54 protein-coding genes, 1 tRNA gene, 1 other RNA gene and 1 pseudogene (3 of these 57 cut by a window edge) are annotated in these 57,671 nt (G+C 47.7%); 15 read left to right on the top strand and 42 right to left on the bottom strand.

Features of this window, described 5'->3' with window-relative positions; genetic code table 11:
- From ACW9JV_RS09125 to ACW9JV_RS09100, 6 genes are all read left to right on the top strand, one after another.
- On the top strand, positions 1-1,303 hold the 3' portion of the coding sequence (locus tag ACW9JV_RS09125; RefSeq protein WP_457333487.1) for an assimilatory sulfite reductase (NADPH) flavoprotein subunit. 572 nt of this gene lie to the left of the window's left edge; 1,303 of the gene's 1,875 nt are visible here — the last part of the coding sequence; its start codon lies beyond the left edge, outside the window; it ends in the stop codon at positions 1,301-1,303.
- A 28-nt stretch (positions 1,304-1,331) separates the two neighbouring features.
- The gene (gene cysI, locus ACW9JV_RS09120; RefSeq protein WP_457333485.1) at positions 1,332-3,050 is read left to right on the top strand and encodes an assimilatory sulfite reductase (NADPH) hemoprotein subunit; all 1,719 of its coding nucleotides are present in this window, start codon (positions 1,332-1,334) and stop codon (positions 3,048-3,050) included.
- Between the two features lie 93 nt (positions 3,051-3,143).
- Positions 3,144-3,335: a YfhD family protein gene (locus tag ACW9JV_RS09115; RefSeq protein ID WP_457333483.1), complete on the top strand. Its 192-nt coding sequence runs from the start codon at positions 3,144-3,146 to the stop codon at positions 3,333-3,335.
- 133 nt (positions 3,336-3,468) lie between these two features.
- A complete protein-coding gene (locus tag ACW9JV_RS09110) occupies positions 3,469-3,735 on the top strand; it encodes a hypothetical protein (RefSeq protein ID WP_457333481.1) in 267 nt (88 codons plus the stop codon).
- A 152-nt stretch (positions 3,736-3,887) separates the two neighbouring features.
- Positions 3,888-5,420 carry a BCCT family transporter gene (locus ACW9JV_RS09105; RefSeq protein ID WP_457333479.1) on the top strand — a complete coding sequence of 511 codons (1,533 nt, stop codon included), beginning with the start codon at positions 3,888-3,890 and terminating at the stop codon, positions 5,418-5,420.
- A gap of 258 nt (positions 5,421-5,678) precedes the next feature.
- Positions 5,679-6,293 (top strand): cell wall hydrolase, encoded by a 615-nt coding sequence (locus ACW9JV_RS09100; RefSeq protein ID WP_457333477.1) that lies wholly within the window; start codon positions 5,679-5,681, stop codon positions 6,291-6,293.
- 88 nt (positions 6,294-6,381) lie between these two features.
- On the opposite strand, the gene ACW9JV_RS09095 is transcribed toward ACW9JV_RS09100, so the two are convergent.
- Entirely contained in the window at positions 6,382-6,591 is a 210-nt protein-coding gene (locus ACW9JV_RS09095; RefSeq protein WP_457333475.1) for a hypothetical protein, read from the bottom strand.
- 144 nt (positions 6,592-6,735) lie between these two features.
- On the opposite strand from ACW9JV_RS09095, the gene ACW9JV_RS09090 reads away from it, so the two are divergent.
- On the top strand, positions 6,736-7,377 hold the full coding sequence (locus tag ACW9JV_RS09090) for a LysE family transporter (RefSeq protein ID WP_457333473.1): 642 nt from the start codon (positions 6,736-6,738) through the stop codon (positions 7,375-7,377).
- On the opposite strand, the gene ACW9JV_RS09085 is transcribed toward ACW9JV_RS09090, so the two are convergent.
- Complete coding sequence (locus ACW9JV_RS09085; protein ID WP_457333471.1) at positions 7,374-8,705, bottom strand: amino acid permease; 1,332 nt, start codon at positions 8,703-8,705, stop codon at positions 7,374-7,376. The genes ACW9JV_RS09090 and ACW9JV_RS09085 overlap by 4 nt on opposite strands.
- Before the next feature lie 188 nt (positions 8,706-8,893).
- Here ACW9JV_RS09085 and ACW9JV_RS09080 point away from each other — a divergent pair, with 188 nt between their 5' ends.
- Both ACW9JV_RS09080 and ACW9JV_RS09075 read left to right on the top strand, forming a co-directional pair.
- Positions 8,894-9,577, top strand: coding sequence for a DUF421 domain-containing protein (locus ACW9JV_RS09080; RefSeq protein WP_457333469.1), 684 nt, complete (start codon positions 8,894-8,896; stop codon positions 9,575-9,577).
- A gap of 82 nt (positions 9,578-9,659) precedes the next feature.
- Positions 9,660-10,193: a cupin domain-containing protein gene (locus ACW9JV_RS09075; protein ID WP_457333467.1), complete on the top strand. Its 534-nt coding sequence runs from the start codon at positions 9,660-9,662 to the stop codon at positions 10,191-10,193.
- A 181-nt stretch (positions 10,194-10,374) separates the two neighbouring features.
- On the opposite strand, the gene ACW9JV_RS09070 is transcribed toward ACW9JV_RS09075, so the two are convergent.
- The 8 genes from ACW9JV_RS09070 to ACW9JV_RS09035 form a co-directional block, all read right to left on the bottom strand.
- Positions 10,375-11,022, bottom strand: a complete 648-nt coding sequence (locus tag ACW9JV_RS09070; protein WP_457333465.1) for a hypothetical protein — start codon at positions 11,020-11,022, stop codon at positions 10,375-10,377.
- Between the two features lie 502 nt (positions 11,023-11,524).
- Entirely contained in the window at positions 11,525-12,022 is a 498-nt protein-coding gene (locus ACW9JV_RS09065) for a metal-dependent hydrolase (protein ID WP_457333463.1), read from the bottom strand.
- 44 nt (positions 12,023-12,066) lie between these two features.
- Positions 12,067-14,538, bottom strand: a complete 2,472-nt coding sequence (parC, locus tag ACW9JV_RS09060) for a DNA topoisomerase IV subunit A (RefSeq protein ID WP_457333461.1) — start codon at positions 14,536-14,538, stop codon at positions 12,067-12,069.
- 3 nt (positions 14,539-14,541) lie between these two features.
- Positions 14,542-16,509 carry a DNA topoisomerase IV subunit B gene (parE, locus tag ACW9JV_RS09055; protein ID WP_457333459.1) on the bottom strand — a complete coding sequence of 656 codons (1,968 nt, stop codon included), beginning with the start codon at positions 16,507-16,509 and terminating at the stop codon, positions 14,542-14,544.
- Between the two features lie 183 nt (positions 16,510-16,692).
- Positions 16,693-17,115, bottom strand: coding sequence for a CoA-binding protein (locus ACW9JV_RS09050; RefSeq protein WP_457333457.1), 423 nt, complete (start codon positions 17,113-17,115; stop codon positions 16,693-16,695).
- A gap of 24 nt (positions 17,116-17,139) precedes the next feature.
- A complete protein-coding gene (locus ACW9JV_RS09045; protein ID WP_457333455.1) occupies positions 17,140-18,672 on the bottom strand; it encodes an ABC transporter permease/substrate-binding protein in 1,533 nt (510 codons plus the stop codon).
- Positions 18,673-19,737: an ABC transporter ATP-binding protein gene (locus tag ACW9JV_RS09040; protein ID WP_457333453.1), complete on the bottom strand. Its 1,065-nt coding sequence runs from the start codon at positions 19,735-19,737 to the stop codon at positions 18,673-18,675.
- Positions 19,738-20,056: 319 nt separating this feature from the next.
- Entirely contained in the window at positions 20,057-21,571 is a 1,515-nt protein-coding gene (locus ACW9JV_RS09035) for a carboxypeptidase M32 (RefSeq protein ID WP_457333451.1), read from the bottom strand.
- Positions 21,572-21,692: 121 nt separating this feature from the next.
- Here ACW9JV_RS09035 and ACW9JV_RS09030 point away from each other — a divergent pair, with 121 nt between their 5' ends.
- Positions 21,693-21,998, top strand: a complete 306-nt coding sequence (locus tag ACW9JV_RS09030) for an iron-sulfur cluster biosynthesis family protein (protein WP_457333449.1) — start codon at positions 21,693-21,695, stop codon at positions 21,996-21,998.
- 5 nt (positions 21,999-22,003) lie between these two features.
- Here ACW9JV_RS09030 and ACW9JV_RS09025 read toward each other — a convergent pair whose 3' ends face one another.
- The 11 genes from ACW9JV_RS09025 to ACW9JV_RS08975 form a co-directional block, all read right to left on the bottom strand.
- Positions 22,004-22,192, bottom strand: a complete 189-nt coding sequence (locus ACW9JV_RS09025) for a hypothetical protein (protein ID WP_457333447.1) — start codon at positions 22,190-22,192, stop codon at positions 22,004-22,006.
- A gap of 61 nt (positions 22,193-22,253) precedes the next feature.
- On the bottom strand, positions 22,254-23,393 hold the full coding sequence (locus ACW9JV_RS09020) for a THUMP domain-containing class I SAM-dependent RNA methyltransferase (protein WP_457333445.1): 1,140 nt from the start codon (positions 23,391-23,393) through the stop codon (positions 22,254-22,256).
- Positions 23,394-23,485: 92 nt separating this feature from the next.
- An RNA gene (gene rnpB, locus ACW9JV_RS09015) (RNase P RNA component class B) lies at positions 23,486-23,876 on the bottom strand.
- A gap of 70 nt (positions 23,877-23,946) precedes the next feature.
- Positions 23,947-24,348, bottom strand: coding sequence for a ribonuclease HI family protein (locus tag ACW9JV_RS09010; RefSeq protein WP_457333443.1), 402 nt, complete (start codon positions 24,346-24,348; stop codon positions 23,947-23,949).
- Positions 24,349-24,366: 18 nt separating this feature from the next.
- On the bottom strand, positions 24,367-24,693 hold the full coding sequence (gpsB, locus tag ACW9JV_RS09005) for a cell division regulator GpsB (RefSeq protein WP_457333441.1): 327 nt from the start codon (positions 24,691-24,693) through the stop codon (positions 24,367-24,369).
- Positions 24,694-24,786: 93 nt separating this feature from the next.
- Entirely contained in the window at positions 24,787-25,353 is a 567-nt protein-coding gene (locus tag ACW9JV_RS09000) for a DUF1273 domain-containing protein (protein WP_457333439.1), read from the bottom strand.
- 142 nt (positions 25,354-25,495) lie between these two features.
- Complete coding sequence (locus ACW9JV_RS08995) at positions 25,496-26,737, bottom strand: ribonuclease H-like domain-containing protein (RefSeq protein WP_457333437.1); 1,242 nt, start codon at positions 26,735-26,737, stop codon at positions 25,496-25,498.
- A complete protein-coding gene (locus tag ACW9JV_RS08990; RefSeq protein ID WP_457333436.1) occupies positions 26,721-29,018 on the bottom strand; it encodes a DEAD/DEAH box helicase in 2,298 nt (765 codons plus the stop codon). Before ACW9JV_RS08990 ends, ACW9JV_RS08995 begins: the two co-directional genes overlap by 17 nt.
- Before the next feature lie 508 nt (positions 29,019-29,526).
- Positions 29,527-30,435 (bottom strand): chemotaxis protein, encoded by a 909-nt coding sequence (locus ACW9JV_RS08985; RefSeq protein WP_457333434.1) that lies wholly within the window; start codon positions 30,433-30,435, stop codon positions 29,527-29,529.
- Between the two features lie 176 nt (positions 30,436-30,611).
- A complete protein-coding gene (locus tag ACW9JV_RS08980; RefSeq protein WP_457333432.1) occupies positions 30,612-31,475 on the bottom strand; it encodes a SurA N-terminal domain-containing protein in 864 nt (287 codons plus the stop codon).
- A 102-nt stretch (positions 31,476-31,577) separates the two neighbouring features.
- Positions 31,578-32,375: an ABC transporter ATP-binding protein gene (locus ACW9JV_RS08975; RefSeq protein ID WP_457333430.1), complete on the bottom strand. Its 798-nt coding sequence runs from the start codon at positions 32,373-32,375 to the stop codon at positions 31,578-31,580.
- A 344-nt stretch (positions 32,376-32,719) separates the two neighbouring features.
- Between ACW9JV_RS08975 and ACW9JV_RS08970 the strand changes: the two genes are divergently transcribed.
- The gene (locus ACW9JV_RS08970) at positions 32,720-33,685 is read left to right on the top strand and encodes a glycine betaine ABC transporter substrate-binding protein (RefSeq protein WP_457333428.1); all 966 of its coding nucleotides are present in this window, start codon (positions 32,720-32,722) and stop codon (positions 33,683-33,685) included.
- Positions 33,686-34,394: 709 nt separating this feature from the next.
- Here ACW9JV_RS08970 and ACW9JV_RS08965 read toward each other — a convergent pair.
- From ACW9JV_RS08965 to ACW9JV_RS08900, 14 genes and pseudogenes are all read right to left on the bottom strand, one after another.
- Positions 34,395-35,243: a dipeptidase gene (locus ACW9JV_RS08965; protein WP_457333426.1), complete on the bottom strand. Its 849-nt coding sequence runs from the start codon at positions 35,241-35,243 to the stop codon at positions 34,395-34,397.
- 29 nt (positions 35,244-35,272) lie between these two features.
- On the bottom strand, positions 35,273-35,479 hold the full coding sequence (locus ACW9JV_RS08960; protein ID WP_457333424.1) for a hypothetical protein: 207 nt from the start codon (positions 35,477-35,479) through the stop codon (positions 35,273-35,275).
- A gap of 171 nt (positions 35,480-35,650) precedes the next feature.
- On the bottom strand, positions 35,651-35,989 hold the full coding sequence (locus ACW9JV_RS08955; RefSeq protein WP_457333422.1) for a cyclic-phosphate processing receiver domain-containing protein: 339 nt from the start codon (positions 35,987-35,989) through the stop codon (positions 35,651-35,653).
- A gap of 420 nt (positions 35,990-36,409) precedes the next feature.
- Positions 36,410-37,627 carry an EAL-associated domain-containing protein gene (locus ACW9JV_RS08950; RefSeq protein ID WP_457333420.1) on the bottom strand — a complete coding sequence of 406 codons (1,218 nt, stop codon included), beginning with the start codon at positions 37,625-37,627 and terminating at the stop codon, positions 36,410-36,412.
- Positions 37,628-37,715: 88 nt separating this feature from the next.
- Positions 37,716-38,624: a homoserine O-acetyltransferase MetA gene (gene metA, locus ACW9JV_RS08945; protein WP_457333418.1), complete on the bottom strand. Its 909-nt coding sequence runs from the start codon at positions 38,622-38,624 to the stop codon at positions 37,716-37,718.
- A 120-nt stretch (positions 38,625-38,744) separates the two neighbouring features.
- Entirely contained in the window at positions 38,745-39,254 is a 510-nt protein-coding gene (locus ACW9JV_RS08940) for a DUF4352 domain-containing protein (protein WP_457333416.1), read from the bottom strand.
- Positions 39,255-39,321: 67 nt separating this feature from the next.
- Complete coding sequence (gene nadE, locus ACW9JV_RS08935) at positions 39,322-40,146, bottom strand: ammonia-dependent NAD(+) synthetase (RefSeq protein WP_457333414.1); 825 nt, start codon at positions 40,144-40,146, stop codon at positions 39,322-39,324.
- A gap of 51 nt (positions 40,147-40,197) precedes the next feature.
- Positions 40,198-40,515: a hypothetical protein gene (locus tag ACW9JV_RS08930; RefSeq protein WP_457333413.1), complete on the bottom strand. Its 318-nt coding sequence runs from the start codon at positions 40,513-40,515 to the stop codon at positions 40,198-40,200.
- A gap of 80 nt (positions 40,516-40,595) precedes the next feature.
- Entirely contained in the window at positions 40,596-41,012 is a 417-nt protein-coding gene (locus ACW9JV_RS08925) for an acyl-CoA thioesterase (protein ID WP_457333411.1), read from the bottom strand.
- Positions 40,987-43,362 (bottom strand): AAA family ATPase, encoded by a 2,376-nt coding sequence (locus tag ACW9JV_RS08920; protein ID WP_457333409.1) that lies wholly within the window; start codon positions 43,360-43,362, stop codon positions 40,987-40,989. The genes ACW9JV_RS08925 and ACW9JV_RS08920 overlap by 26 nt, the downstream gene beginning before the upstream one ends.
- 68 nt (positions 43,363-43,430) lie before the next feature.
- Positions 43,431-43,952 carry a VanZ family protein gene (locus ACW9JV_RS08915; protein ID WP_457333407.1) on the bottom strand — a complete coding sequence of 174 codons (522 nt, stop codon included), beginning with the start codon at positions 43,950-43,952 and terminating at the stop codon, positions 43,431-43,433.
- Between the two features lie 177 nt (positions 43,953-44,129).
- On the bottom strand, positions 44,130-46,871 hold the full coding sequence (gene acnA / locus ACW9JV_RS08910; protein ID WP_457333405.1) for an aconitate hydratase AcnA: 2,742 nt from the start codon (positions 46,869-46,871) through the stop codon (positions 44,130-44,132).
- Between the two features lie 170 nt (positions 46,872-47,041).
- A complete protein-coding gene (gene selA / locus ACW9JV_RS08905; protein ID WP_457333403.1) occupies positions 47,042-48,454 on the bottom strand; it encodes an L-seryl-tRNA(Sec) selenium transferase in 1,413 nt (470 codons plus the stop codon).
- A gap of 85 nt (positions 48,455-48,539) precedes the next feature.
- Positions 48,540-48,722 (bottom strand): annotated as a pseudogene (locus tag ACW9JV_RS08900) (Rdx family protein); the annotation flags it as partial.
- Between the two features lie 157 nt (positions 48,723-48,879).
- On the opposite strand from ACW9JV_RS08900, the gene selD reads away from it, so the two are divergent.
- Positions 48,880-49,932 (top strand): selenide, water dikinase SelD, encoded by a 1,053-nt coding sequence (gene selD, locus ACW9JV_RS08895; RefSeq protein WP_457333401.1) that lies wholly within the window; start codon positions 48,880-48,882, stop codon positions 49,930-49,932.
- Positions 49,933-49,977: 45 nt separating this feature from the next.
- Here selD and phnC read toward each other — a convergent pair whose 3' ends face one another.
- Genes phnC through phnD form a run of 3 tightly spaced genes read right to left on the bottom strand, consistent with a single transcriptional unit; the run spans position 49,978 to position 52,483 of the window.
- Positions 49,978-50,727, bottom strand: a complete 750-nt coding sequence (gene phnC / locus ACW9JV_RS08890) for a phosphonate ABC transporter ATP-binding protein (protein ID WP_457333399.1) — start codon at positions 50,725-50,727, stop codon at positions 49,978-49,980.
- Between the two features lie 23 nt (positions 50,728-50,750).
- On the bottom strand, positions 50,751-51,512 hold the full coding sequence (gene phnE, locus ACW9JV_RS08885; RefSeq protein ID WP_457333397.1) for a phosphonate ABC transporter, permease protein PhnE: 762 nt from the start codon (positions 51,510-51,512) through the stop codon (positions 50,751-50,753).
- Positions 51,513-51,544: 32 nt separating this feature from the next.
- A complete protein-coding gene (phnD, locus tag ACW9JV_RS08880; protein WP_457333395.1) occupies positions 51,545-52,483 on the bottom strand; it encodes a phosphate/phosphite/phosphonate ABC transporter substrate-binding protein in 939 nt (312 codons plus the stop codon).
- 149 nt (positions 52,484-52,632) lie between these two features.
- On the opposite strand from phnD, the gene ACW9JV_RS08875 reads away from it, so the two are divergent.
- Entirely contained in the window at positions 52,633-53,505 is an 873-nt protein-coding gene (locus tag ACW9JV_RS08875; protein ID WP_457333393.1) for a selenium metabolism-associated LysR family transcriptional regulator, read from the top strand.
- A gap of 4 nt (positions 53,506-53,509) precedes the next feature.
- On the opposite strand, the gene ACW9JV_RS08870 is transcribed toward ACW9JV_RS08875, so the two are convergent.
- Positions 53,510-54,538 (bottom strand): glycosyltransferase, encoded by a 1,029-nt coding sequence (locus ACW9JV_RS08870; protein ID WP_457333391.1) that lies wholly within the window; start codon positions 54,536-54,538, stop codon positions 53,510-53,512.
- Entirely contained in the window at positions 54,522-56,438 is a 1,917-nt protein-coding gene (gene selB / locus ACW9JV_RS08865; protein ID WP_457333389.1) for a selenocysteine-specific translation elongation factor, read from the bottom strand. The genes ACW9JV_RS08870 and selB overlap by 17 nt, the downstream gene beginning before the upstream one ends.
- 133 nt (positions 56,439-56,571) lie before the next feature.
- Between selB and ACW9JV_RS08860 the strand changes: the two genes are divergently transcribed.
- Positions 56,572-56,668: transfer RNA gene (locus tag ACW9JV_RS08860), tRNA-Sec, on the top strand.
- 11 nt (positions 56,669-56,679) lie between these two features.
- Here the strand turns inward: ACW9JV_RS08860 and ACW9JV_RS08855 are convergent.
- Entirely contained in the window at positions 56,680-57,117 is a 438-nt protein-coding gene (locus ACW9JV_RS08855) for a YueI family protein (RefSeq protein ID WP_457333387.1), read from the bottom strand.
- A 136-nt stretch (positions 57,118-57,253) separates the two neighbouring features.
- Here ACW9JV_RS08855 and ACW9JV_RS08850 point away from each other — a divergent pair, with 136 nt between their 5' ends.
- Positions 57,254-57,671: the 5' portion of a DUF2621 domain-containing protein gene (locus tag ACW9JV_RS08850; RefSeq protein ID WP_457333385.1), read on the top strand. The gene runs 11 nt beyond the window's last position; 418 of the gene's 429 nt are visible here — the first part of the coding sequence; it begins with the start codon at positions 57,254-57,256; its stop codon lies beyond the right edge, outside the window.
- Positions 57,610-57,671, bottom strand: partial view of a group II intron maturase-specific domain-containing protein gene (locus ACW9JV_RS08845; RefSeq protein WP_457334682.1) — the end only. Its footprint extends 232 nt past the window's final position; the window shows 62 of its 294 coding nt (coding positions 233-294); its start codon lies beyond the right edge, outside the window — the gene reads right to left on this strand; it ends in the stop codon at positions 57,610-57,612. The genes ACW9JV_RS08850 and ACW9JV_RS08845 overlap by 73 nt on opposite strands.

Raw genomic sequence — 57,671 nt, 5'->3', positions numbered from 1 at the left:
TTTGTATGACCGGGTCGACTGCGATGTCGATTTTGATGAAGACGCTGAGGAATGGATGGAAGGCGTCGTCGGGGCGTTAACGAAAGAAGTGGAACAAGCAGGAGCTGCATCTTCCCAGCCGGTGCCTGAGTTGGCCGGTGTCGGAGGTCCGGCAGCGCCGGCTGCACCAAAACCATCCTACTCGAGAACCAATCCTTTTCCGGCCGAACTGCTTGAAAACATCAACCTGAGCGGCAGAGGGTCCAATAAGGAAACAAGACATCTGGAACTGTCTCTGGAAGAGTCCGGCCTTGAATTTGAACCGGGGGACAGTGTCGGTATTTATCCGGAAAACGAGCCGGAACTGGTGGATAAACTAGTAGACGAAATGAGCTGGGATCCGGATGAACTCGTTGTTGTCAATAAAAAAGGGGATACGAAAACCGTCCGGGAGGCACTCCTTAACACCTATGAGATTACCGTTCTGACAAAACCGCTGCTTGAAAAAGCGGCTCCGCTTTCCGACAACGAAGATCTGCACGAACTGGTGAAAGAAGGCAATGAAGATGCACTGCGTGAATATATTACCGGCCGGGATCTTATAGATCTGGGACGGGATTTCGCGCCGTGGAATGTACCGGTCAGTGATTTCCTGCCGATTCTCCGGAAAATACCGCCCCGGCTCTATTCGATTGCAAGTAGTCCGGAGGCCAACCCGGAAGAAGTGCATCTGACGATCGGAACCGTCCGGTATGATGCCCACGGCCGCCAGCGTACGGGAGTATGCTCCGGGCAGTGTGCTGAACGGGCGGAGATAGGCGAAAAACTTCCCGTTTTCATCCAGAAAAATCCAAACTTTAAGCTTCCGGAAGATCCGGATACACCGGTCATTATGATCGGACCGGGAACCGGCGCTGCGCCATTCCGTTCTTTCCTTGAAGAAAGGGAGGAAATCGAAGCGGAAGGGAAGACGTGGTTCTTTTTCGGGGAACAGCACTTTTCCACGGACTTTCTTTATCAGGTCGAATGGCAGCGCTGGCTGAAAGAAGGCATATTATCAAGGATGGATGTTGCATTCTCGCGTGACGGCGACGAAAAAGTATATGTCCAGCACCGTATGCTGGAAAAAAGCCGTGATTTTTATGATTGGCTGATGGAAGGTGCCGTCGTTTATGTATGCGGAGATGAAGAATACATGGCCAGTGACGTTCATCAGGCCATCAAAACCATTCTACAGCAGGAAGGCGGCATGAGTGAACAGGATGCCGATGCGTACCTGGAAGATATGCAGCAGCAGAAACGATACCAGCGGGATGTTTATTAATCGAGAGGGGAAAGGAGCATAACCCATCATGGAAAAGAAACCGACGGCACCAGTCCAGGAAGGACCGCCGAGTGACAACGAACGAATAAAACGGGAAAGTAACTACCTCCGCGGTACCATTGAGGAGTCCCTGGCTGATCCTCTCACCGCTAATGTGACAGCAGATGATGCTCAGTTAACGAAATTCCACGGCAGCTACATGCAGGATGACCGGGATCTTCGTAATGAACGGCGGAAACAAAAGCTCGAACCGGCCTATTCCTTTATGGTACGTGTCCGTCTTCCCGGAGGTACTGCAACACCGCAGCAGTGGCTGCAGATGGACCGTATCGCCCACGAATACGGAAACGGAACCCTCCGTTTAACAACGCGCCAGACCTTTCAGATGCACGGCATTCTGAAATGGAACATGAAAAAGAATATGCAGGCCATGAATGAAGTGATGCTGGATACAATCGCCGCCTGCGGCGACGTGAACCGGAATGTCATGGCTGCGACAAACCCATACGACGCATCGATTCATGAAGAGATGCAGGAATTTGCCAAGAACATCAGTGAACATCTGCTGCCGCGGACGAAAGCTTATCATGAAATCTGGCTCGATGAAGAAAAAGTGGTCGACAGTTCAGAAGAAGTGGAGCCGATTTACAAAGATGTGTATCTGCCGCGTAAATTCAAGATTGGCATTGCAGTGCCGCCTTCTAATGACATTGATGTCTTTTCTCAGGATATCGGCTTAATTGCCATTGTTGAAAACGGCAGTCTTCAGGGCTTTAATATCGCCGTAGGCGGAGGTCTTGGAATGACCCATGGAGAAACGGAGACGTATCCGCAGCTTGGACGGGTGATCGGATTCTGCCGGCCGGATGATTGTGTGAACGTGGTGGAAAAACTGTTGACGATTCAACGTGATTACGGCAATCGTTCCAACCGTAAAAATGCGCGTTTTAAATACACCATCGACGCCCGCGGGCTTGACTGGCTGAAAAATGAGTTAGCGGAACGGCTCGGGTGGAGCCTGGAAGAGGAACGCTCCTATCATTTTGAACACAACGGAGACCGGTACGGATGGATGAAAGGGAGCAACAACCGCTGGCATCTAACTCTTTTCATTGAGAACGGCCGTATCAAAGACAGTGAAGATTATCAGCTCATGACAGCGTTGCGGGAAATTGCCAAAGTTCATACCGGCGAGTTCCGTCTCAGCCCGAATCAAAACCTGATTATCGGTAATGTCACAAGCCAGAAAAAGAAAAAGATCAACGAGCTCGTAGAAGAATACGGACTCTCCGACGGCAGACGGGACTCCGCTCTGCGGAGAAACGCCATGGCCTGTGTTGCTTTTCCAACATGTGGTCTTGCGATGGCCGAATCAGAGCGTTATCTACCGTCATTGATTGACAAACTGGAAGGCATTGTTGAGGAAGCAGGGCTTCAGGATAATGACATTACGATCCGCATGACCGGCTGTCCGAACGGCTGTGCCAGATCCACTCTGGGAGAGATCGGTTTTATCGGCAAAGCGCCCGGCAAGTACAACATGTACCTTGGCGGCGGGTATGCCGGCGAACGTCTAAACAAATTGTACCAGGAGAACATCGGCGAAGAAGACATTTTGAATACGCTGCGTCCGATGCTGTTTGAATATGCGAAAGAACGGAATGAAGGTGAACCGTTCGGCGATTACGTCATCCGCGCCGGTTATATCGATGCCGTGAACGACGGTCTGCAGTTCCATGAATCATAACGAAACACCGTACAGGGTTCCTGACAGGAGCCCTGTTTTTTGTATATCATGCAAACAATCAGGGGATCCTGAAAAGGAAAGGGGGAGATACAGATGACCAGAGGACAGACAAGAAACAATCAGCATAAACCGAAGAAAAAATTGTCCCAGACTCCTCAAAAAGATATCGTGCAGGACGGTATCGATGTTGAATTCTCGGAGGAAACGGCAGACACTGACGACAAAGAAGCCCAAATGAGATCCCGGGCGGCAGATCAGCGCGCGCATCAAAAAATGGACCATTAATTAATATTTCCAGCTGCACAGCTTCTTATGCATGGAAATATGTTGCATGATAATATCCCTTTCTATGGTTCAAACTACAGATGTGGGGGTCGTTTCTCCATACTTCACTTCGAAGAAAAAGGAGAATGAAGGAATGAATAACTTTCGCTGGAATGTGCCATTCCTGCAGATGGGCCGCCGAAGAGGATTTATGGGGCGGACCAACCGAAGAAACCGAAACTGGGGAATATGGAGCATGGTCATGACATTGGTCGGAGCTGGTGCGGGGGCAGCCTGGTTCGGTCTGAGCCGGCAGGAACAGACAAATGGAGAAAATCCGGTGCAGGAACGATTCTCAGACATCCCCGACCGGACAGAAACAGCTTTTGCACGTGAATTCCTGACAGATGAATCGGAGTAATATGAATTGCAAAAACAGAGATCAGGAACGATTTCCTGATCTCTGTTTATTTACAATCATTTTATTATGTTAACTTAAAATGTGATACGTGATCAAGGTATAAAAATGGAAATAGAAAAGATAATAACGAAAACAGGAAGGAGGAGAAAGAAATGAAACATAGTGCAGTCGGATCAGTTTTTTATATAACCATCGGAATTTTGATCCTGGCGGTGATTCTAGGGGCATCCGCACCTCATGTACTTGAAGGTGTCACAGCAGCGTCCAAAGCTTTTATAGCAGAACGCTTCGGCTGGTATTATTTGATTGTTGTTTCTATTTTTGTCCTCGTATGTCTATTTATTATTGTAAGTCCTTACGGACGGATAAAACTTGGAAAACCGGACGATAAACCGGATTATAATATGGCCACATGGTTTGCAATGTTATTCAGTGCAGGTATGGGCATCGGACTTGTGTTCTGGGGAGCGGCGGAACCTATACATCACTATGCGGTGAATTCTCCCACGACCGACGTAAAAACACCCAAAGCCATTAAAGATGCGATGCGGTTCACCTTTTTTCACTGGGGGGTTCATGCCTGGGCCATTTATGCAATTATCGCATTATGTCTTGCTTATTTTAAATTCAGACGAGACGCGAGCGGAACCGTAAGCTCATCATTAAACGTTCTGATGAATACGGACGGAGCACTTGGTAAAACCATTGATATAATCGCTGTTACGGCAACTGTAACAGGTGTAGCCACGACACTCGGGTTCGGGGCAGTGCAGATCAATGGCGGATTGTCGTTTATCACCAATCTTGGAATCGGGTTCTGGATTCAGTTTGCCATTATTGCCGTTGTCACTGTTTTGTTTCTGATCTCGGCCTCGACCGGCCTGAACAAAGGAATCCGGATATTAAGCAACACCAATATGGTCCTTGCCCTGTTATTATTTACCTTTATTCTTATCGTCGGGCCGACATTGTATATGCTGAACTTATTCACCAATACGCTTGGAAAATACATTCAAACCCTGCCTGCTATGAGTTTCCGAATTGCCCCGCTTACAGAAAACGCAAGGGAATGGATAAACGACTGGACGATTTTTTACTGGGCGTGGTGGATTGCCTGGTCCCCCTTTGTAGGTACGTTTATTGCACGGGTTTCAAAAGGCAGGACCCTGCGGCAGTTTACCGCCGGGGTGTTGGTCGTACCTCCCCTTGTCAGCTTTTTATGGTTTTCGGTATTTGGAGGTGCTTCGATCTTACTGGAAGCAGAAGGCACAGCGGCCATTTCCAAGCTGTCTACAGAAGAAGCATTATTCGGTGTCTTCGAGCATTATCCTTACGGCCTGGCGATGTCCATACTGGCGATGGGTTTGATCAGCGTCTTTTTTATCACGTCTGCTGATTCTGCTACATTTGTACTCGGGATGCAGACCTCGAATGGAACAATGAATCCTGCTGTGAAAGTGAAATTCACCTGGGGAATTATGCTTTCCGCCACAGCTGTTATCCTGCTCTATTCCGGCGGACTGCAGGCACTTGAGAATACAATGATTGTCGCTGCCTTCCCTTTTTCCATCATTATGCTCATGATGGTGTTAGCGCTACTTAAAGCATTAAAAGAAGAAAAACCCGCACTGCAGGCCGAAAAAGAGACAAGAAAAAGCAAAAGAAATAAGGAGAACAGCGAATGAAAGAGGGGGGTCTCTTATGGTCAGGATCATACGTTATTCCCGCGTTTTCGGTGAAAAGCGGGAATACGGTTTCCTTGTTCAAGGACCCCTTATCCCAGGAAAGCAAAAAATCAGAAAAGAAGAGGCGCCTCCTGATTTCGTGTCAGCAGAGCGCATGAAAGAAAAATGAGACTCACTTCTTATTTCTGCTTCTGCAGCCAAATTCACGTTTATGAACAAAGTGAAAAGGGGGATGGGATAGCGAAGGAGGTTGATAATATGAAAAAAGCCATTTCCACAGGTTGGACTGTTTTATTTTTAATCTTTTTTGTTTCGCAGGTGGAAGCACATAAAGATTTACTGCAACAAGAGGAGGAAGGTCCTGAAGTAACGGAGCTGCAGCAGTCATTAATTCATATGGGATATTTACATACCAATCCTACCGGCTATTACGGGCCCTTAACAAACAACGCGGTACAGGAGTTTCAAGGCGACTTTGGTCTGGCTGTCGATGGGAAAGCCGGGGAGAATACCCTGCAAAAATTAAATGAAGTAAATAAATTGGCCCGGGTCGTCCACGGGGAGGCCAGAGGAGAAACGTTTGAAGGACAAGTGGCTGTGGCTGCTGTGATTCATAACCGGATTCAATCCTCTGAATTTCCAGAAACGATAGAAAAAGTGATAAAAGAAAAGAATGCGTTCACGGCTGTACAGGATGGCCAGTATAATTTAACACCCGACCGAACCGCCTATCGTGCCGTGAAGGAAGCTTGGAACGGCTATGATCCATCCAAAGGTTCGCATTACTATTACAACCCCGTTCTGGCCACGTCTGATTGGATTTGGACGCGGTCCGAAAACCTGCAGATTGGAAAACATGTATTTGCTGATTAACACTGGGACAGAGGAAAGAAATATTACATTTCCTCTGTCCCTTTCTTTCCCGCATTTTACCAGGTTTGAGTAAGTACTCCTGGTATTTTCATTCCTCTTCGTTCACGGACTGTTCCATATTCTCGATATTTTCTCTACGATGTTCATTTTTCTCATTAATATTCTGTTTTTCCTCTTCACTCAACGCTTCACCGTGTTCTTCCGCGAATTCTTCTGTTGCGTGCAGATTCTCTTCTGTCTCATTAATGTTCTTTTCCACTGTTTCTTTTCTTCCGGCAGGACGTTTTGATTCAGCCATTTGTCTTTCCCTCCTTTACCTTTACTCGTAGTATGTGAAAAAACAGAGCAGCTGTATACCATGTAAAAAGAAAAAAGTAGTCGTACAAGCTTTTATTCATAAATACACTCTAAATGAAAACTGTGTTAAGTAGGAGATGCTCCAATGAGTGTATTCTTTAGTTATATTTTATTAGGGGTGACGCTGGCTGCTCCTATCGGGCCGGTAAATGCAGCACAATTAGACAAAGGGATTAAAAATGGGTTCTGGCATGCCTGGATGGTCGGAGTGGGAGCAATGATCGCCGATGGATTGTACATGCTTCTTGTTTATCTCGGTGTTGTTCACTTTTTAGAAGTCCCGCTCGTGAAAACATTTCTCTGGTTATTTGGATTTTTTATATTGGTGTATATCGGAGCGGAAAGCTTAAAAGGGGGGAGTGGAGCGCTCACGGTTACAACCCGCCGCAGCAGTCCCCCCCTGATCCATTCATTCAGCTCGGGTTTCTTTATGTGTTTGTGCAACCCATTATCCATTGTCTTTTGGCTCGGAATTTACGGTTCCATAGTGGCAAAAACGTCAGCTCATCAAAGCATTGAACAACTCTGGCTGTACAGCGCTGCCATTTTCATCGGAGTCTCCTTATGGGATGTTACAATGGCAGGGATGGCCAGTGGGTTTCGAAAATATTTATCGGAACGAATGCTCGTTTTGATCTCGACCGCCTCGGGGATATGCTTGATTTTGTTCGGTATTTATTTTGGGTGGGAAGGAGTGAAAGCCGTGCTGGAATTTCGCAGTCATTAAAAAGGGGAGGGGGGTTGACGGGACCAGATCCTTTTCATGATCATTACCACCACGGCAAGAATGATCAGGAACCCCAGGCTGACAAAAAAACCAGGACGGCTGGATTTATCCAGCAGCGTGCCGCTGACGGCGCAAAGGATGAGAGCAAGTCCGCCCAAACGCTGTACATGGCTGAATCCTTTTATAACAACCAAGCGGTTTGCATACAGCAGAATGAAAAACCAGTTGTACAGAAGCATCAACCCGGCGGCGGTGGTCATGTATTCGTATATTTTTTCAGGCAGAAGAAGAGAAAAAAAGATGGAGACAAGCATCCCCGCGACAGTCAATCCCAAAGCAGGCAGATGAAGATCTATAATATTCTGCCCCTTTTTCTGAAAGAAAGAGGGAGCATCCCCATCCTCTGCAAGGGTGACCAGCATGCTCGTTACTGCAAACAGGGAGGCAGCCATGGTAGAAAATCCGGCTATGATTAACGCGCCATTAAATACATCTGCAAAATACGGAAAATCATACTGATCCAGTGCAGTAACAAATGGGCTTTCATCGGCATGGAACGCTTCCGAGGACGTTAATAATAAAGCCATTCCCAGGGATATGATATAAATAGAAGTAATAACAGCCAGCATAATTTTCCCTGATTTAGGAGCTTCCTTTTTATCATTCAGCCGGACCGCCATCATACTCATAATTTCAATACCTCCAAAGGCATAAAAGGCATAAATCAAAGAAGCCCAGAGACCTTTGCCGCCATGTGGAATAAATTGCTGCACTGTTTGAGGAAAGAAAAGCGAGTTCTGACTGCTGTGAAATGAGCTGAACATCGCAACCGCAGCCACAACAATAAACATGAGAATAGCTGCAATTTTCACTACTCCAAAGATATTTTCAATCCGGTCAAATCCTTTCGCTCCTGTTAGGACGACAAGGATTCCAAGCAGAGAGTAACCGGCGGCGAATATCCATAATGGAACACCAGGAAACCAGTATTTCGAGAAAATAGATACAGCTGTCATTTGACTTCCCAGGATCAGCATTTCAGCTCCCCAATACACCCATCCAGAACTGAATCCCGCCCAGCGCCCATAAGCTTTTCTTGCATATGTATGAAAGGCTCCCTTTTGCGGATCCTTCCTCATAAGTGCCGCCAGAAAATGATAAACGGAATATGTCCCAAAACCAGCCAGTATAAAACTAATAAGGACTGCCTGTCCTGCCATGGATATAGCCAGACTTGCTCCTAGAAAAAATCCTGTTCCAATCGTACATCCCACACCAATCAGCGACAGCTGCCACCATGTCAGGCCGCTCTCTTCTTTTTTCTTCATTTTCAAGTTACCTCCTTTTCCGCCCATTTGATGTTAGTGTTGATGTTTTGTCATCCTTTATTCGATTTCGTTTGAGATAAGGGAAGAAACGTCAATTCATCGTTTTACACATAATTTTTCTGCTTTGGATTCAATCTAGTGAAAGAACGACACTAATCTTTCATCCTGAAGCTGTAAAAGGTGGTTATATGCTTTCCTTTATTGGATCTCTGCTTTTCTTATTTTTCACAGCAATCGTTGTCGTTCGTTTTATGGGGAAGACAGCACTGGCTCAATTCACTCCGCATGATTTTACGGCCATATTTTTCATCATTGCCATGGCGATGAATCCAATTGATGCCGACAGCATAGGAAAAGCCCTGATCGGCATCCTTCTCATCATCACCCTGCATCTTTCTTTTGCCAGATTGAGTTTGTACAACCGCCTGAACCGTTTTCTCATCGGCGAGCCTGCGATATTAATTAAGCACGGGAAGCTGGATCGGTCGAACCTGAAAAAAAGCCGATTTTCCCTTGCTGAACTGCTGTCGAGTGTAAGAAGTCAGGGGTATAAGGATTTAACCACTATTCAATATGCGATTCTGGAGCCAAACGGCGCGATCAGCGTGCTGCCAAAAGAGAGTATGGCCCCTGTTACAAAACAGGACATAAATATGGAACCGGAGTACCAAGGGTTTCCGGTGGCGGTGATTGTGGAGGGAGATATTCAGCATGAACATTTAAAAATGATTGATAAAGATGAAACGTGGCTGGAACACGCGGTGAAAAAAGCTGGCTTTGGCGGTATCCGGCAGGTATTTTTGGCTGTCGTTCAGGATCCGGATCATTCCTTAATTGTAGATGACGGACACGGAACGATCAGGAAGTACTGAATACGCTGAAATAAGAACCTCACACACCTCCCTGGGCATGCAGCATACAATATAGAAACTGTGAGATAGGGGAGGAGTCACCATGTACTACTATAGGTATCCGTGGCCATACTATGTGCAAGTCCCAGCATTGCAATATGGAACTCCACCGGTACAAAGAACATTTCTACCAGAAAAAGACTACGGGAATGAAAATAAGATGCGGGACGATTACGGATCATATCCATATGTCGTCAATATCAACGAAGCAGCGAAACAAAATCAAACATTCCGGACAGCATTGTGGACGGGAGATCATCTACAAGTAACGGTTATGAGCATCCCTGTTGGAAGTGATATCGGTCTGGAAGTACACCCTGATGTGGACCAATTTTTAAGGATGGAAGACGGGGAAGGCCTTGTGCGGATGGGAGATACAAAAGAAAATATTTTCTTCCAGCGGAAAGTATTTGAGGATGACGCTGTCATGGTACCGGCAGGCACATGGCATAATCTAATCAATACAGGATATAAACCGTTAAAACTTTATACCATTTATGCACCACCGGAACACCCATTCGGAACCATTCATTACACGAAAAACGATGCTGCAGAAGCCGAAAACCATCATGGTTGATAACACAAAATGAATGTGTAGAAGTCAGGGGGAGGAGTAAAAAGAATAGGACTCCTCTCTTCAGCATCTGTTTTTAGTTAACATAATATATATTATAGGAAGTTAAAGGGTGAAACACGGTTACATCTCATATCCCATGTATACTTCAGTTTTTGAGACGTAACAAATAAATCAGCATATCTTACTGCTGATTTATTTGTGGTTTTTCATCCAGCCACTTGATTCCGAATATAATTACTTTTTCATCGCTGCTGTTAATGATGTGTTTTCGATTTTCTTCTTTATACCACCTGGTAGTTAATGTATTTCCTGATGTCATAATGGCCAGGTAAGATATGCCGTCCACTTCTATTGGTATTTGTGGAACCATGGTAAATATCCCGGAAAATTCGAATGGAATGTCCATTCTTGTGCTGTACGTGGCATGGGAAATATCCTTATCACCTCTTACATACCTGTCTCCAATCAGGGCTTCCAGAGAAGCAGCCTCTTCCTCCCCGTTTTCCTGATAATCCAATGCGAACAAAAGTTCTTGTAAATGCTCTTCTTCTGTGTCATTGACCCCAACTTGAAAACCTGTCATAGACGCTTCATCAAGTTTTTCACCATCCTCGTAGACATTCATAATCAGCTCTGCTGTCTGAATCTGTTCGGGAAAGGCTCCCGTTACGTTATACGCCATGGAATAGTCCAGTCCCATTTCGAGATATCTTTGTTCATCGCCGGTCAGCTCTTTACGTTCGAGCATCGGTTCCGACTGGGTTCCGCCTGCACTGCAGGAAGCTAAAAAAACGGACAGCAGTAAAGCAGTAAAAATGCCCGGCTTCATGTCCCAGACTCTCCTCTTTATTGATTTATGCCACTTTATCAGCATAACATAACAGGAAATCAGTGGAAGCATAAATGTTTTTTTGAAGAAACAGCAGCGAGGATAATCAGGCTGCAATCGACGACGTTTTGGCATCTTTTTTTCCGATCAATCGTCGTTATGAGAACGTTATAATGACGTTTAGGAGCAGAAAAAGGAAGCAAACGTAACATTAAAAACCCATGGTTACTTTTAGCCGGGGTGCGGACACCCCAAACGTCATCATGAACGCCTTTACGAGACGTTTACCCGGAAATCTGCCATGAAAAAGGAACTTAAGCACCGGTCCATCTCTTCTCAAACCCAAGCCGTGCCCGGGAAAAAGAGACGGACCAATACCGCCCTTGTACGCTGGATTTCAAGCGAAATGTCGGGATCTACAATAAAATTCCAAACCATACATGAAAGAATGGTTCGGAATTTTATTATCTATTAATGGCTGTGTCCCGCTCTCCATAATGAATTATATGAAATGTACACCGAAATACATAATCCAGCAGAGCATGAGAAATGAAATAGCTCCCTCCCCTGCTTTCGATCCTGTTTTTGCCGTAAGAGGAAAAGAAATTTTCTGTTTCACCGGATACAAAAGATGTATACCATTCGGAGTCATCATGTCCAGAATAAGATGACTGGCTGCACCGGTGGTAATCCCGTACTGAAAAGCACTTCCCCAGTCGTACGGAATCAGGCCGGCACAGATATAAATTACTGCCATAAACAGTATGCTGTGCGTGATGGTACGGTGTCCGAATAGTTTCTGTATCATTTTAGATACCGGACGGATCCTTCTTCCAATCCAGGAAAACGGCTGGCAGATATCGGGCAGCAGCCCGCCTGCCAAAACAGCAGCTGTAAATACAGCTGTCTCGGTTCCGGAAAATGAAAGGGGCAGCGACGGTGAAGAATAGACGATAGTACCTGCTGTTAACGCTCCAATTGTGTGTGTGCCTGCATTCATGCTGTATTTCCTTTCATTTCTACCTTTTGCGTAGTATGTCTTTGTTAGTTGTTCTGCTCACTGCTTCCTTCATTATTTTTTTTAAGGGTTTGATAGTCAATGACCGGCCAGGCGCCCGTTACCGTGCCGTTCTCTTTCGTGTCAACGATGAAGGAACCGTTGCTGTAACGGTCGCTCCTACGCATACTTCCGATATTTTCGGTTTCCGTGCGGCCTGTTTCTGTCTGAATCCGGATCTCATCTACATTCCCGTACCATGGCTCAAGACCGCTGATGAGATGTGGATTCTGTTTCAGTTCCCGGAGCATCACAAGTCCGCGTTTGGCCCGGGACATCGATTCAAATTCATCGAGCGGCATTTTTTTCACGGCCCCACGGTGCGTGATTACCACAGCTTCGGAACGATCTTCCGGTGATAAAACAAAACCGTTAATGACCGAATCCCCTGATTTCAGATTGATTCCTTTTACTCCTGCCGCGCGCTGGCCGACCGGAGTGACTTCTTCTTCTGCGAACCGAAGGCCGTAACCAAAGTTAGTTCCCATAAATACGTCCCCGGTGCCGTTTGTTATATCGACGTTCACAATTGTATCTTCCTCTTTCAGCTTGACAGCAACAAGCGCCCTTGAATAACGCTGGGCCTGATAGGCGGACAGTACCGTTTTTTTGACCATTCCATTTTTCGTAAAGAAAATCAGGTACTCATCATCAGTGAATTCTGATACAGGGATGACGGTAACAAGGGAATCGTCGGCATCAAGCGGAATAATATTTCCGATATGCTGGCCGTTGTCTTTCCAGCGGATGTCGGAAAGTTCGTGAACCGGCATATATACATACTGTCCTTTTTCCGTGAACAACAGCAGTGTATCTGTCGTATTCCGCTCATCAAAAAACAACAGATCATCTGTTTCTTTCATCCCCGGCGGATCTTCGTTGGACGCGGAATAGGATCTGTAACTTGTACGTTTGATATACCCTTCTTTCGTGGCGGTTACAATCACATTTTCGGATGGAACCATTACTTCGAGGTCTATTTTAAGTTCTTCAATTTCGTCTTCAATGCTGCTGAGACGCTCATCATTATAGGTTTTCTTTACATAGGAAAGCTGATCTTTGATAACTTGCAGCAATTTGGTTTCACTGGATAAAATGGAGCGCAGCTTGTTAATCCGCTTCTCCAGATCCTCTGCCTCTTGTTCCAGCGTCGTGATGTCGGTGTTTGTCAAACGGTACAGCTGTAATGTCACAATCGCCTCAGCCTGTTCTTCCGTGAAGGCAAAAGACTGCACCAGGTTAGCTTTGGCATCTTTCTTATCATTGGAACCCCTGATGATTTCAATGACCTGGTCGAGAATCGATATCGCTTTTTTGAGCCCTTCGACGATATGCTGTCGTTTTTCCGCTTTATCCAGTTCATACCTGGAACGGTTGGTAACCACTTCTTTCTGGTGGGAGACATAAGCCTGCAGCAGCTGTTTTAAGCCGAGAAGCTGCGGCGTTCTGTTATGGATGGCCACCATGTTGAAATTATAGGACACCTGCAGGTCCGTATTTTTATATAAGTAATGCAGAACCCCCTGCGGATCTGCCTCTTTTTTCAGTTCAACCACAATACGAAGGCCGGTCCGGTCCGTATCGTCCCGGACTTCCGCAATGCCTTCCACCTTTTTGTCAAAACGGATTTCATCCATCCTTTTCACGAGGTTGGATTTTACGACTTCGTATGGAATTTCCGTGACGACAATCTGCTTTCTTCCGCCTTTCATCGTTTCGATGTCGGTTTTTGATCGGACAACAACTTTTCCTTTTCCTGTTTCATACGCTTTTTTGATACCCTCGGTCCCCTGTATGATACCACCGGTGGGAAAGTCAGGACCTTTTAGAACTGTCATCAGATCTTCCACTGTACAGTCCGGTTGGTTGATTTCCATCAAGGCGGCATCAATCACTTCCCCGAGTTGGTGCGGCGGGATATCAGTGGCATAGCCGGAAGAAATACCCATGGAACCGTTCACAAGCAGATTGGGATACATGGACGGCAGTACGACAGGCTCTTCGATGGAATCATCAAAGTTGGGAATGTATTCCACCGTGTTTTTCTCTATATCACGCAGCATTTCTCCGGATATGGAGGACAGCCTTGCCTCGGTATAACGCATGGCTGCCGGCGGGTCACCGTCAATGGAGCCATTATTTCCGTGCATTTCTACGAGCGGATTGCGCCCTTTCCAGTCCTGGCTCATTCTGACCATGGCTTCATACACAGAGGAGTCTCCGTGGGGATGATAATTCCCGATAACATTTCCGACCGTTTTCGCTGCTTTTCGAAACGGTTTGTCAGCGGTATTGCCGTCCTGCAGCATCGCATAAAGAATACGCCGCTGCACCGGCTTCAGGCCGTCTCTTGCATCAGGAAGCGCGCGCTCCTGAATAATATATCTGCTGTAGCGGCCAAACCGGTCGCCGAGCACTTCTTCCAGTGGTAAATCCAGATGTTTTTCTGCCTCGGTCACGATTTACTCCTCCTCCTCCGTCACATGAAGGTTCTCATTTTCCAGAATGTTTTCGTCTTCTTCCAGGCCGAATTCGACGTGCGATTCGATCCACTTCCGTCTCGGTTCCACTTTATCTCCCATAAGGGTTGTGACGCGTTTATCGGCACGTGCAAGATCGTCCACGGTTACTCTGACGAGCGTTCTTGTCTCCGGGTTCATCGTTGTTTCCCAGAGCTGGGTTGCATCCATTTCGCCGAGTCCTTTGTACCGCTGAACGGCATACCCTTTTCCGACGTTGGATATCGCTTTCTGAAGGCCGTCTTCATCCCAGGCATATTCCGTTTTCTCCTTTGCTCCGCTGCCTTTACTGATTTTGTACAAAGGCGGAAGAGCAATAAACACCTTGCCGGCTTCCACAAGCGGACGCATGTAACGGTAAAAAAACGTAAGCAGCAGCACCTGGATATGGGCGCCGTCCGTATCAGCATCGGTCATGATGACGATTTTATCATAATTACTCTCTTCCAGAGCAAAATCCGTCCCGACCCCTGCTCCGAGCGCATAAATGATGGTGCGGATCTCTTCGTTTTTCATAATGTCATCCAGCTTAGCCTTCTCCGTATTGATGACTTTACCGCGCAGAGGAAGTACCGCCTGAAATTTGCGGTCTCTTCCCTGCTTTGCCGAACCTCCGGCGGAATCGCCCTCCACAAGATAAAGTTCATTTCGTTCCGTATTCCTCGACTGGGCGGGGGTCAGCTTTCCGCTCAGCAGCTCCTTTTTACGGCTTTTCTTCCCGCTTCGCGCTTCTTCTCTCGCCTTACGGGCTGCTTCTCTGGCCTGGGCGGCTTTCATCGCTTTTTTGATAAGCATCGAGCTCGTGGTTGGATTCTCTTCAAAAAAGTAGGTTAACTTTTCCGAAACAATCTGATCCACAGCGGACCTTGCTTCAGGGGTGCCGAGTTTACTTTTCGTCTGCCCCTCAAACTGAAGCATTGCTTCTGGTACGCGGATGGCGATGACTGCCGTAAACCCTTCTCTTATATCCGAGCCGTCGAGGTTTTTGTCTTTTTCCTTTAAAAAATTCATCTTCCTCGCATATTCATTGACGGCTCTCGTAAGAGCGGTTTTTGCCCCGGATTCATGGGTTCCGCCGTCTTTGGTGCGCACATTGTTTACAAACGACAGCACATTTTCCGTGTAGGCGTCGTTAAACTGAAAGGCGATTTCAAGTTCAATATCCTGGCTTGTGCCTTCAAAATAGACAACAGGATGAAGTACTTCCTTATCCTCATTCAGATATTCAGCAAATGCCTTGATGCCAGTTTCATAAACAAATGTTTCCGAAATCGTTTCGGCTTCCCGTTCGTCAGTAAGCCGGATGGAAACTCCGTTCAGAAGAAATGCAGCTTCACGAAGGCGTTCCGCCAGCATTTCATACTGATAGGAAGTAGTCGAAAATATAGACGGATCCGGTTTGAATCGGATCGAGGTTCCGGTTTTCTTCGTTGTTCCCTCTTCTTTAAGAGGAGTCACCGGTCTGCCTCCGTCTGCAAATTCCTGACGGTATATGTGTCCGTCCCGGTGGATCACCACGGTGAGCCATTCGGACAGCGCATTCACCACAGAAGCTCCGACACCGTGAAGGCCGCCGCTTGTGACGTATCCTCCCTGTCCGAATTTGCCGCCGGCGTGAAGAACCGTGAAAATCACTTCCGGCGTGGATTTTCCGGTTCGGTGCGTGCCGGTCGGAATTCCTCTGCCGTAATCGGTGATGGAAATACTATGATCGGGATGAAGGGTGACATCAATCACAGTGCCAAAGCCTGCCAGAGCTTCATCCACCGCGTTATCCAGTATTTCAAACACGAGATGGTGAAGTCCGCGGCTGTCAGTGCTCCCAATATACATCCCCGGTCTTTTACGGACTGCTTCCAGTCCTTCAAGAACCTGTATGGCATCATCATTATAATCAAAGGTTTGTGTCAATGACGTGTTCCCCTTTCTCTGCAAGCAAAACCATGTATCATACACTATAACATATGATAACAGAACATACGTTTTATTTTTTACTATGAAAAAATGCAGCCGGCATCTATTCCATGCAGCGGCTGATGATCCACATCCGCAATGAGAAACGCTCACCTGTCTGTGATGAGCGTCCGCCTTCCATCAAGATAATCTGGAAAGTTCCACTTTGATACATTTATCCATAATTACCGTCATACCGGCCTGTTCAGCCGTCCGGGCCGCATCTTCACTCACGAGGTCAAGCTGGGTCCAGAAAACGTCAGGAACCTGCGGCATTTCAGCCGCCTCTTCTGCAATGGCAGGCAGATGTTCCCGGCGCCGGAATACATTCACAATATCAACGTGCTCTTTAATATCACCGAGACGTGCAACTGCCTTTTCCCCCAGTACTTCCTGTGCATTCGGATTGACCGGAATAATGCGGTACCCTGCCTCCTGAACGGCTTTAGTTACCTGCCAGGACGTCCGTGAAGGTTTTTCGGACAAGCCGACGACGGCAATCGTGCTGCTGTTATTCAGTACAGAGGCTGTACGTTCTTCGGAAGGATTCTGAAACGTAGTCATGGTTATCGGCTCCTTTTCTATAGATTAGTCAAAAAATCCATTCTCCGTCAAGTAGTCTCTTGCCACAATACTCGGATCTGCATCATTATAATCAACCATATAGTTCATCTGCTGCATTTCTTCGTTCGTAATTTCTCCGGACAGCTGGTTCAGAATACGCTCCAGTTCCGGATGGGCATTGAGGGTTTCCTGCTTCATCAGAGGCGCTCCCTGATAAGGCGGAAAAAGATTTTTATCATCTTCGAGAACGCGCAGGTTGTATTCCACCATGTCCGCGCTTGTAAAATAAGCGTCTATAAAATCGACTTCTCCGCTCTCCACAGCTCTCGTGCGGAGTCCCGGATCCATCGTCTCCACATTTTCAAACGTTAATCCGTACACGTCCTGAATCCCGACGTACCCGTCTTCTCTGTCCGCGAATTCGAACGTGAATCCGGCAGTTAACTCCTCCGTATACGGTTCCATATCCGATATTGTTTCAATACCCAGTTCTTCGGCATGCTGTTCTCTCATGGCCAGCGCATACGTATTGTTGAACTGCATCGGTTCCAGATAGGCCATGTTATACTCTGCAGCCATGCCTTCTGCTGCGTTTTCATACACTTGCTCTTCTGTGCTTCCGGAAGACGGTGTGTTACCTAGGAGCGCAGCCATAGCAGTTCCAGTGAATTCCGGGTAGATATCGATTTCATCCACCGACAACGCATTAAAGGCGGCATCGGTACTCCCAAAACCTGATTCCACCGCCACATTCATTCCGGTTTCTTCTTCGATCAGATGTTTGTACATATTCGCAATGATTTCCGGTTCCGCCCCCAGTTTCCCGCCGATGACAAGATCCGGCTCCTGGTTGAATGAAAAAAGCGGAACGGCAGTGACCAGCAGTGCAGCAGTCAGTACGGCAGCAAACGGCATCAGCGTTTTTCCCCTGGACGTTTTTTCGGTGAACCGCAGAATAAAATCAAACATGAGGGCAAGTAGTGCAGCCGGGATGGCGCCAAGCAGAATATAGGCATTATCGGCACGGTCAATGCCGGTCATAATGAAATCCCCGAGCCCGCCGGCACTGATTAAGGCAGCCAGGGTGGCGGTGCCTACAATCAGTACCATGGATGTACGGATGCCGGCCATTATAACCGGTATCGCCATTGGAAGTTCCACTTTGCGAAGGCGCCGGAATGAAGACATTCCCATACCGGTGGCAGCTTCTTTAATTGCCGGATCCACTTCGTTGATGCCGGTATAGGTGTTCCGGAGAATCGGCAGAAGCGCGTACGCCGTCAAGGCGACAACTGCAGGAAGAGTGCCGATTTCGTTTAACAGCAGAATCATAAAGCCGAGCAGAGCGAGGCTCGGTATCGTCTGAAGAACGGCTGCTGCCCCGATAATGGGTTCAGCAATCCGTTTCTTCCGTGATAAATAAATGCCAAGCGGAACAGAAATAAAAATGGCACATAACAGAGCCAGCAGGGACATATGGATGTGTTCCCACAGCAGCGTCCAGAACATGTTCTGGCGGTCCTGGAAGAGAGCGGCCATCTCCTGGATAATTCCCATTTATACCGACTCCTTTCCTGTTTCCATATGCAGCTGCTGCATATAGCGGACGATATCTTTGTAACTCAACACGCCGATCAATTTCCCGTCTTCGAGCACCGGCAGGGCGTCGACATCTGTTTTTTCAAAATATGTAACAGCCTTTTTCAGCATCATATCGGGTGATACCGTGGTCGAATGGGATACGATCTCCCCTTCACGTCGCCGGCCGAGAAACTGATGATCCGTGTCAAAAATATACAGAGGGGCCGGGTAAAGGGGAAGGTTCGGAAGATCTGCCACATTCGCACTGTGTTCGCTCTCCGGATTCATCATATGTTTGACCGGAGTCTCCCACTCATTCCTGCGGTCACCGATAAAATCGCGCACAAAATCATCAGCAGGATGATGGATCAGTTCATGCGGTGTCCCCGTTTGTATGACACGGCCTTCATCCATCATGCATATACGGTCACCGAGTGCCAGTGCTTCGTCCATGTCATGGGTCACAAATACAATGGTTTTTTTAATTCTGGACTGGAGTTCTTTAATATCCTTCTGAAGCTGCTCTCTGGTAATGGGGTCCAGCGCGCTGAACGGCTCATCCATGATCAAAATGTCCGGATCCGCCGCGAGGGCACGGACAACCCCGACCCGCTGCTGCTGTCCTCCGGACAATTCGGCAGGCATACGTTTTCGATAGATAGACGGGTCCAGTTCCACCATATTCATCAGTTCATCCACGCGGTTCATGGTCTGTTTTCTGCCCCACTTCCGCATTTCCGGCACGACGGCAATATTTTCTTCAACCGTCATTGTCGGAAAAAGAGCAATCTGCTGCAGAACGTATCCGATATTCCAGCGGAGCTCCTGAAGATTCCAGTTTCTCAGATCTTTTCCTTCTATGCTGATCGTTCCTTCCGACGGTTCAATCAGCCGGTTAATCATTTTTAATGTCGTAGTTTTGCCGCAGCCGCTTGGACCGATTAATACAAAAAATTCCCCTTTTTCCACTTCAACAGAAAAATCATGAACGGCTTTTGTGCCGTCCGGAAACGTTTTCGATATATGTTCAAACGTAATCATGATACCGTTCCTCTCTTGTCTATCCGTCAGATAGTCTTTTATCCTTTTTCATATCCTGTCCGATGTCTTTTTAAACCCGAGCCTGTACAGGAAAGCTTAATCGAGGCAGAAGCGGAAGGCGGCGATTCTTTGTTGACCGCCGGCTAAAAACGGTCACGTCCTGTGGCGGGCGCCGGCACTAGAACATCCTGTTCGTCGAAGCAGCAGCCGAACATCCCATCAAACGGTGTTTGGGCGCCCGTGTTGCGGGTCAGATCGGCGCCCGCCAGGACGACTACCACAGGATGTGGTGACTTTTTCGCCCGAAACAGGACGACTGTTATAAAGAATAGAGGTGCGTATATTTCGTTTCGAGATAATCCAGAAGATGATCCGGATTAATTGATTCACCAGTAGCGTTCTTAAGAAGTTCTCCGGGGCTTTTCATTTTTCCGTGCTGATGGACGTTATCCGTCAGCCATTGTTGTACAGGACCGAGCCTGCCCTCACGGCAGTAAGTTTCAAACCCGGGAATATCACGCTTGAGAGCATCGTGGAACTGTGCCGCATAAATATATCCGAGGGCATACGAAGGGAAATAGCCGAAGGCGCCGAAAGACCAATGGACGTCCTGAAGCACCCCACTGCTGTGATCAGGCGGCGTTATACCGAGATACTCATTCATCTTTTCATTCCAGATATGTGGGAGATCTTTCACTTCTATTTCCCCGTTTATCAGCTGCTTTTCGATGTCGTAGCGGAGCATGATATGAAGGCAGTACGTTAATTCATCGGCTTCGATACGGATCAAGGAAGGCCCCGCAGCATTAACAGCCCGGTAAAAATCATCAAGCGGTACGTCGTTGAACGTTTCTCCTGCTTCTTTCTGCAGGAGGTCATAATTGTTTTCCCAGAACGGCTTGGAACGACCGACAAAGTTTTCCCAGAATAATGATTGCGATTCGTGAATGCCCATGGAGGCAGCATCACATAATACGGTTCCTTTCCAATCACTGGGAAGATTCTGCTCATATAAAGCATGTCCTCCTTCATGAATGGTTCCAAAAAGCGCGGTACGAAAATCTGTTTCATCATATTTGGTCGTAACCCGCACATCCGAAGGGTTCAGACCGAGGGCAAACGGATGGGTGGTTTCATCCAGCCGTCCTGCTTCAAAATCGTACATCATCTGCTGCAGGATCTGCTTACTGACAGCCGTCTGCTTTTGTTTTGCAAACGGTTCAAACAGAAACGACGTATCCGGCTGTGACGGAGAAGAAGCCACCTGAGCTGCAAGAGGTTTCAGACGCCGTTTCATGCGGTCAAATACGTCGTCCAGTACCTCTGTTGTCATGCCGGGTTCGTAATCCTGGAGCAGGGCATCATAGGGATGACCTTCATATCCCCAATATTCAGCGAATCGGCGGCTGAAATTCACCAGTTTTTCGAGATAAGGGCGGAGCATCTCAAAATCATTTTTTTCTTTTGCTTCTTCCCAGACCGACTCCGCACGGGCTGTTAATATACTGTATTCCTGATACTCCTCTGCAGGAATACGAACGGACCGGTCGTATTGTTTCTTCAGTTCTTCCGCAGCTTTCCGGATCCCGGGATGATACGGGTCTTCTTTTTCCTCCAGGATCGTTTCGAGAAAGGAAGCGGTCGCATCCGATGTTGTGAGTTGGAAAAGCTCCGTGGAGATTCTACCGACAGCTTCTGCACGATCCTCCGCACCTTTTTTGGGAATTTTTGTTCTAGCATCCCATTCCATCAGCCCAAGTGCCTGTTCATAGGCATTCATTTTATACATATGTTCCAAAAAATCCTGTTCAATCTGCTCTTTTGACCGGCTCAATACTCCATAACCCCTTTCCGCAATTTGTTATGACCAGCGTATCATAAAGTCCCGGGTTTATCATTTTTGAAAGTACGGAAGTTCCGTGTTATAACAGATGGGGAGAGAAAGGGGGATTCCAGTGGCGTCTTTTATTATAAAAGAGGAAGCAGCAGCAATGTACAAACAGGAAATGGAATTAAACGAAGGAGATTATCTGCGCTTGTTTGTGAGGGTCGGCGGAGTAGGTTCCGGGGGATTTTCTCTTGGAGTGGCAAAAGAAAAACCTGAAGCAGGATCGGATGTGCTTCAGGCGTGCGGCATCTATTTTTTTGTGAATCCGCAGGATCAATGGTACATGGATGGTATGGTGGTGTCCTACGAACCCGGGATTGATCTGCTGTCATTTGAAAACCCGAAAATTGAGGATGTCACGAATCCGCGTTGACTGGATCACCATCTCTTTGTCAAATGATGGGACCAGGCCTGATCCAGCTGTTTTTTCGCCTCTGTGACTGCCTGTTCCGGCCGTGCAGCCGGGGGCCGCTGTTCCGGACTACCCAGTACTTTTTCCGCGTTTCCAATGGCCTTTTCGATTTTCAGCAAAGATTGTAGCTTTTCTGCATACTGAATGTGCTGCAATCTCTTCCCCTCCCTGAAACATGCTACCCTATAAGCATATACGGAAGGTCAAGAAATTATGCTACCTTTTTGGAGGACGCTGTCCCCAGAATTGATAATAGTCCGTTTTAATTTTTCCATTATACAATTTTCTTTTTTTCGTCGCATTGCTTCCGTACAACGCTTCAAACTGTTCGCTTGAGGTCAGGATATAAACCGACCAGGTGTCGAGCGGACGGAATGCTTCCCCCATCTCCCGGTACAGGGTCTCCACCGCCTCTTTTTCCCCGATGCGTTCCCCGTACGGCGGATTGGAAACAAGGCAGCCGTATGGCTTTGCGGCTGTGAAATCCGACGCCTGCATCTGTTTAAACTCTACCACCCCGTATAAACCTGCTTCCATGGCGTTTTCTCTGGCCAGATCGACGATACGGTGGTCAATGTCCGATCCCTGTATATCAAGAGGCTGGTCATAGTCTGCTTTATCTTCTGCTTCTTCTCTGGCCAGTTTCCACGTTTCAGCATCCAGCCACTCCCAGGATTCAGCGGCGAATCCGCGGTTAAATCCGGGGGCTATCTGTTGACCGATTAACGCAGCTTCAATCGGGATTGTGCCCGATCCACAGAACGGATCGGCAAAAGGGCGGTCCGGGTGCCAGTTGGTCAGCATAACAAGGGATGCAGCCAGGGTCTCTTTTAACGGCGCGGTGTTCTGAACGGTCCTGTACCCGCGTTTATGGAGGCCGGGACCGGACGTATCAATGGTTAAGGTTACAACGTCTTTATGCAGTGCGGCTTCTATTTTATATAATCCGCCGTTTTCCGGAAACCATTCTTTCTGATACGTCTGTTTCATCCGTTCCACAACCGCCTTTTTAACAATCGACTGACAGTCCGGAACACTGTACAGTGTTGATTTTACAGAGCGGCCCGTAACGGGGAATTCCGCCTGTTCCGGGAGCATTGTCTCCCAAGGAACGGCTTTTGTTTTTTCAAACAGTTCGTCAAAAGAGACGGCGGTGAATTCGGCGGCTTTCAGTTTCACCCGGTCGGCTGTCCGCAGCCACATGTTTGTTCTAGCTATCGCTTCCAGCGGTGCTTCGAACTCAATCCGTCCATTCTCCACGCTCACGTCCGTGTATCCCAGTTCCTTGACCTCCCGGGCTACAAGCGCTTCGAGCCCCATGGTCGCCGTTGCTATTAACGTAACACGTTCATTCATGAATTTTTCTCCTTCAGGGTACGGCTTTCACCGCCTATAGACAGTGATAAAGAAAAAACCCCTGTATCAGGGGTTGACCGATGCCGTGACATTCGTATAAGCCATGTTCTGTTCCGTTGTGCTGCCTGCGGCTTTTCGCCTCACACTCCGGCGGCAGTCATCTATCTGCAGGAAGAGTATCTCCCTGCCCTTTCTTTCCGTTGTTTTCCTTCCGAAAGGTGCCCCTACCAATATTTGGGTTTCTCGCTCGAGGGGTTTACCGCGTTCCACTCTGTTTGTTTCCAAACAGACTCCGTCACTGTGGCACTTTCAGGGTAATGCGGCCATATCCGGTATGGACACAGGCCGTTTTCCCGCCATCGGTCCGGCATCACCGCGACCGTCCCGGCTTATGGTTTCGCCGGGCACGAACACTACAGCCGTCTCAGGCTGTGCGAGCATGGACTTTCCTCTGCGCAGGAAGCGCAGCAACTGCCCGAATGTCATCAGCATCATTATGCCACATGTTATTATATCCTGTACTCTCAGGTTTGACAAGCCGTATCCGTGAAATTCAGGTGGAATTTCTGCTTATTTTTACCGCTTTTTTGGACAGCTGATCAGCTGCGCGGTTCTGTGTCGAAGGAATCCATTTCACAAAACACAGCCCGCATTCGGTAAACAGTTCCAGAATCTCCGACAGCAGAGGTTTGTACAGGGAATGCTTTGTATGCTCTTTTTCCACCGATTCTTCCACAAGCTGGGAATCCGTATGAATCGATACTGTTGTCCATCCCCTCTCAAGGCATAACTGAAGCGCTTCGCGGAGCGCAGTAAATTCCGCCTCGTGATTGGTCATCGTCCCGAGAGGTACAGCGTGATGTTCATTCTCGCCGTCCGGTGCAGAAACAAAAATTCCGGCGCCGGCCGGACCGGGGTTGCCGGCACTTGCTCCGTCAATAAACATTTTGATCAAAAAGACGCCTCCGCTGGATTATTCCTCGTATAATTTTTTCCCGAAGACTTCTTTTTCGAGATTGGAAAGACGTTTTAAAATATCATAGTTTGTTCCGCCGGCCTGCGGCATAGCCTGACCGGCTGGTTCTTCGGCGGACTGGCCGTTATAGCGCGTTTCACGCCGGCTGCTGTTTTTGGCCTGCTCGAGCTGCTGTTCCAGGTCGCGGACACGCTGTTCATAAGCTTCATAGTCCTGGATGACCGTATCCAGAAACTGATCTACTTCATCTTTATTATAGCCTTTCATGCTGCTTTTAAAATCTTTATCCAGAATATCTTTTCCTGTTAATTGAATATTATCCATCGTGTCGTTCACCCCGAATATCATAGCATTTTGATATAAGATGTTGTCCTTTATTTTTTCAGAACTTAATGGAAAAGTCAATTTTCAATCGTTTTACTGTTCCATGTCTCCACCGTTACGCATCATTTCCTCCTCGACGGTCTGCTGGAGATCATCCGGAGTGATAAGATAGACAGGATAATGCTGTGCGGATGCCTTGCGCTCGGCAGCCTCAAGATAATATTCCGGACTTCCCGGCTGATCTTCTGTGTATAACACGAGAAGCGCATCCGTCTTCATGATGATAAAGTCATTTTTGGCGCGGAGCTGTCCTGGGTTTTCATACTCTTTGTTCGAGACAGCTTCAGAATAGTCAGCCTGCTGGATTATCCGCTGATATCGTTCGCGGGCATGGTCGGGCCAGATGCTGTCCTGGTGCAGAAACGGCGGAAGCACAGCAAGACGCAGTCCGGGTTGCTCCGTTTTCAAGTCAATGACCACTTCCGCCGTCCATTGTTCCACGCCCGGCTGACCGGATACTACCACCCATTCCAGTCCTTCTTCCATAAAACCATAGAGTTTTGCTTTCACTGTTTTTTTTATATAATCTATTTCCCCGGCTTCCGGGTTGAAAATTCCAAGTTCACGTGGCTTATATCCACTTACAGCAAGTACCTTCATGCCGCTTTCCTCCATCTGCTTCCCTGTTTCGACAGCACCCGCCATCTATCATATCAATAGTAAGCCGCGGTTTTGTCTAATAAAGTGGATTCCCCGCTGATTACAGGTTTTTTTGCGCTTGCCCGGGAAATAATTGCCTCCGTCATTTCCCCGCCGGAATTTTATATGCCAGACGCTTTCCGCGTTTTTTCAGGTCATCCCGAATATCTCTGCTTTGCGGCATGCGGCTGGCTTCTTCTGTATAATACAGCGCCTTTTCAAAGTCTTTTTCCGTATGTTCCATATGTTTTGCCAGCTCGACCGCCGCTTTTGCCGCATAGGTCCCACCGTGCTCATACACCCTTTCGAAGTGATACAAGGCATCGCCGGTCTCTTTCTGTTTTTTTAGGACGACGGCCAGGGCATATACATACACGGGATTCCACTGCCCTGTGGATTGGGCAGCTTTCCTGTAGCACCATGCCGCTTTGGACAGTTCTTTCATCTGTTCAAACCAACGCCCGATTTCATACATTTCCTCCGGACTTGTTCCACTCCCGAGGACACGTTCGGATAAATCAATGTAAAGGGTAATTAACGACAGAACATCCTGTTCATTATGCTCCAGGACACCTTTAATAAAATCAGGGTCCTGTTCGTTTAAAAAGTCAAAATACAACATCGGCGCCAGATACCCCGGCGTATCATTTTCACGCTGCACACCGAGTATTTCTTCTTCCACGACAGAAAGGCGGCAGGAAGGAAGCGCGTGTTTAAAAAGGCGGCGTGAGGCATGAAGAAGGTCAAAATGTCCAAATTCCGGGAGGTTGGGTACTTCATCCCGGACAAACGTGTGTCTCGTTTTGACCTGCGGCCAGTCAAAGGCTTTGCCGTTATACGTAGCCAGATGATGCACGGCATCCTGCATTTCCGTTAAAAAATAGTAGTAAAAAGCGGCCTCGGATTCCGGGCCGGGCAGAAAGAATTGACTGACATGAACACGGTCACCAGAAAAACGAGCCCCGCCGAGCATATAAATCATATTCCCGGCACCGCCGTTCAGACCTGTTGTTTCCGTATCAAAAAACAGTAGATCCTGCGGACGCCGGCCGGATGGATGTAACGGATGCACCGCCTCTTCCCGGCTCCATTTTTCAAATACATCGAACAGAGCACCAAGGTGACGGGTGCCGTGACGGTAATTCAGACTATATTCCTGTTCACGGCGCATGACATACTGTCCGCCCAGGTGAAGCGGCTCAGCGTTCAGTTCTGCCCATTTATCCAAAAACGGGATGTTATGCGAAACGTCCTGCTGCATCGGTTTATCCGTCTGTTCCGGATGGTTGACATGATCGTGGCTCATATGATGTTTCATACGGTTCAGTTTATGTTTCAGCGTCAATCTGCTGTTCCTCCTCCAGAATCCGGATCAAACGAAGCGTCAGCCACTTCGCTTCTTCATCAAGGTTCAGGTCGGAACCGACACAGGACGGACATCCGGATGTACAAGGACAGGAGCGTATCAGTTTTCGGCATTCATGCAGAATACGCGTAATGTCCTTGTACACTGCCGAAGATAAACCAACGCCGCCTGGATATCTGTCATACAGGAAGATCGTCGGGCGTTCGGAATGAGTGGCTTTCATCTGCGGAATAACGTGAAGATCACTGCGGTCACACATGACATGAACAGGAGCGGTGTGGCGGAGCACATTGGCCGTACCCATCAATGCCTGTTCGAGAGGATCCCTTCCGAACTGCTCCACCGCCGCTTCCGGAAAACTCAGCCAGCATGCATTTGTATGCAGTTCCTCTTCCGGGAGATGAATCGGACCTGAACCAATATTTTCGAACGTCGTCATTTTTATTTTTTTAAATATCGTTGCTTTCGCATTTACCATGACATCTCCAAATGCTGTCACAAAAGAGGGGTATTCGGTCCGCCTGTCCTCTTCCAGCACTTTCAGATCCACCGCAAGATTGGCATCAGTATAATATTCGACCTGCACTTCTTCCACATAGGCTTTCTTTTCGTCCCAGTCCAGCTCTCTCACCTGGTATTGAATGCCCTGATGCAGGTAAATGGCTTTATCATGAAGCAGCGTCATTGCGCTGAACCGGTCCATTTCCCCGATAACTTTTGCATTTGCAATGTCTGTCTGATCGATAATAACCACGTTTTCCTGGGATGCGGAGCGCAGACTGACGCCGTGGGCGGGAAATGCATCGTTCATCCAGTACCATTTATTCCCCCGGGCGTGAAGCACCTGTTCTTCCGACAGATAATCAAGCACGTCCCGTATATCGACGCCGTCAAACGATTCTCCTTCCCGAAACGGCAGTTCGAAGGCCGCGCATTTCACATGATCCACCAGAATGATCAGATTATCAGGGTCAATCCGTGCCGATTCCGGATTCTGTTCCAGAAAAAACTCCGGCTGCTGTATCATATACTGATCAATGGGAGTGGAGTTGGCCACCATCAGAATCAGGGACTCATCCTGTCGTCTCCCGGCACGTCCCGCCTGCTGCCAGGCACTTGCAATCGATCCGGGGTATCCTGTCATCAGACAGACCTGCAGCTGCCCGATATCAACGCCGAGTTCGAGTGCGTTTGTACTGACAACCCCCATAACGTCCCCGGTCCGCAGCCCGTTTTCAATATCCCGGCGCTGTTTGGGCAGATAACCTCCGCGGTATCCCTGAATGGACTTGGGACCGAGTTCTTTTTTAACCAGTTCCTGCAGATGCGTTAAAATCACTTCCACGGTAACCCGGCTTCTTGCAAAAACAATCGTCTGGATATTCTCTTTTAAAAAACGGGAGGCAAGCGCATTCACCTCCGAAACAGCTCCTTTTCGGATATTCAGCGCTTCATGAACGACCGGTGGATTATAAAATACAAAGTGTTTCCGACCGCGCGGAGCCCCGTTTTCATTGATGACATGAAACGGTTCTCCGGTTAAGGATTCCGCCAGCTCCCCGGGATTGGCAATCGTAGCAGACGTGCAGATGAACACCGGCGAGCTTCCGTAATAGCGGGCGATACGTTTCAGGCGGCGGATGACATTGGCCGTATGGCTCCCGAATACACCACGGTACGTATGAATTTCATCAATGATGACATATTTCAGATTTTCAAAAAGGGACACCCATTTCGTATGGTGCGGCAGAACCGCCGAATGCAGCATATCCGGATTCGTCATGACAACGTGCCCTGCTTTGCGGATGACCTGCCTGATCTGGGCGTCTGTATCTCCATCATACGTGTAACTGCGGATATCCTCCCCTGTTTCATTGATCAGTTCATTGAGTTCACTTTTTTGATCCTGGGCGAGTGCTTTTGTTGGGAATAGATATAAGGCCCTGCTTTCCTTATCGTGCAGCACCGATTCGAGAACCGGAAGATTATAACAGAGCGTTTTACCGGAAGCGGTCGGAGTGACAGCGACCGTATTCTGCTGTTCGCGCCCGCTCTTTTGGAGCGCCTCTTCCTGATGAATATACAGCTCTGAAATCCCCCGATACTCCAGCGCTTCTTTTAATCTATTATCGAGAAAACCGGGAAACGGGGCTGTACGGGATTTTATTTCATCTATCGTATGCCAGTGTTCAATACGGCTGTTCATTTCCGGATCATGTTTCATCCAGTCGATGAGCTCATGGAGCGTCTTTTTGTGCATGGATTCGTTCACCTCTATCACTTCATTATACCGAATATTTGTTTGTTTTCCAATGAATGGCCGGAATCGCAGAAGCGGTGTCCGAACGTTTATCATTTTCTATTATACCGGCTGCCCGCCTGGAACCAAATACACACAGTATAAGAAGTGTACTAAAACAGCGATTAAACAAAAAAACAATAACGGCTTTCCGTTATTGTTTCAAAAAAGATATCGATTGAAGCGGTGTCTTTACCTGGCTGTGTGATAGTCATTGATCATCTGCAGCACGGTCTTTTCCTCTTTCGGCTGATTGATTCTGCGCTCTTTCGTCTCTCTCTCCGGCTTTTTCATCAATTCCATCACGCTCCCTGGATGTTATTGTTATAATGTACTGCTTATTATACATAGTTGTTATAATACAGTCAACAACTTTTCAGAAATTTTCTAACACGCAGACAGGCAGGAAAATACAGCCTTTGTAAAAACACCCTGCAGCTGTATGCTGCAGGGTGTCGTCGGACTGGAACTATTCATTTAAAATCAGGGAATCCACACGGTCCACCAGATCAACAATCTCCGGTTTGCTGATTTGTGCATCTGCTCCGACTTTTTCCCCTTTATGGTAAAGATCTTCTGTTATCAAAGACGAGAAGATCACCACAGGCAGTGCCTTTAAATCGGAGTCGTCCTTGATCTTGTACGTTAGATGATGACCGTCCATTTTGGGCATCTCCAGATCCGTGATAACCAGATCCGGAAGGGGAAGGTCCCCGTTCTTTCTTGATTCAAGGAAGTCCCATGCCTCTTTACCGTCTTCATAGATATGGGAGTTTACATATCCCGACTCTTTCAGTACATCCTCAAGCATCTGCCTGAGTATCGGGGAATCTTCCACGATCATCAGCTGTTTTTCCGTTCTGTCCTTGTAATTGATGTTTCCAGCCTTGGCCATACTTACCCCGGATTCCGGGGCAATGTCCATGACAATCTTCTCATAATCCAGAAGGAGAGACATATTGCCGTCCATCTTCACAATGCCGATCGTATTGGCATCATACCCCTGTGACAGTTCGCCCGGCTTTTCAATCTGTTCCCAGGAAATCCGGTGAATTCTGGAGACAGCATGAACGTGAAAAGCAACTTTCATCTGATTCAGTTCCGAAATAATGAACTTATCGTGTTCCGGCTCATTAGAAGGTGGATATCCCAGCACTTTTGCCAGATCCACCACCGGAATGACTTCCTCCCGCAGGCGGATAACTCCTTCCAGATGCTCGTGGCGGTTCGGTGTTTCCGTCACTTCCACCGGCTGTATAATTTCTCTCACCTTCAGAACATTGATCCCGAACATCCCGGTGCCGACTTCGAACATTACAATTTCCAGTTCATTTGTGCCGCTCTCCAGTAGGATGTCGGTTTGATTTGTAAGTGCCATGCTTCAACCCCCAACTATTCATATGGCATTAGTACTTTTGTCTCTATTTTACCGAATTAATTGTGATCTGCAAGAATAATTTATACATTTTCCAATAAAATCAAACTTTTCTCCTGAATATCCTGAGACAAAAACCGGCAGTTTGAGACTGCCGGTTTTTCTTTAAAGCATCTTTTTTAAAGGTTAACAGAGACGTCGCCTTCCTCACGAAGCTGTTCGACGAGGGACTGCACCTGTTCATTCTGTTTCTGGGTCGTGAGCTGCTTTTCAATCTGCGGCCTCATATCCTCAAGAGATGGCATCTGGGAGTCAGAAGACGATTCCCCGTCTTCTCCGCCGCCTTCTTCACTCTGGCTGTCTTCTCCTCCTCCCTGGGCCTGTACCATCTGATTGTACATTTCTTTTACTTCTTCATCAGTGATTTCAACTTCGCCGGTTTCGGCTTCCACCAGCTTTTTGAATTTCACCTGCTTGCGGATATCTTCCTGAAGCTCTTTTTCCGATACCTCCTGGGATTCGAGCGTATTCTGGAATTCTTCATCCGAACCGAACTGTTCCTTCAGCGAAGTCAGTTCTTCATTTACTTCTTCTTCTGAAGCGGTAATATCCTGATTATCTGCCTCCTGAATTAACAGTTTCTGTCTGATAAGATGATCCACTGCCATCTGCTGGAGCTGATTTCTCAGTTCTCCGCTCTGGTCCTGTTCTTCAATGTTAATTCCCTGGGACGCATAAGCGTTTAATGAGGATACGTACCTTGTTTCGAATTCGCTTTTTGAAATTTCCTCTCCGTTCACTTCCGCTACAACATCCGGTATATCAGATAGATCGGGCTCCGGCATTTCTTGCTTCTGGGAACCATTTTCCCCGCTGTCCCCTTCTTCATTTGAGGAATCATTACTGCCTTCGCTGGTGGATTCCTCCTGTTGACTGTCACCTGCCTGTTCCTCTCCGCTGTCTGATTCACCATCTCCGCCGCATGCTGAAATAACAGACAGGGATACAGCAAGTGCAGCACCTGCTATCCACTTTTTACTCACATGTATTCTCCTTTCATATCCGTTCTGCTGGGTATTGTAACATATTCCTTATAAAAACTCATACGCCATTCATAACTGCCGTCCCTGAACGCAGTCTGAAAGTTATTTTCCTGTGAGCAGCCACGGTCGTTCTTTTTCCCAGTGAACACGGCCGTCCACTTCGAAGGTATCCTGTACATTCCTGTCGTTCAATACGTCTTTTTTGCCGCCTTTATGGATGATCTCTGCCTCTTTTAATAATAACACCCGGTCAACAGAAGACGGCAGTTCTTCCATATGGTGGGTCACATACAGTAAAGCCGGAGCATCATCCAACGCCATCAAGTCCTCCACTGCTGCGAGAAACTCCTCCCTTCCCTTCACATCAAGTCCTGTACAGGGTTCATCGAGAAGCAGAAGTTTTGGCTCGGCTATCCACGCTCTTGCCAGCATCGTCCGTCTTTTTTCCCCTTGGGAAAGGCTGGCATAAGGTCTGTTTTGGAGATGGTGGATACCGAAAAAGGACATCCAGGATGCTGCCTTCTCGACATCTTCATGTGACGGTGTTTCATACAAACCGACCGAAGCATAGATCCCGCTTAATACCACATCTATCGCACTGTCGCTGGAACGCGTGCGGTAACGATCATCCAGAGCATCGCTGACCCATCCTATATCCCGGCGCAGTGCGGGAATGTCGATTTTTCCGTACTGCCCTTTCCAGCTGTAGACAGAGCCGGAAGTCGGCCAGACATATCCTGCAATGACCTGAAGCAGCGTTGTTTTGCCGGATCCGTTCAGACCCAGCATCCCCCATTGTTCTCCCTGTTTTATTTCAAATGTGATATCTTTCAGTCTGGCGGTGCCTCCCGACATGACATCAACGTGATCAAACGTTATAAGCGGTGGTGAAAGGTCCATGTTATTTCCCTCTCTTTATCGGTTACACTTTATATGTAAATATAACAGATCGAGCAGATAATTTACAGAAATACCGACAGCAGCGAAAAATTTTAAATTTTTTAAAACTCCTTCACATCAGAGCTGAATGCCTATTACTCTTTTTATATCATTTGACTTTTTATGAAAAAATGTTAAGTTAAATTTGTTAAAAAAATATTTAATTAATCTAATATTGTTAACAAAAAGGGGGCGAGATCGAAACGTGTGTGTTAAGACCATTGTTTAACCATGATCTTTACGGTACAGCCACTCATACGTTATCTTTTGAGCATTCTACAAATCACGAAAAGTAAGGGGTATCAATGAATATGATGAAAAAGACAATGACTTCTGTTTTATTTGCAGCAATGTTAACAGGCCTTGCCGCCTGCGGCAGTGATGATTCCGAAAACAGCGCAGAAGAAGCAGACAGCGGGGAGCAGAACACCGAAGAAAACAGCGGATCAGACGAAAGCGGTAATGAAAGTTCAGGAAGTGAATCCGGCGAAAACGCGGAACCGCTGCAGATGGCGCAGATTAACTGGGCGGAAAATATTGCCGTTACGAATATGTGGAAAGTTATTCTGGAAGACAAAGGATATGATGTTGAGTTAAATAACCTCGATATGGGAACGATTATGAAATCCCTGTCTGAAGGCGGACTGGACATCAACCTCGAAGTATGGCTGCCTGTGCAGGACAAAAACTATGTAGATGAGTATGGCGACGAGGTCAACTTCTCCGATGAAGTATGGTATGAAAACGCCAAGGTTGGGCTTGTTGTGCCGGAATACATGGAAGATGTAAACAGCATTGAAGATCTGAACGACAACGTGGAGAAATTTGAAGGTGAAATCACCGGTTTTGATCCAGGTGCCGGTACCATGGAAGTCACAGAAGAGTTGATTAACGAATACAACCTGGACTATGAACTGCTGCCAAGTTCAGAGCCGGCCATGCTAGAAGAAATCAATCAAGCTATTTCAAATGAAGAACCGATTGTGGCTCCACTCTGGAGTCCGCACCGTGTCTTTTCGGTACATGACCTGAAATACCTTGAAGATCCAAAAAACACTTACGGTGATTCCGAACAGATCCATCATGCAACCAGACAAGGATTTGCCGACGAATATCCTGAGCTTGACCAGTGGTTTAAGAACTGGAAAATGAGCGACGACGAAATCGGTACGTTAATGGTTGCTGTCAATGAAGCAGAAAAACCGATTGACGGAGCGGAAAAGTGGGTTGAAGAAAACCAGGACCTTGTTAATGAATGGATTGAAGAATAAAGAGGCTGGGACAAAACCTTTATAAAATAGAAAAATGCCGAACGATTTTTTAAAATCGTTCGGCATTTTTCGTTCCTAAGGGAAACCACTTCGCCCAAATCCTTCGCTTTCCGCGGGCACGGCTCAAATAGAGGAAGATCGGCTAAGAGCGGCACGTCCTGGCGGGCGCCGACCTGACCCGCATCCTGCGGGCCCTCGGAAGAAAAGCCCTTCCTGCGGGGTCTTGAGAATCGTGCTGTTCTGAGCAGGAATCGAAGCATTTTGGCTCCGCTACGATGTGGCTTCTAAATAGCGATACAAGACATTCGTGTTTTCTTCTGCCTATTTTACTTTTGTCCCAGACTCTTTAACAGCAGTCGCTGCCGGGTGCGCCATTCATAACAAGGCCCGGTTCTCCGTCTTCAGAGGTTTCCACATCGAGTGTTACCCCTTCGACATGCGAAAGTATCTGCTGTTCAATCGCAACAGGAATTCCGTTAACATTCTGTTTAATATCATCTTCTGCCGGCTCATCCAGAGCCAGCCCAACGTTTGGGCCGCTTCAGCCCATACCGGAGAAAACCACACGAATGGCATCCGCCTCGTGTTCCACCATAATTCCCTGAATAAACTGTTTCGCCTGATCTGAAATCTGCATATGTCTCACCTCTTTCTTCTCTTCCATTCTAGAGGATACGGACAGGTTTGAAAAGAACGATGCCTGACTTTCCTAGCGTTCCCGGAACGATAAAAAATTTGCTCCTGCAATCCCTTTTACTGTTTTTTCATCAAAACGTTTCAGCAGCCATTCAATCAAAGCAGGGTAAGATGCCGGGGAATCCATTCCTGTCACCGTTTGGGAAATACCATCAAAATCAGAACCGAATCCGATGATGGTATCTGCACCTACACGGCATAAGTGTTCCACCTGCCTGCCGAAATCGGAAAAATCCGCACGTTCCGTCCCGTTCATAAAAAATGGATAAAATGTAAGTCCGATAAATCCGTTTCGTTCGACGAGGGCACGGATCTGTTCATCGTTCAGGTTGCGCGGATGGTCATGCAGGGCGCGCACGTTTGTATGGCTGACCGCGGTCTTGCCGGCATGAGGCAGAGCGTCCCAGAAACTTTTTTCATTCAGGTGGGCGCCGTCAAGCACAATGGAGTGATCGTTCATCCATTCAATGATTTTTTTCCCTTTTTTCGTCAGACCATATTGATTCGACTGGGCGCTTCCCGCCGCCAGCTCATTTTTTTCGTTCCAGGTTAACCCGGCCATTTCCAGGCCTGCTTCTTTGAGTTTATTCCATTCCTCCAGATCATCCCCAATAAGCGAAGCCCCTTCCAAAGACAACATGAAACGTGTCTTATCATGTTCTTCATGGATCATTTTCCGAAAAATATGAAGTTCCCTCCGTAAAAGATCAACCTGGCGGCGGCGCGGCTGGGAAGGAGGTACAAAGATAGCTGCGTTCTGCAGCTTCACCCCTCCTTTTGTCAATGTATGCCGGTTCACAACAGGATTATCGTTCTCCGCCGATTTCCATAACACATCACAATGCGCGTCTGCAGTAAACATAATGCATCGAATCCTTTTTTTGAACTATGTTATGCACGGGGCGGAAAAACGTTTCGTGTCATGTTTACACCGGCCGCAATCGTTTCATTTCTGTTTTTCAGCATCCAGCCGAGTGTCGGATGATGATCCAGCACCGGATCCGGTTTCAAATAAAACATGGAGGCTTCATCGGCATAGGCATAGACCGGCGGATTCGTATGATGAGCTGGTTCTTCCAGAACCAGATGGACGTCCACGTCCCCTTCTCACGCTCCGGACCACGCCGCTTCCACTCTCAGCGCGGCATAAGTACTGTACCGGACTGCAGCATTCACTCCTCTGTCTGTTACGGCAATCGTATTCATGAGTTTCCCCTCCTTTTCTTCTTACAGGGAATAAAAAACTCCCACGACGAATGGGAGTTTTTTCTATGAAAATGTCAACGGCAGCGGCCGTAACGTTACTTTCACACGTTCAGGAATCGTACCTGACCTTTTTCCTTCGAGTAAGTGCTGGTACATTTTTTTTCCTGCCACGGCATTTGCTGAATGTATTGTAATACGATCCGGAAACTGATTACTTTCCAAAAGATACAAAACAACTTCAAACCCATTGGCTCTATTACTCCCCAGATCATGATCGAGGGATAAATGAGAAACAGGTTTATCATCCTGCAGCAGCAGAATGCATTCCTCTGCTGTCTTAACAAGAATATGATCTTCAGGTCCAGGCCTCACATCATCAAGGAAAATATTTCGTCGTTCCATATAAATCATCCTTTACTTTACATAACATACCCAGGAACTGATCTATAGTGATGCCTTGTTTTTTTATTTTACCAAAATGTCAGTCATAACCCAACAAGGTTATAGTAAGCGGGCGATCTCCTGTATGGTTCTTCCCACTTTCTCTTCCAGCAAGATCGGCAGCATTGACCAGAAAGAACATTTTATCATAGGAGAAATACGCTTGCGTTTGTTCCATACCCGGTATGCCTTGAATGCTGCAATTCACGAAGAATGCCCCACATTTTATTTTTCTAGAACACGTCACGTTTAAAATACCGCAGACGCTCTTCTTTTCCGATAAAAAGGTTCTTTTCCGTCATTTTCTCGCTCCCTTTTCTGTACTGCCAATGTAACAACCAATTACTATTAGAAAAACCGGCTCTCCAGGACGCCGGTTTCTTAAAGCAGAAAATCTTTTTCAAACAAATAGGAATACGGTATGTCGATAAATACATACAGGTTTTCATTGATCGGATACGAATAGGTCCGTATGCGTTCTTCTTTATGAATGTCCGTATAAAGATCCGACAATATCCCTTTTTTCTCAAAATTCATCCGTACAATATTCTCCAGAAAATAAGGACGCCAGCTCCAGTTTCGGTTTCGTTCTTCAAAATAGTACTGCCATGTTCCCTCCTCATCCAGTACCGCATTTCCGGACTGCTGGAAGCCTTCATAGTTACAGATATACACACGAAACGTTATATCTTCCAGATTCAAGGCAATATGCCGTGTCAGTGCGTCAATGTCTTCCACATCTTTTCTTTCGTTCAGCGTCTCCTGCAGTCGTTTGGATAAGGTGTCGGTCAGTTCAATCTGTGTTTCTATTTTCTTTTTTTCAAAGAAAAGAAAATGATTAAAATCCTTACGCAATGTTTCGGTAAATGTCTTTTTGTCCAGAAAAACTTTTCCCGGCCTGGCAAGATAGGTCCCTTGAAAATAGCGGGCTCCATGCTTCCAGGCAAAGTGAAGCTGGTTGAATTCATTAATGTTTTCAAAAAGCAGAGACGCCCCGATTTTTCGCGAGAGAACGGATAAAGAGTGCAGCGCTTCGCGGTACATTTCCGGAAACGATTGGTCTTCCAGAAATTCCAGGTCCACCTTCACGATATCAGGGTTTAGATAGGCAATTTCATCCAGAGGTGTGCTGCTTTTACCGACATCATCCAATGCAATGCGGATCCCCATGCTCTGCACGTATTGAATAAAATGTTTTAACCTGGAAGCATCTCCTTCAAATTCATGTTCTTTCAATTCGAGCACGATCCGGGAGAACAAAAGGCCGTGCTCCTTATACGAAGACAACCGCTGAAAAAAATGTTCGCCGCCATCAGTCAGGATAAGATCAACATCGATGTTCAGAAAAATGTGTTCGCTGCGGCTTTCCTCCAGCAGATAAGTCAGTGCCTGATGATGAATATGTTCTTCTATGTCTCTCCGGTATTCTTCCGGAATCGATGTATCCTGAAAAAAGGACCGGAGACTCAGCATGCTTTCTTCATCCTCGTAACGTCCGAGCACTTCATATCCCATGATGTCCTGCCGGTCTGCGCTAATGATCGGCTGCAGGTACGGCCGGACATTCTGTTTATTCATCACGATATCGAGTGCATCCATCTTCATCACCTTTACTTTTCGTACAATCTGCGAAATACAAAAGCCTGTATAAACAATCTGTTATACAGGCCGGACAGGTGCATACACGTTATGCAAAATCATATGGTGTCTGCTGATATACAAAATAGTTCAGCCAGTTTAGAAATAATAAATTGGAATGGGCGCGCCAGCGCAGCGGAGGATGCAGAAGATGATTATCCTCCGGAAAATAATTTTCAGGAATTCTTGTCGAAATCCCCCGGCGTGCATCCCGCTCAAACTCGTCCCGCAGCGTTTCCGCGTCATATTCACTGTGCCCGGTAATGAAAATCTGCCTGCCGTCCCGGGATGCAGCAAGGTATACCCCGGCCTCTGTGGATTCAGACAAAATTTCAAGTTCCGGAACGTTGTCTATATCTTCTCTTCTTGTTTCTGTATAACGGGAATGCGGTGCATTGAACACATCATCAAAACCTCGTAACAGGCTGTGGTTCGGGTTGTATATCTGATGTTGAAACACACCAAACAGCTTTTCTTCCAGAGGGTGCTTGGGAATGCCGTAATGATAATACAGCGCTGCCTGAGCACCCCAGCAGATGTGCAGCGTCGAGGTTACATTGGTTCTGCTCCAATCCAGAATTTTTTTCATTTCCTCCCAGTAGTCCACTTCCTCAAACGGAAGTTTCTCCACCGGCGCCCCGGTGATGATCATCCCGTCAAACGTACGGGTACTGATTTCGTCGATCGTTTTGTAGAAAGCCGCCAGATGTTCCTGCGGCGTGTTCTTGGAGCGGTGGGTATCAGGATGAAGCAGGGACACATCAAGCTGCAGAGGGGTGTTCCCCAGCATTCTTAAAATCTGCGTTTCCGTTGTTTCCTTTAACGGCATCAAGTTTAAAATAAGAATTTTAAGAGGGCGGATGTCCTGTGTATAGGCACGGCTCTCATTCATGACGAAAATATTTTCTTTGGTCAATATATCCTTTGCCGGTAAATGATCGGGTACTTTTATTGGCATACGTCTCTCTTACTCCTTATTCTATTTCTATTCCGTAGAATCACGTATCTTAATTCTACAAAATATCACGGAATAAAAAAAGAATCAATGTTACGCAAACGGCGTCTGCCCCGATTCTAGTCAGGAAGAGCCGCTTTTGCCGCCTGGAGTAAGATCCCATACTGCGATTCCGCTTCCACTGTGATTGGTATAGGACAATTCATAATGATTTGATTCATCGACCGCAAACGCAAGTGTCCCTCTACGTAGTCCGCCGGCCCGGATTTGTCCGCCGACAAGGCGCTGGTCATCATAGGAAGAGCTGTATTCATAGGTGTGTCCATCCGCATCTGTCACGAGTGTATTGAACAAAGGAATCTCACGGGGCTTTTCTGTTAGATTGAGAAACGAGATGTCTGCAACCAAAACCTGTGATTCCTTTTCATCTGAAAGATATGAGTCATGGACAGTTATTCGAAAATGACCGACTTCCGCGGATTCCCCCGTTTCAAGAAGATGTTCAGCGCTGGCCGATACCGTCTGCTGAAACGGTTCCTTTTCACCGGCTGTACGCTGGGACTGAATAAACATCCCGCTGAAAATTCCTAAAATGAGTATAAGCCCGAGCAGCAGCAAATATCTTTTATCCATTCCCTCTCCTCTCCATTTCTTCCGCAGGCAGCTTCGCTGTCACAGATGTATGTTCTTGCTGCGCGTTTCATTTCCACCAATCATCGTGGACAGTAACCGGCAGCTGCCTTTTATGTTCCGTCTGCTGATACCTTTGGATAATTTGTTTTTCCACCTTCGGATCGATGTCCCTTCCTTCGAGAAAATTATCAATCTGATTATAGGTGAATCCAAGCGCTTCCTCATCCGGAAGTCCCGGCTTATCACTTTCCAGATCGGCTGTAGGGACTTTTTCGAATGTCTCGGAAGGAGCGTTCAGCTTTCTCAGAAGTTCTTTTCCCTGGCGTTTGTTTAAACCGAACAAGGGAGCCACATCACAGGCACCGTCCCCATGCTTGGTGAAAAATCCGGTTAACGCTTCCGCCGCATGATCCGTTCCGAGAACCAGACAATTGAATTCCGCCGCAATGTCGTACTGAACTTTCATGCGTTCCCGCGCCTTTGTATTACCTTTGTTGAAATCGCTCATCTCCCTGCCCACAGCTTCTTGGAATGCTTCTTCCGCTGCGTCCACCGCTTTTTTTATATTTACGGTAAACGTCTTATCCGGAGCAATGTAGGTCATGGCTGCAGCAGCATCTTCTTCATCGAACTGCTTTCCATACGGCAGGCGCAGAGCTGCAAAAGTATACGATTTTGATTTTTCGTTATTCAATTCCGTTACCGCCATCTGGGCAAGCCTGCCTGCCAAGGTAGAATCCTGCCCTCCTGAAATGCCGAGAACATAGCCGTCCGCTCCGGTATGCTTTAAGTAATCTTTAAGAAAGGCTTTTCTCTTTTCAATCTCTATTTCCGGATCAATCGAAGGTTTTACTTCGAGTGCTTCTATAATAGACTTCTGTTCTGCCTGCATCCTGTTTCCCTCCTGTTTTTCTTTTATATATTTACCTGTTCCACCTGCATGTTAAACGTAATCGGAGGATGTTTCTGTAAACCGCTTTAGTTGCGAAAGCTGCCCCTCTTTTTTCAAAACGGTGATCTGTACAGAGCCGAGCAGATCAAAATGGGGGTAGGACGCGCGGTCATGAATCCATTCCGGTTTGAGACCGTGCTTTCTTCCCCATTCTTCCAGTTTATAGATATTTGCACATCCTGCTTTTGTTACAGATTGATGCTCAGGGAAACGCCTGTCATACCAGAAATGGGTGATAAAAGCGATGTCACCGTTCAAGACATTCTGTTTCCACTCATCCAGTTCCCGCCTTGTAATCCCGAAAGCCATAGGTGTGCTGCGCTCCTTTCATTTTATATCATATCTGAATCATTTCGTCAGAAAACAGGATAGAAAATGTCACAGAACCATTATGTTTTATGACGTTCATACGCCTCATGCCAGGAAGGCAGGTGCTTTTTGATGGAAAGCGGACGAAATGTCTGCTGATCCACACACACGTGCGTGCTTGTTCCTTCTGCACACCGGTCTCCAGCCTGATTCATTACACGATACCCGTAAATAACCCGCAGGCCGTCGTATTTTTCAATCCAGGTATGCAATTGTACCTGATCTCCGTACTGAATCGGAGTCTTATAATGCAGATCAATGTGAACGACAGGTGACACAATACCTGATTCCTCCAATTCTTTATACGTAAATCCCAGCTTCTGAATCAGGTGGGTGCGTCCCAGTTCACACCAGACAACATAATTGGAATGATGGACAATACCCATTTGATCTGTCTCTGCATACCTCACTTCAATTTCCGTAACCGCTTCTATCATGCCTTTCATTCCTTCTTTCCGATTGTTTGTAAAGCCAGGCGGCGTCAACGTCACCGACAGTAAGATAACGAAGTTCTTTTTCCGAAGAAGGCGGCTCTTCTGCTAACCGGAGCGCCTGCTGCTGGAACATTTCTTCACTGACATCTTCTGCGAATCTGGCGTTACCGGACGTATCCATTTCTTCATACATGGCACCCAGCTTTTGTCCGGCTTCATCGTCCAGTATATATCCGTACCGGCGGCAGTATTCTACCGTAATACGCACAAGATCTTCCGGTGAAAAGGGAGGAAAAGTAAACATCTTCTTAAAACGGGAGTCGAGACCGGGATTCATCTGAAATAGTTCTTCCATTGGTCCCTGGTATCCAGACAAAATGACAACGAGATTTTCCTCCTGTTTTGTCATTTCCTCGACAAGCGTATCCAGTGCTTCCCTTCCAAAATCCGTTTTAGCATAACCGCCCAGAGCATAGGCCTCATCGATGAAAAGAACACCACCAAGCGCCTCCCGCACTTTCTGTTTTGTTTTCACAGCCGTCTGTCCGGTATATTCTGCCACAAGGTCACTTCTTCCGGCAACAATGAAGTGACCACGTTTCAATAGTTCCAGCTCCCGTAAAATATCAGCATAAATCCTTGCCACCGTTGTTTTTCCCGTTCCCGGAGGACCGCTGAAAACAGTATGAAGCTGCACCGGCGCAGTAGGAAGTCCTTTCTGCCTGCGTTGTTTCTGGACATATATATATGCGGTCAGTTTTTTTATTTCCTGTTTTACTTCGTCCAGGCCGATTAAGTTATCGAGGCGTTCCATCGGTGAACGGTCTTCGTCCTGCCTTTCCTCCAATACCGGATCTTTGACATCCGACTCCGTAAGAAAAGCATAGTCCTCCAATTCACCGTACGATTCGTTTCCTACCGCTGCCCCTTTTTGAAAAACAGCATCCATGACAATATTTTTAACAGATCTGGCATTACCGAAACTTTCATCCACCCGTATCTTTTCTATTCGTTTTCGTAATTCTTTCAGGGCGTCCTCCTGAATGACAAAATCATTATCAAGAGCTGTCTGTTCTGCTATCCGGACTAATTCTTCCATCGAGTAGTCAGGCAGATGAATGTGATTACTTTCCGGGAAACGGCTCCGCAGTCCCGGATTGGACCGTAAAAACTGTCTCATTTCGTCCGGGTAGCCGGCCATAATAACAGCAAAGGTTCCGGCATATTCACTGCTTGTCATGGCAGTAATCAAAGTGTCTACCGCTGTCTGCCCAAAATCATTGGCTCCCATCCCATCCCGTTTCAAACTGTAAGCTTCATCAATAAAAAGGATACCGCCTACGGCTTCTTTGACGAGATTCATCGTTTTCTCCTCTGTCTGCCCGACATAGGCACCGACGAGGTGGGAGCGGTCTGCTTCGAGTACCTCGCTATGCTGAAGCAGACCGAGCTTTTGATAGATTTTTGCAAGAAGATGGGCAAGCATGGTTTTTCCAGTCCCCGGGTTTCCGGTTAAAATCATGTGGAGACTGCGTTCGTCATGAAGCCTGTACCCTTTTTGTTTTCTGATTTCCTGGTATTGAAGGTAATGATACAGACGGTGAACCCTCTTCTTAACACTTTGCATACCGATGACCTCCTGGAGTGCAGCAAGTGGATCCTCCTCTTTTTGAAAAGAAAGTCCGGCATTGTCCATCACTTCCTGCCACTGCTCAAAACAATCGGAAAGATCAGCCAGTACGGTTTTCATCCGTTTCACCTGTTCCGGTGAATAAAAAGTACCGGAAACCGTATTCAGGTATTCCTCTGCCGCATAGGCCAAATCATGATAAGCTGATAATCCCTCGTCAACCAATCTGCGCACAGCCTGCAGATCAACGTTGTAGACGTCTGCTGCAGATTCCAGGTTTTCATCTGGTTCGTCTATCCATCCCTTAATTTCTCTCAGATCCTCTATCTCCTGCCGGGCTGTATATCTTAATTGTTCGGCTGCTTTCTTCCTGGCACTGCTCTGATCAGTTTCCCGTATCGAAGGCAGTCTCCTGGTAAATGCTTGATCTTTCATATGGTAGAGAAACTGTACTCTTGATAGCTGCAGCAGCACCGGCTCATCAGAAGACAGTGCTTCTCCTTTCTGCATCCATGTTTTTACCAGTGGATCAAACCGATGATGCTGCGAAAACCGCTCCCTCGCCATCAACCCGTAAAGTTTGGCTGCAAGTTTGCGTTCCTGCGAATTCTCTACGCTCAATGCATCCAGCCAGGCCCGGGCGGTTTCCAGTGATACAGAATCCTTTCCGGTTTCCCATTCCGCAGTCTTCGTCAGCGCCGTTTGATATGTTTCTTTATTCACTTTTCCACCCGCTCCCTTCTATGGCCTGAATATTGGGAAAGCACTGCAACGAAAATAGAACTGTCTCTTCAAACATTATCTTTTTCCTGTTCAGCAACATAAAACTTTGGATGCCATCTGCGTACAATCATAACAAACTGAACACCAAGCATACCTCCTACGGTGTTCAGTAATACATCGTCCACATTCGCAACACGATGTGTAAAAATAAACTGGTTTATTTCAATAAATACAGAAAGTATCACAGAAAAAACCAAAACAAGCCACCATGCTTTTTTCCTGTGATTCATTAACAAGGCTGCCAGCAATCCAAAAGGAAAAAACATAATAATGTTGCCGCCGAGTATTACGATTGGATCGATAAAATCCGTGCTGTAAACAGCGATCCGGTAAATGCTTTCAAAAAGATCAAGATTGTAGTTTCTTCCGCCCGGACCAGTCGGACCATAAGACGAACCGTGGTCCCAGGCGAGCAGTGTAACGTAAAACAAAACGGACAGGTAAAGGAGAAGCAGGATCATAATAATCGGTTTCTCCTTTACCAAGGTCCGTATGCCATAAATGAATTGATGTATATGTAAATGTTTCATTCGCCCACTCCTGAAAGTTCACTGCCTGTCCCTTCTTCTATTATCTGTTCTGCCTTCCTGTTTGACAAGTGAAATGATGTTGTAATTATGAAGGTACTATAATTATAAACCATTACGGTACGTGAAATTTTATTTTTCAAAAAAAGCAGCCGGACCCCTGTAAGGTCCGGCATGCGTTTATACTTTCTTTTCTCCTTGGGCTTCTGCCAGCTTGTCACGAAGAACAAGCTGTAAAATGCCGCCGTGACGGTAATAGTCCATCTCCACATCGCTGTCAAAACGGGCTACCGCTTCGAATGTAGTAGATTTGCTTCCGTCCTGGGAAACAGCTTCCACCTCTACAAGTTCATGAGGCTGGACGTTGTTATCAATTTTTACATTGAATGTTTCTTCCCCGGTTAGTCCGAGTGTTTCTGCATTTTCGCCTTCTTTAAATTGAAGAGGAAGCACTCCCATCAGTACAAGGTTACTGCGGTGAATCCGTTCAAAACTTTCGGCAATTACTGTTTTAATCCCGAGAAGGTTTGTTCCTTTGGCTGCCCAGTCACGGGAACTTCCCATGCCGTAGTCTTTCCCGGCAATAACCATAAGTCCGGTGTTGTCTTCTTTATACTTCATGGCAGCGTCATAGATAGCCATCACATCGCCTGTCGGCCAGTACGTAGTATAACCACCTTCTGTGCCTGGAGCAAGCTGGTTTTTGATCCGGATGTTCGCAAAGGTACCGCGCATCATTACTTCGTGGTTCCCCCGTCTGGAGCCGTACGAATTAAACTGTGCCGGTTTCAGCCCTTTTTCCGTCAGATACCTGCCGGCGGGACTGTCTTTAGCGATAGCACCTGCCGGTGAAATATGGTCGGTTGTAACCGAATCGCCGAATTTACCAATAACCCGGAGCTTGTTAAGCGGCTTGATATCTTCTGGATCCTCCGACATTTCTTCAAAAAACGGCGGATTCTGGATATAGGTTGACTCTTCGTCCCAATCATACAGCTGAGGATTGTCGTCCGACTGAAGTTTATTCCAGCGTTCATTGTTATCAAATACGCTCTCATATTCGTCTTTAAAGAGCTGCGGAGATACGTTGTCATGAACAAAATTCTTGATTTCTTCAGCGGAAGGCCAGATATCTTCAAAATACACATCGTGGCCGTCTTTATCTTTGCCGAAGGATTCACGGTTCATATCAAAGTTTACATTTCCTGCCAGTGCATATGCCACAACAAGCGGCGGAGAAGCAAGATAGTTCGCTTTAACCAGCGGATGAATCCGACCTTCAAAGTTGCGGTTTCCGCTGAGCACGGATGAAACGAGCATGTCGTTATCAGCAATGGCTTTTTCAATTTCTTCCGGAAGCGGGCCGCTGTTCCCGATACAGGTCGTGCAGCCGTAACCGACGAGGTTGAAGCCGAGGTCATTCAGGTACGGCATCAGCCCGGAATCTTCCAGATAGCGGGTGACGACCTTGGAACCCGGAGCCAGAGATGTCTTTACATACTCCGGAACGTCCAGACCCTTTTCCACAGCTTTTTTCGCCAGCAGACCGGCTCCGATCATGACATATGGGTTGGATGTGTTCGTACAGCTTGTGATGGCCGCAATGGTTACAGCACCTGTTTCAAGCTCTGATTCCTTCCCATTTGGATGTGTCACCTTTACTTTTTTATCCACATCTTCGGGCGCCAGACCGAATCCCTGGTTTCCAGCCGGTGCTGTTAGCGCCTCATTGAATGTCTTTTTCATTTTGGACATCGGGATCAGATCCTGCGGGCGTTTCGGACCGGACAGGCTCGGCTCGATGGTGGAAAGATCGAGTTCTACAATTTTCGTGAATTCAGGCTCTTCTCCACCATCCTCATAAAACATATCGTTGGCTTTCGCGTACGCTTCAACCATTTCAATGTGTTCTTCGGACCGTCCGGTGAGACGCATATAGTTCAACGATTCCTCGTCTACCGGGAAGAAACCACAGGTTGCACCGTATTCCGGAGCCATGTTGGAAATGGTGGCGCGGTCGGCCAGCGGCATTTCTTTCAGTCCCGGGCCGAAAAACTCAACGAATTTGCCAACCACATTGGTTTCACGAAGAAGCTGTGTCGCTTTCAAAGCAAGGTCTGTAGCAGTAGCGCCGTTTGGCAGGGAGCCTTTCAGACGCACGCCGATGACTTCCGGAGCCGGGAAGTAAGATGGCTGCTGCAGCATTCCAGCTTCAGCTTCGATGCCGCCGACGCCCCAGCCGAGAACACCGAGTCCATTAATCATGGTCGTATGTGAATCGGTGCCGACAAGCGTGTCCGGGAATGTGTCGGTTTCGCCGCTATCTGTTTCTTTTGTGTGAACAACGGATGCCAGGTACTCGAGGTTGACCTGATGGACAATACCGGTAGCGGGCGGAACAGCACGGTAGTTGTCAAAGGCTTTGGTTGCCCAGCTGAGCAGCTTGTAGCGTTCTTCATTCCGCTCAAACTCAAGGTTCATGTTCCGCTCCAGTGAATCCGGGGTGCCAAACCGATCCACCTGCACGGAATGGTCGACGACAAGATCAACCGGGATGGCCGGGTTGATTTTGTCAGCGTCGCCGCCGATGTCTGCCATTGCCTTGCGGAGTGACGCAAGGTCCACTACTGCCGGAACACCGGTGAAATCCTGCAGAATAACGCGCGAAGGTTTAAACGGAACATCTTCCGAGCCCCCGTCTTCCTTTCCCCATTTAGCAAGACTTTCCACATGTTCTTTTTTAATAACTTTGCCATCGAGCTGTCTTAATACAGATTCCAGCAGCACTTTAATGGAATACGGCAGTTTCGATACATTTGCGACGCCTGCCTCTTCCAGTGCTTTAATGTCGTAATAGTGATACGTACTGCCGTTTGACGTAAAAGACTTACGGGCGTTGAATACATCCTGGTAAGCACTCATATGTAGTCCCTCCTCTTAAACTATGATATAACAGCTACGGGAAAAAGTCGAAAAAAATGCATTTCTCTCTCCGTTTGTCAAAAAGCTAAGTTTTCCCTACCTAAGAATAGCAAAACTTGAATGAAATATAAATAATTTTTTTCGAAAAAACCGGAACCCCGGCCCCGGTATCACTCCGATTGTTCTTTTCGTTCAAGTGCGCAAAGTGCCGCAGCAGCTTCTTCCATGTCATTCTGCGTCATCGTGCGCATGTCCAGAACAATTTTTTCATCGTTCACCCTGGCTGCTACCGGGGGTTCGGATTCGGTGCGGAGAAACGCTGCTGCGGTTTCGGCGGGCCATATTTCCGGTACCACGGAAACAACAGCTGTGGAAAGCTCTACTTCCGGCATGGTTCCTCCGCCGATTTTCGAATGATCGTCTTCGATGGCTGCCCTCCAGTGTGAAAAATTCAAAAGGCGTAGAAAGGTTTCAGCGCGGGCCTGCAGTTCTTCTTTTGTCTCCAGTACCATCTGTACGGCCGGTATCTCTGTCTCCCTGTTTGTGATATATGCTTTCAATGTTTCTTCGAGTGCAGCCAGCGTCATTTTATCCACACGGAGCACCCGTGCGAGCTGGTGTTTTTTCAGGGCATCGATCCATTTTTTTCTCCCTGCGATAATTCCTGCCTGCGGGCCGCCCAGAAGCTTGTCTCCAGAAAACGTAACAAGGTCGGCCCCCGTCGCCAGTGCTTCCTTTACTGTTGGTTCATTTCCGGCTCCGTGCTGTTTGAAATCATACAAGGCGCCGCTTCCCAGGTCCTCGTAAACGATCATCTCTCCCGGTTCTTCTTCAGCAATCTCTGTTAATTCAGAAAGCGGCACTTCTTTGGTAAACCCTATCGTCTTAAAATTACTCGTATGTACTTTCATAAGCATTGCCGTTTCGGGACCGACAGCCTGTTCATAATCACTGCGGTGGGTTTTATTTGTCGTTCCCACTTCCACCAGACGTGCTCCGCTTTCTTCCATAATGGAAGATACCCGGAAGGATCCGCCGATTTCAACGAGCTGCCCGCGCGAAACGATAACCTCTTTTTTTTCAGCAAGTGCTTTTAATACCATAAACACCGCCGCAGCATTGTTGTTCACGACCATCGCCGCTTCCGCACCGGTTGCCGCCTGAATCAGGTCTTCGAGAATGTCATGGCGTGAACCTCTGCGCCCGGTATCGGTATCATATTCCAGATTGGAATAGGAAGATGCTGCTTCCGCTGCTTTTTGTACTGCTGCCTCACTTAAATTGGCGCGGCCAAGATTGGTATGAAGAATCGTACCGGTGGCATTAATTACCCGTTTCAACCGGCTGCCGGAAAACGTGCCAAAGCGCTCCTCGAGCTTCCGGATTAGATACGTCTCTACTTCCTCTCTGGAGGAAAAATCCGGACCAGTCTCCTGAAGCCATACTTCCCGCAGCTGATTTATTTCTTCGCGCAGCCAGTCCGTTAACAGACTGGCGCCTCCCATCTCCTTCTGCATCTGAATAAATCTGCTGCTCTTCTGGACATCATGAACTGGCGGAATCCATCTCAGCTTTTCTTTCATCACCCGGTCACCTTCTTTTTCTTTTCATAGTAAGGCAAAAAAACGGCCGGTCTGAAAACCGCGCCGCTGTCTGCCAGTATCTGTTCTACTTCCCTATTTCTTCAACCAGCTTATCTTCATCCGGGAACGTTCCCTTTTCTTTTTTGGAATAGACCTTTTCTCCATCCACGGTCACTTCAAACACTCCGCCGGAACCGGTAATAAGCTGGATCGAATCAATGGCTGATTTGTGAACATCATATAGTTTATCCGCGAGACCCACGGCTTTTGGCGCATAGTTTCACTGCATGCAGAATTCAATACTGATCTTCATATCCATCTTCCTTTCTCTATCCGGTATACGCCTTCATTTTAGTGTATTGTTTGTGTTCATGCAAACAAACAGATTATACTTAACACAAGATGATTGCAAGGAGGTGGACGTAGTGAGTGAAGAAGAACGCATTAAACTGACAAGCCTTTCCTCAAAAGCAGGTTGAGGCTGCAAAATTGGTCCTGAGGACCTGACGCAGGTGCTGCGTCACTTACCTGAAAGAGAAAAAGACCCGAACCTTATCGTAGGCATGGATACGTCCGATGACGGCGGTGTCTATAAAGTAACCGATGATATTGCTCTTGTGCAGTCTGTCGATTATTTCACCCCCATCGTCGATGATCCGTACATGTTCGGACAGATCGCTGCAGCCAACGCATTAAGTGACATATATGCGATGGGCGGTAAACCGGCTACCGTTCTGAACATCGTCGGTTTTCCGATTAAGGAGCTTCCCGACGACATTCTTGCAGGAATGATGAAGGGCTCTGCCGACAAAGTATATGAGTCCGGTGCCACCATTGTCGGCGGTCATTCGATTGATGACCAGGAGCCGAAATACGGTCTTGCCGCCACCGGTATCGTCCATCCAGATAACGTATGGGCTAATCAGGGGGCACGCCCTGGAGACGCTCTCATCCTGACCAAACCGATCGGCGTCGGCATTATGACCACCGCGATTAAACGGAGTCTCATCCGTCCGGAGCAGGAGGAGAGAGTGACGAATGTCATGGCGGAGCTGAACCATACTGCCGCTGAAACGCTGAAATCCTTCCATCCTCATGCTGTTACCGATGTCACCGGTTTCGGACTGCTCGGACACGGATTTGAAATGGCGGAAGCCTCCGGGGTCACCTTCACTTTTTATTCAGGGGATGTCCCCATCCTTGAAGGTGCAGCAGAACTTGCAGAAAAAGGTGTCATGCCGGGCGGATCCAAAGCCAACGCCTCCTATCTTGCGGAGCATATATGGAAAGCAGATAGTGTAACCGAGCGTACCGGAAACATGTTATGCGATGCGGTAACATCCGGAGGCCTCTTGGCAGCTATGGATCCCGCCGAGGCAGAAAACTATGTGCAGGCCATGCATGAAAAAGGGAAAACCGACACCACGATTATTGGTTTCGTTGAAGAACGCCGGGACCATGCCATTCATGTAACGTAAATGTATAAAAATACCCCTTCCTCAACAAAGGAGGAAGGGGTATTTTTATGCATGGATTGCCTTGCCGTAAAGCATTTCAAGATTGTCACTGTTCAGTTCTTCAGGCGGTCCGTCATAAATGATTTCTCCATTGGACAGCCCGATAACCCGGGTGGCAAATGACCTTGCCAGTGCCACATCATGGACGTTGATAAGAGACGTCAGCTGTTTTCTGTCATGCACATCCTTTAATAACGTAAATACAGATCGCGCTGTTCCCGGATCGAGGCTCGCGACAGGCTCGTCACCGAGAAATACGTCGGGCTCCTGCATCAGCGCCCGTGCAATACCGACACGCTGTTTCTGGCCGCCGCTTAAAGCTTCCACCCTTCGATCTGCCATCGCTGCCAGTCCGACTTCTTCGAGAACTTCTTCCGCCTGCTGTTTTTCCGAATTTGTAAAAAATCCGGCAAAATTAGCAAGCGCCCGTCGTTTACCAAACAGGCCGGTCAACACATTCTGCTCCACCGTGAGCCTTGGAATCAGATGAAAATGCTGGAAAATCATGCCTGTCCGACTGCGCCATCTGCGTTTTTCCATCTCGGACATCCTTTTTAGATCCTTTCCCTCACTCCGAACGCTGCCTTCGGTTACCGGCTGGAGGGCGTTTATGGTGCGGATTAATGTTGACTTCCCGGCACCGCTCGGGCCGAGGACACACACAAATTCACCGGGATCCAGCGAAAGATTCACTTGATGCACCGCAGGTTCTTCAGTTTTTGGATAATAAACGCTTACTCCGTCCAGCTTAATCATTTCCATCCCTCGTTTCCATCAGGCTAAATAACACGTTTGCGGACGAATGCGCCGAACAGATCCACCGCAATAACAAGAAGCATAATAAACAGGACTTCCACTGTGACAGCGGTATAGTTGAAGCTGTTAAAGTCATTGATCAGTTTCTGACCGATGCCGCCGCCGCCGATAAAACCGAGAATGAGCGACGTCCGTATCGCCACTTCAAAACGGTAAAAGTAATGGGACAAAACGTTCGGCCAGATCTGGGGCACCACTGCGAAAAGATTGCCGATCCGCCGGCCCGATCCGACCGATTTCATCGCTTCCTGAGGTCCCGGATCCGCCGCTTCAATGAGCTCCGAAATCAGCTTCCCGAGTACTCCGATGTTATGAAGCAGAATCGCAATGACGGCAGGAAACGGGCCGAGCCCCAATACCACCACAAAAATGAGTCCGAACACAATTTCAGGAATGGATCGAAGCACGGACAGAAAAAAACGGAGCAGGTAATACAGTACCGGATTCGCTGCCGTATTCTTCGCTGCGGCAAAACTGAGCGGAACCGCAAGTAAAAGCGCAAAAAAAGTACCGAGAAATGCGATGGCAAGCGTTACGAGAACAGGATCAACCAGGCTTGGGAGTATATCCCACGAAGGCGGTAAAAACTGTTCACGGAGGAAGGTTACCGCATTGCTGAACTCCCGGAAGTTCCGCCACTCAAATTCTGTTTTCCCCATGCTCCACCATGTGAACAGTATCAGAAGCAGTCCGTACAGCCACGCTCTTTTTTTAAACCAGGTCATGTTTTTGCTCCTTTACTCTCCGCTCGCTGTGCCTAGTCTTCCACCGTATCCATATTCAGCATTCCAAAGTCTTCCGCCGCCTGGGCGATATCTTCATAGTGGCTGTGATCCGTCTCGACAAACGATGACGCACCGCCGAAGATGTCCAGAATTTCTTCATCTTCAATACTGGTGAAAGCATCCTGGAACTGCTGTTTCAGGTCGTCGCTCATTCCTTCACGGGCCGCCCATGGATACTGATAAAGCTGGTCGGATTCCCAGATCTTTTTTATCTTGCTGTCATCAATCGTACCCTCATCAACCAATTCATTGTAAATCGCGCTGTCGATCGCGCCGGCGTCAACTTCCTGGCTTTGCACGGCATTGGCTGTCACATCATGGGATCCGGTATAACGGACAGAGGCAAAATCATTCTCATCTTCCGATTCAAACACGCCGCGATCCCTCAACTCCAGTCCCGGCATGAGAGATCCGGAGGTGGAAGATACACTGCCGAAGGCAAAATCAACCTCTCCCGGCTCTTCAAGCATTTCGTCAAGGCTGTCCCAAGGCTGGTCAACATGGGAAATAATATAGGAGTAGTAATACGGTTTCCCGTCGATTTCCTGGGTCAGAATCGCTTCTGCACCGCTTTCAGCGTTAGCAATGACGTACGTGAGCGGCCCGAGATAAGCGAGGTCGATGTGACCGAAATTGAGAGCTTCCACGACCGCATTGTAACTAGGATAATGCTCGACTTTCACTTCCTGGTCGATCGAGTCATTTAATACACCTTCCAGAGCATCCAGACCATCCTGCATTTCACCGGCCGACTGAGCCGGTATTACGGCCACTTCCAGTGCTTCCCCGGAGTTACTGCTTCCGCCGTTTCCCCCTTCCTGTCCTGCGTTTTCCTCTGCATCATCTTCCCCGCCGCATGCACCGAGCAAAAGTGCCGCAGACGCGACCATGCCGATTAATGACTTCTTCATTGCTATGTACCCCCTGTTTCGATTTCTTCATTAGACTCATTCAAAAATAGAATAAGATTGCGTACACACGCTATCATTGTTTACGATAAATGTAAAGAAAAACGCAGCACCCCTTGCATCACACTACTTTTCACAAAGCAGGTGAACCTATGAACGAAAAACAACTGCAACTGTTTGTCGAACTCGTTCAATGCCGGAGTTTTTCCCGTACCGCAGAAAACTTAAACACTTCCCAGTCAACGGTTACCAAGCAGCTGCAGGCTCTGGAACATGAACTCGGCGCTCCTCTGATACAGCGCCAGCAGGTTGTTCCGACCGAGGAAGGAGAGATGGTGCACGAAAAAGCACAGCATTTTCTTCACGAATGGGGGGAACTGCGACGCACCTGCAGGCAAAGAGGAGAGAACTACACCCAAACCCTCCGGATCGGGGCAGGCACCACCCCGGGAACGTATTTTCTGCCGGATTTATGTAAGGAATGCCATCACCGCTATCCCCACTGGCGGCTTCATCTGCATATTGATGACTCTGAGGCTGTACTTCAGCTGCTCGAAGACAATCAGATAGATGTCGCCGTGACAGGGAGAGAGGCAGGAACCTCCCGGCTAGTTTCCAGTGCATTCTGGAAAGACCGGCTTGCCGTCATCGCCCCCCCAGGAGAAGATCCGGAACCGTTTGACTGTTTTTCCGAATTAAAGGCGCGGTCCTTTGTCAAACGGAAACAGGCCTCCGGGACGTACCAGGCAGTGGATGAAGGGTTAAAAAACTGGGGAGGCTCCCTTGCCTCCCTGGAAACGGCAGCTGTCGTTCCAAACACGGAAAGCCTCGTATCCTTAGTGGAAGCCGGCGTCGGTTTCGGGTTCTTATCTGAATACGCTCTTCCTTCAGCCGAGGCTGCAGGATGTGTATTTAAAGGATACCTTCCGCACGAACGCAATTTCCACCTCGTCTACGACAGGAGACATCAAAACGATTCCCTCATCCAGGCTTTCCTCGAGGTGGCGGAACATCACTTGTTTTAGTCACTCAGCCGTTCAGCAGCGTCCGGTATAATGCGATATAGCGGGTCGCTTCTTCTTCCGGATGGTGACGCTTCTGTACATATTCCGCCGCCTCTTCTGCCATCTGCCGATATCTTCTTACATCTTCCGTTACGGCTCGCAGTTGTTGTACGAATTCGTCCGGGGAAGAAAACAAAAAACCGTTTTTTCCGGGCTCAATGACGCTTTCATTGCCGGGGTTCTTTCTGGCAAGAGCGGGAACACCGTAAAACATGCCTTCCAGCAGACTCATCGGCTGCCCTTCTGAAATAGAAGTGTTGACCACGATATCTGCCCATTGATAAAAGGCAGCCATGTTCTCATTTTCGACCGGCCTGTGAGAGCTGAACCAGGAGTATGCTGCTTCCGCATTCTTCACCTGACTGTTCACGTTTTCATCCAGGACTTCCCCAACAAGCAGAAAACGAAGCTCCGGAAACAATGCACGGTTTTCTTCCAGAGCGGAACAGACGTATAATACATCTTTTACCGGACGCATTCCCGCCGGTAGCAGGATTTTCGGCGATCCAGGAGGGAGCTGGGGATCGACTTCGGCCGGTGTTTCCGGGATGGCTGCTCCCTGTGGTATGACGGTGACCCGGTCCCGCAGCCACGGAAAATCCCACAGCACTTTCTCTTTTGCATCCCCGGTGAACACAGCAAGGGCCCCGGCTCTTTCTAAAAACTGCTCCATATAGCTTTTTTTAACGGTATCCTGTAAATCAATATTGATATCTGTGCCCCCACTCGTTAAAACGAGGGGCTGATGGATGGAAAGATTGTTCGATTCCAGAAATTCAGCCGTCCGCCGTACGTGAAGGGCATGTACAATATCTGTTTGATCAAGCTGTTCTTCAAGCCGCCCTTCTTCTTCTTCAAACGGATATACAACCACCTCGTGGCCTGCTTTTTCAAGATACGTTTTCATTCGTTTAGCCGTCGTCGCATTGCCCCGTTTTGAATGATAATAAGGGGTCAGATAAAGAATAGTCAATGTATCAGGACTTCCGGGCATAGGCTTGTCTCCAGACTCTCTCTTCGTTTTCCCGTTTTGTCCACTTCTCTTCATCGAGCCATTCCAGAAAGGGAACGAGAAACTTCCTGGAAACCGGGAGTACCTCTTTGGCCTGCTGCAGAGTGAATGTTTCCGGATAGGAAGCGTAAAGTTTTTCCGCTGCATGATGCAGTCCGGCTGCGTCTCTGATATGTCTGTCATCCAGCGCTTCAGCCTGTCCGCTCTGAAGCAGCGCGTAGCGGAACTCTTTTCCCACATCTTCCGGAATTCCCTCTTCTTCCATGTATTCCTGCCAGGGCCGGGGAGCTATTCCGTCCTGCTGCCAGCGTCTTCGGGACTGCTCCATTTTTCGTTCCCATCCTTTTGGATACGAAGGAGTGTGAGAGGACACTGCAGCATACTGTCTGTGCTGACTGATCAACTCATTTTCCACAGCTTCTTCAAAAAATCTCTCGGCAAGTTCTTTTGGAATGGCTCCGTCAGCAAATAGGTCCAGCTCCTGTTTATTCTTTCCTGTGCGAAGCGGGTACTGTTCATGAAATGCCTGCAGTTCTGCCAGCATGTCAGCGGTTTTTTCCTCATAAAGTTCCTGAAGGACCGTTTTTCCATTCGCATACCGCTTGGCCTTTCCTTCCTGAATGAGCTGGGAAACAACATCCTCAGCCTCTTCCTGCAGCAGCCCCGTTTCTTTGGCCAGTTGTTCCGTATCCAGCCATTTGCCGTCACGCAGCGCGCGCTTGACATGCTCTTTGGGAGTTCCCTGTTTTTCCTGCTGCAATTGTTGGATCGATTCGGTGCCGAAACGGAGTCTTTCAGCATTTGGATTAAGCACCCATCCCCCTCCGATTGTCTCCACCGGAGACGGTCTGCGCACAATAAAACGATCATGTCTTTTTGTCACCACCGGTTCGTTCAGAACAAGCTGGCACAGAATTTCCTCTTTCCTGCCCGGCTCCAGGACGTTCCGATCAAAAAATATGACACGGCCATATACTTCTGCCGTACCGAGGTGCAGTTTGATTGGGCCACGTTGTTTTAGAGCATACACCGCTTCCTGTGATGTGTACAGCACGATATTCAACCGCCGGGTGGTCACATAATGTTCCGCCGAAACAACGACGTCGCCCCGTTTCAGCTCTTCTTTATCCGCTCCGCTGACATTCATGGCAAGACGCTGTCCTGCTCTTCCTGTCTCGACTCTCATACCGTGGCGCTGAAGCTGCCTGATTTTCAGTTTTTTACGCAGCGGAAGCACCTGTACGGTATCTCCCTCTGCGATCTGTCCTTCATATACCGTGCCACGCACTACGGTGCCCTGACCATGAACCGAAAAAACCTGATCAACAGGCAGGCGGAAGGCCCCTCTGGCATCTCGGGCGGAAAGGCTGTCAAGCACCTCCACTAATGAAGCACGGAGCTGTTTCACCCCTCGTCCGGATATGCTGTCCACAAACACCATGTCCGCATTTTCAAACGGAGTCCCCTGCACTTCTTTACGGATATCCTCCCCAGCCAGTTCCAGAAGATCCTGTTCCACATGATCCGATTTTGTCACCGCAATCAGTCCGCCTGTCACACCAAGAAGGGACAATATTTCAAGGTGTTCCTTCGTCTGCGGCATCACTCCTTCATCTGCTGCCACAGTCAATACGACAGCATCAATCCCGGCCACTCCTGCGATCATCTGCCGGATAAATCGTTCATGACCCGGTACATCGATGACTGATACGTCCATATCCTCCCTCAGATGCAGGGGAGCAAACCCCGGTTCAATCGATACGTTCCGCTCCTTCTCCTCTTTCAACCGGTCGGTGTCCCAATTCGTTAATGCTCTTGTCAGAGTCGTTTTGCCATGATCAATATGGCCGGCCATTCCAATTGTATACATTCGATGTGCCATATCTATTCCCGCCTTCTAGCATTCAAGCATCTGTTTTCCCTTATCGTACTACATGTCGAAAAGCGTTGAAAATAAATCTGAATTGTTGCATTGTATGTGATGAGAGCGTAAAATACATTCCGTAACAGAATACGGGGCCGGTTGCGATGCTGGTGCACGCCAAAGTCTTCAAAACTTTCCGGGAGGCGCGTGCCGTCTCCGCTGGGTTCGATTCCCAGACGGTCCCGCCACTTTCTCCTCATTAAGAAAATAAACCGAAGAACTTTTTCCACCACGGTTTTGACTTTTCCGAACCTTTCTGTTCCCGTTCGTTTTCTTCTATAAATACATATTCTTTGTGAACCGCATGATCTTCAGTCAACACAAGACCGATATCACTTTGATTATCCAACGATGTGACACGCTGTGCTTCCACGTTGTATTTAGAGGCGAGCCTGGTATAAGCGGACACCGCTTTATAACCGAGTTTTCCATTCACGATCATCACTGCATCAGGGTGACGCTGCATGGTCTCTTCCACTTCCGGAAACGTTCCCTTTTTCATCACCTGGGCTTTTGTCAACGCAAGAAGCACCCTTTCCCTGTATGTGCCGAGGAACCTGCGTTTTTCGTCCGGCTTCACTTCTTTCGGACCATAAATACCTTCTTCGATATAATCATTTACGTTTTTTTTCGACATCGTGTCTCTCCTTTCTGCCGTTACAGTATATCAAATCCTGCATGGAGGATGATATCAAAACAAATAATGGCGTATGTATTTTTGAGATTCTTTATGATAGAATACGCTTGAGATAATGATAGATGAGGTGAAACAGATGCCTTCTGATATGTTTATGTGGTTTATTGTCGCATGGTCGGTATTCCTAACGGTCATGATGTTTATCGGCGGGTATTTCATGTTTCGCAAATTTTTGAAAAGACTTCCCAAAGAAGACGGACGCTCCATTCTCGACTGGCAGGACCATTACCTGGATCAAACCATTCATTTATGGCCGCAGGATAAAAAAGATCTGCTGGAAGAGCTCGTGGAACCGGTCCCCGAACTTTTCCGCGACACCGCCCGCGAAAAAATAGCAGGCAAAGTCGGGGAGCTTGCCATTGAAGAAAACGCCCGACGGATTGATGAAGATCTGCTGATCCGCGGCTACATTACAGCCACCCCGAAACGGGATCATAAATTTCTGAGAAAAAAACTGAATGAGAAACAGATTGATGTCACCCCGTACGAACATT

This window comes from Salibacterium sp. K-3, from assembly GCF_054052005.1.
The sequence above is the reverse complement of the archived record's forward strand: the minus strand, read 5'-3'. Positions and strand labels throughout refer to the sequence as shown.

Excerpts from the sequence above, each read along its gene's own strand:
- cysI (WP_457333485.1), top strand. The coding sequence starts at position 1,332 with ATGGAAAAGAAACCGACGGCACCAGTCCAGGAAGGACCGCCGAGTGAC.
- ACW9JV_RS09115 (WP_457333483.1), top strand. The coding sequence starts at position 3,144 with ATGACCAGAGGACAGACAAGAAACAATCAGCATAAACCGAAGAAAAAA.
- ACW9JV_RS09110 (WP_457333481.1), top strand. The coding sequence starts at position 3,469 with ATGAATAACTTTCGCTGGAATGTGCCATTCCTGCAGATGGGCCGCCGA.
- ACW9JV_RS09105 (WP_457333479.1), top strand. The coding sequence starts at position 3,888 with ATGAAACATAGTGCAGTCGGATCAGTTTTTTATATAACCATCGGAATT.
- ACW9JV_RS09100 (WP_457333477.1), top strand. The coding sequence starts at position 5,679 with ATGAAAAAAGCCATTTCCACAGGTTGGACTGTTTTATTTTTAATCTTT.
- ACW9JV_RS09095 (WP_457333475.1), bottom strand. The coding sequence starts at position 6,591 with ATGGCTGAATCAAAACGTCCTGCCGGAAGAAAAGAAACAGTGGAAAAG.
- ACW9JV_RS09090 (WP_457333473.1), top strand. The coding sequence starts at position 6,736 with ATGAGTGTATTCTTTAGTTATATTTTATTAGGGGTGACGCTGGCTGCT.
- ACW9JV_RS09085 (WP_457333471.1), bottom strand. The coding sequence starts at position 8,705 with ATGAAGAAAAAAGAAGAGAGCGGCCTGACATGGTGGCAGCTGTCGCTG.
- ACW9JV_RS09080 (WP_457333469.1), top strand. The coding sequence starts at position 8,894 with ATGCTTTCCTTTATTGGATCTCTGCTTTTCTTATTTTTCACAGCAATC.
- ACW9JV_RS09075 (WP_457333467.1), top strand. The coding sequence starts at position 9,660 with ATGTACTACTATAGGTATCCGTGGCCATACTATGTGCAAGTCCCAGCA.
- ACW9JV_RS09070 (WP_457333465.1), bottom strand. The coding sequence starts at position 11,022 with ATGAAGCCGGGCATTTTTACTGCTTTACTGCTGTCCGTTTTTTTAGCT.
- ACW9JV_RS09065 (WP_457333463.1), bottom strand. The coding sequence starts at position 12,022 with ATGAATGCAGGCACACACACAATTGGAGCGTTAACAGCAGGTACTATC.
- ACW9JV_RS09050 (WP_457333457.1), bottom strand. The coding sequence starts at position 17,115 with ATGACTACGTTTCAGAATCCTTCCGAAGAACGTACAGCCTCTGTACTG.
- ACW9JV_RS09045 (WP_457333455.1), bottom strand. The coding sequence starts at position 18,672 with ATGGGAATTATCCAGGAGATGGCCGCTCTCTTCCAGGACCGCCAGAAC.
- ACW9JV_RS09040 (WP_457333453.1), bottom strand. The coding sequence starts at position 19,737 with ATGATTACGTTTGAACATATATCGAAAACGTTTCCGGACGGCACAAAA.
- ACW9JV_RS09020 (WP_457333445.1), bottom strand. The coding sequence starts at position 23,393 with ATGAATGAACGTGTTACGTTAATAGCAACGGCGACCATGGGGCTCGAA.
- gpsB (WP_457333441.1), bottom strand. The coding sequence starts at position 24,693 with ATGGATAATATTCAATTAACAGGAAAAGATATTCTGGATAAAGATTTT.
- ACW9JV_RS09000 (WP_457333439.1), bottom strand. The coding sequence starts at position 25,353 with ATGAAGGTACTTGCTGTAAGTGGATATAAGCCACGTGAACTTGGAATT.
- ACW9JV_RS08990 (WP_457333436.1), bottom strand. The coding sequence starts at position 29,018 with ATGCACAAAAAGACGCTCCATGAGCTCATCGACTGGATGAAACATGAT.
- ACW9JV_RS08985 (WP_457333434.1), bottom strand. The coding sequence starts at position 30,435 with ATGGCACTTACAAATCAAACCGACATCCTACTGGAGAGCGGCACAAAT.
- ACW9JV_RS08975 (WP_457333430.1), bottom strand. The coding sequence starts at position 32,375 with ATGGACCTTTCACCACCGCTTATAACGTTTGATCACGTTGATGTCATG.
- ACW9JV_RS08970 (WP_457333428.1), top strand. The coding sequence starts at position 32,720 with ATGAATATGATGAAAAAGACAATGACTTCTGTTTTATTTGCAGCAATG.
- ACW9JV_RS08965 (WP_457333426.1), bottom strand. The coding sequence starts at position 35,243 with ATGTTTACTGCAGACGCGCATTGTGATGTGTTATGGAAATCGGCGGAG.
- ACW9JV_RS08955 (WP_457333422.1), bottom strand. The coding sequence starts at position 35,989 with ATGGAACGACGAAATATTTTCCTTGATGATGTGAGGCCTGGACCTGAA.
- ACW9JV_RS08950 (WP_457333420.1), bottom strand. The coding sequence starts at position 37,627 with ATGGATGCACTCGATATCGTGATGAATAAACAGAATGTCCGGCCGTAC.
- metA (WP_457333418.1), bottom strand. The coding sequence starts at position 38,624 with ATGCCAATAAAAGTACCCGATCATTTACCGGCAAAGGATATATTGACC.
- ACW9JV_RS08940 (WP_457333416.1), bottom strand. The coding sequence starts at position 39,254 with ATGGATAAAAGATATTTGCTGCTGCTCGGGCTTATACTCATTTTAGGA.
- nadE (WP_457333414.1), bottom strand. The coding sequence starts at position 40,146 with ATGCAGGCAGAACAGAAGTCTATTATAGAAGCACTCGAAGTAAAACCT.
- ACW9JV_RS08930 (WP_457333413.1), bottom strand. The coding sequence starts at position 40,515 with ATGGCTTTCGGGATTACAAGGCGGGAACTGGATGAGTGGAAACAGAAT.
- ACW9JV_RS08925 (WP_457333411.1), bottom strand. The coding sequence starts at position 41,012 with ATGATAGAAGCGGTTACGGAAATTGAAGTGAGGTATGCAGAGACAGAT.
- ACW9JV_RS08915 (WP_457333407.1), bottom strand. The coding sequence starts at position 43,952 with ATGAAACATTTACATATACATCAATTCATTTATGGCATACGGACCTTG.
- acnA (WP_457333405.1), bottom strand. The coding sequence starts at position 46,871 with ATGAGTGCTTACCAGGATGTATTCAACGCCCGTAAGTCTTTTACGTCA.
- selA (WP_457333403.1), bottom strand. The coding sequence starts at position 48,454 with ATGAAAGAAAAGCTGAGATGGATTCCGCCAGTTCATGATGTCCAGAAG.
- phnC (WP_457333399.1), bottom strand. The coding sequence starts at position 50,727 with ATGATTAAGCTGGACGGAGTAAGCGTTTATTATCCAAAAACTGAAGAA.
- phnE (WP_457333397.1), bottom strand. The coding sequence starts at position 51,512 with ATGACCTGGTTTAAAAAAAGAGCGTGGCTGTACGGACTGCTTCTGATA.
- phnD (WP_457333395.1), bottom strand. The coding sequence starts at position 52,483 with ATGAAGAAGTCATTAATCGGCATGGTCGCGTCTGCGGCACTTTTGCTC.
- ACW9JV_RS08875 (WP_457333393.1), top strand. The coding sequence starts at position 52,633 with ATGAACGAAAAACAACTGCAACTGTTTGTCGAACTCGTTCAATGCCGG.
- ACW9JV_RS08870 (WP_457333391.1), bottom strand. The coding sequence starts at position 54,538 with ATGCCCGGAAGTCCTGATACATTGACTATTCTTTATCTGACCCCTTAT.
- selB (WP_457333389.1), bottom strand. The coding sequence starts at position 56,438 with ATGGCACATCGAATGTATACAATTGGAATGGCCGGCCATATTGATCAT.
- ACW9JV_RS08855 (WP_457333387.1), bottom strand. The coding sequence starts at position 57,117 with ATGTCGAAAAAAAACGTAAATGATTATATCGAAGAAGGTATTTATGGT.